Here is a 57671-nt window from a genome sequence, read left to right on the forward strand (position 1 = left end):
GATAGACGATGACCTTGCGGTCGGGCGATTCGCCTTCGAGATTGCCCTCCAGCGCCTTGGAGTGGACGACGATATTCTGCACGATCACGGGCCTGGCGCCCTGAACCACGGGCGGCACGACGGTCTGGACCTGGGCCTGAACCGCGGGCGCGATCAGGGCCAGCGCGGCTGTCACTAGGCCGCCGATGAGGACTTGCGTTTTCATGAATGTCTCCCTGTTGCGACGGCTGCGAAGGCCATCCGTTATTTTTAAAGCCGTGGCTTGGTCCGCCTTATTGTCAGACTAAACAGCCGGCGGGCCTCACCTGCAAGTGAAATTTGCGAATTCGGTCCGCGTCTGTCGTTAGCGCTGATTTACGATCCTGATTAGAAACAGGAATTGTCGGCGCTTTCGATTCCTGGGTTTACCGATAAAATCTGCTTCCACTTGTCCGACTTTTATATTACCGTTTGGTAGCGCTATCAAATAGCGTGCAAAATCAATAAGACCTACAGGGACTCTCATTATGCTGAAACGCGGCGCATCGACGCTGGCCCTTGCGGCCTGTCTTATCTTCACCCCGGCGGCGCACGCCTCGGCCCAGGCCGCCGCGCAAGACGCAACTAAGGCCGATTCCGTGCGTGACGCAGCCAACGCCAAGGCCGAAGCGCTGGTCGCGCAGATGACGCTGGATGAGAAGATCGGCCAGCTCGTCAATGTTGCGCCCGCGATCCCGCGCCTGAACATTCCGGCCTATAACTGGTGGACCGAGTCCCTGCACGGCGCGCTCGGGTCCGTGCCGACGACCAACTTCCCGGAACCGATCGGCCTGGCCGCCAGCTTCGATGCGCCGATGATCAAGGATGTGGCGGGGGTGATCAGCACAGAAGTGCGCGCCCTGCATACGCTGGGCCGCCAGACGGGCAAGCTTGGCCATATCGGCACGGGGCTGGACACCTGGTCGCCCAATATCAACATCTTCCGCGATCCGCGCTGGGGCCGCGGTCAGGAAACCTATGGCGAAGACCCCTATCTGACTGCGCGTCTGGGCGTCGCCTTTATCGAGGGGATGCAGGGGCCGAACCCAGACCTGCCCTATGTGGTGGCCACACCCAAGCACTTCGCCGTCCATTCCGGGCCTGAGCCGACGCGCCACGTCGCCGACATCTTCGCCTCGGCGCACGATATCGAGGACACCTATCTGCCCGCCTTCCGCGCCGCCATTGTCGAGGCCAAGGCCAATTCGATCATGTGCGCCTATAACAGCGTCTGGGGCCAGCCCGCCTGCGCCAGCGACCTGCTTTTGAAAGACCACCTGCGCGGCGACTGGGGCTTCAAGGGCTATGTGGTGTCAGACTGCGACGCGGTTACCGACATTTCGATCAACCACAAATACGCGCCTGATCCGGCGGCGGCTGTCGCGGCGGCCTTCAAGGCGGGCGTGGACAATGAGTGCAACACCCAGACCCTGTCCGACACGCCGGGCCTCGGCAAGCGCTACAAGGAGGCCTATGAACGCGGCCTTCTGGGCATGAACGATATCGACAAGGCGCTGGTGCGTCTGTTCTCGGCGCGCTTCCGCAATGGCGACCTGCCGGGCATCCGCACCGATGCGCCGGTGCCGGTCAGCGCCATCAACACGCCCGAACATCAGGCCCTGGCGCTGAAGGCCGCCATCGAAAGCCTGGTCCTGCTCAAGAATGACGGGACCCTGCCTTTGAAGGCCACGACGAAGATCGCCGTGATCGGGCCACTGGCCGATTCCACACGCGTACTGCGGGGCAACTATTCCTCCCCGGCCAGCGCGCCGCCGATTTCGGTGCTGGCGGGTCTGCGTCAGGCCATGTCGACGGCAAACATCAGCTATGTCCCGTCCGCGCCGTCGATCACGGACGGCAATCCGATTCCGGCCTCGGCCTTCGTGACTCCGGACGGCAAGCCCGGCCTGCTGGCGACCTATTACAATGCTTCCGGTACGGGCGCGGACGGCAAGGCGACGGGCTATAACGCCAAGCCTGCCGCCGTTCATGTCGAAAGCGGTCTGGGTTCCAGCGTCGATCAGCTCAAGGGCGTCAGCGAGCGCAACAAGATCGTCTGGACCGGCGCCCTGGTCGCGCCTGAGACCGGCGATTATCGCATCGGCGTATCGGGCGTGGTCGGGTCCATGCAGGTCGATGGCAAGCCCGCCATCGAGATGAGCGAGTATTCGCACTGGGGCGCGCCGGTCAAGCTGGTTGAGGTGCATTTGAAAAAGGGCCAGCGCTATCCGCTGAAGTTCGAAATGGAAAGCGGCAAGTCGTTCGGCGCCGGTATCGTCTGGCAGCGCATCTCGGATCACCCCGATGAGGACATGAAGGCCGCCGCCGATAAGGCCGACGTCGTGGTGGCCGTGGTCGGCCTGACCTCCGATCTGGAAGGCGAGGAAAGCGGCCTGCACGCGCCGGGCTTTGACGGCGGCGACCGCACCTCGCTGGACCTGCCGGCCGATCAGATCGATCTGCTGCAAAAGGCGAAGGCCCTGGGCAAGCCTTTGGTGGTCGTGACCATGAACGGCAGCGCCATCAACCTGGCCTGGGCCAAGGCCAATGCTTCGGCCATTGTCGAGGCCTGGTATCCGGGCGAATCCGGCGGTCTGGCGGTCGGCAGGGTGCTGGCGGGCGCCGAGGATCCGGGCGGACGTCTGCCTCTGACCTTCTATGAAAGCGTCAAGGACCTGCCTTCGTTTGACGATTACAGCATGAAGGGCCGCACCTATCGCTACTTCACTGGCGCGCCGGTCTATCCGTTCGGCTACGGCCTGAGCTATACGAGCTTCTCCTATAGCGCGGTCAAGGTTGAGCCGGTGGACGGCGCGGTCGAAAATGGCGTCACGGTCACCGCCGATGTCAGCAATACCGGCGCGCGTGAAGGTCAGGACGTCGCCGAACTCTACCTGACGCCGCCCGCCTTTGACGGCGCGCCAAAAACGGCCCTGCGCGGCTTCACCCGCGTCTCGCTGAAGCCGGGCGAACATCGCACGGTCACCTTCACCCTGTCGCCGCGCGATTTAAGCTTTGTAACGCGTGACGGCGTGCGGCAGCTGACGCCGGGCGACTATACGATCAGCGTCGGCTCCGGCCAGCCGGACACGGATGCGGCCCAAGACAGCGCGCCGCTGAAGATCAGCCAGCAGGTCGGGATCAAGGACTGAGGCCGGTTATGACACGGTGGGGCGTCAGCCGTCGCGACGCTTTGATGGCGGGCGCGGCGGCGAGCCTCAGCATGGCGTTGACGGGCGCGGCCGCTGAGGGCGCGGCGCGCGAGGCCGACCTTATCGCTCAGACGGCGGACGGCTGGGTTCAGGTCACAGCCTTAAGCGATCGCGCCGTGCGGGTGCGGGTCACGCCAAGACGTGAGGGCCGCGCGCCGTCAAGCGCGATCCTGGCGCCGCGCGTCTCGCCGCCAAAAACCCGGCGCGCGATCCTTGCGGGGGGTATGTCGCTGCATTTGCCGCACCTGCGCTGTGACTGGGACGCGGATGCGGGCGTGTTGAGCTTTTACGATGCGAAGGGCGGCCTTCTGTTGCGCGAGACCGGAGGAACGCGGCGACTGAGCCCCACCACTGTGCAGGGGCAGGCCGCCCTGACGGTCGAGCAGGCCTTTGTAAGCCCTGCCGATGAGCGTCTGTTCGGAACCGGCTGTTTTCAGGACGGCCATCTGAACTTGCGCGGCCTGCCGCGCCGCCTGACCCAGGTGAATACCCAGATCAGTCAGCCGGTGCTTTTATCCAGCAAAGGCTACGCCCTGTTGTGGCACAATACCGGTCTAAGCGAATTCAATCCGCCAAAGCAAAGGCTTGAGCTGCAAAAGCGGGCGATTGGCGACGCGCACATGGCGGACGTCACGACGACCACCGGCAACGCTCGCGTCGAGCGCCGCAGCGCGGTGTTCGAGGGCGGACTGGAGCTGGCGGCGTCGGGCGATATCGCCTTTCTCTATGACTGCGGGCGCAAGATGGCGTCGCGTTATCATATCGAGATCGACGGTCAGGTCGTGGTCGATCACGCCAATCTGTGGTTGCCGCCCACGACCAGTTTTATAAAGCATCTGTCGGCGGGCGCGCACACGGTGCGCATCGAGGCCGACGCCGCCGATGCGCCAGAGCTTTGGTGCGGACCCTGCGCCGACCAGACCCTGTGGCGGTCACCGGTCGCCGACGCCATCGACTATGTGGTGATCGCCGGACCCGATCCGAAAGACTGTCTGCGCGGCTATCGCGACCTCATCGGCGAGACGCCTCTGCCGCCGGTCTGGGCCTTCGGCTATATCCATTGCCGCGAACGCTTCCATTCGTCAGACGAAATTCTGAGCATTGCGCGCGAATTCCGCCAGCGCCGCCTGCCGGTCGATGTCATGGTGCAGGACTGGCAGTACTGGGGCAAGTATGGCTGGAACGCCATGCGCTTTGACGAGGCCACATATCCTGACCCGGCGGGCATGATAACCCAGCTACACGGCATGGATATGCGCTTCATGCTGTCGGTATGGTCGAAGATCGGGCGTGAAACCGACCTTGGCAAGCTTTTCGCTGCGAAAGGGTTTTACATTCGCGACACCGAATGGGTCGATTTTTTCAACCCGTCCGCCGCCGCCTTCTACGCGGACTGTCAGAACCGGCGGTTGGCCGCCCTGGGCGTGGACGCCTGGTGGCAGGACGCGACCGAACCGGAGAATGACGATCTGGCCGGACGGCGCACCTTTGCCGGGCCGGGCGAGCGCGTTCGGCTGACCTATCCGGTGCAGGTGTCGCGCACGGTTTATCAATCGCAACGCGCCGCGCATCCAGACAAGCGGGTGATGATCCTGACCCGTTCGGCCTTTCCGGGCGAGCAGCGCTATGGCGCGGCCACCTGGTCGGGCGATATCGGCAATGACTGGGAGACACTGAAGCGGCAAATTCCAGCGGGTTTGAATATGGCCGCGGCGGGCTACCCGTACTGGACGGTCGATGCGGGCGGCTTCTTTCGACCGGGCGACGGGCAGTATAATGATCCCGCCTATCACGAACGCCTCGTGCGCTGGCTCCAGTACGCGACCTTCCTGCCGTTGCAGCGCGTCCACGGCTATCAGACCGACACCGAGTTCTGGCGTTACGGCGATCAGGTCGAGACCCTTGCGCGTCAGTATCTGGAGCTGCGCTACCGTCTTTTACCCTACACCTACAGTCTGGCGGCGCAGATGACGCGCCAGGGCCTGCCGCTGATCCGGCCTCTGGTCATCGACTTCGCTGACGATCCGCAGGCGCTGGAGCAGACGCACGCCTACATGTACGGACCGGCCCTGCACGTTGCGCCGGTGCTGGCGCCGGGCGTTGCGACCTGGCGGGTCTATTTGCCGCAAAGCCAGGGCGGCTGGCGCGACTTCTGGACCGGCGCGCACCGCGAAGGCGGCGCCTGGCATGAGGTTGAGGCGCCGCTAGAGCGCATACCGCTGCACGTCCGCGCCGGCAGCGTTCTGCCCCTGGGTCCGGTTGTGCAATCGACGGCGGGCGCGCTGGGGCGTGAACTGGATCTGTGCGTCTTTCCGGGCGGAGACGGCCAGTTTGACCTCTATGAGGACGATGGCCTCAGCTATGCTTACGAAAAGGGCGCGGGTGGCGTGATCCCCCTGCGCTGGGACGAGACAACGGCGAGCCTCAGCATCGGTGGTCGAAAAGGCGGCTTCAAGGGCGCGGACAGACGCTTGAGGCTGCGGCTGATGGGAGAGGGGGATACGCCGCTGTCCGCATCGTCAGGTCAAACCCTGCTCTATCGCGGCGCGCCCCTGAAGGCGCGCCCCTGAAAACCCGCCTTTGCCCCTTTGCAAGGCTTGGCGCCTGAGTCAGGGTTTGATCTGGCGCGCCCGGACGCTTGCTGAGCCGCTGACGCCTGGGTCTTCAGCATCCTGCGCCACGGCGACGGCGTAGGCGCCGCCCGCCACCGACCATGTGTTCGCCTTGGCGTCGAAATGCGCCAAGAGACGCGGATCGGCGCTTAAGGTCACCGTCTGGCTTTCACCGGGCTTAAGGGCGACCTTGCTGAAGCCGATCAGGCGTTTCAGGGCCTCATTCGGCGTCCGGTTCAGATAGACCTGCGGCGCGGCCTTGCCCGCTACATCGCCGGTATTGGTGACCGTGAAGCTAACCGTGAGCGTGTCGCCGCCGGAGACCTTAAGGTCGCTGTAGCTGAAGGAGGTGTAGCTGAGACCGTAGCCGAACGGATAGAGTGGTTTCATGCCCAGTTTGATAAAGCGCTTATAGCCGACATCCGCGCCTTCGTCATAAGAGACGTCGAACTGCTGGCCATCGGGCAGGTCAATGCCGGGCAGGGGGCCGCTGCGCGGATACTGATCGAGCGAGGCCGGAAAAGTGACCGGCAAATGACCCGACGGATTGCTGGCGCCGGTCAGAATGTCCGAAATCGCCTCGCCGCCCTTCTGACCCGAATACCAGGCTTCGACGACGGCGGGGACCTTGTCGAGCCAGGGCATATTGACCGCGCCGCCGGTTTCCAGCACCACGACGGTATGCGGATTGGCCTCGGCCGCGGCCTGGATAAGCGCGTTTTGTCCATCCGGAAGGTTTAGATTGGGCGCGTCGGCGCCTTCGCCCATCCACTGCGTGGCGAAGATGATGACCAGATCGGCGTTTTTCGCCTTGCGCGCCACCTCTTCGGGATAGTTGCCGACATCGAAGCTGATTTGAGTCTGCGGCAGGGCGGCCCGCAGCGCCTTGAGCGGCGAGGAGGGATGGTAGTTGATCTTGCTGAAGGCGGCCATCATGCCGTCGCCGCCCTGAGCAATGGCGACCTGATTGGGATCGGCGACGACCTGAGAGGAGCCACCGCCGGAGATCACACCGGCATCGGCATGACCGCCGACAACGAGAATGGTCTTCGCCGATTTGGCCAGCGGCAGAATTCCGCCCTCATTTTTCAGAAGAACAATGCCTTCCTCTGCTTCGGCCTTGGCGACCTCGGCATGGGCGGCGGCGTCATAGCCCTTGTCGCCGAACACCGGCGCGGGCTGCGGATGGTCGAACAGACCGGCGGCGAACATCGAACGCAGGATGCGCTGCGCCATATCGGTCAGGCGCGCGGCGGGAATTTCGCCCTTGTCGATGGCCTCTTTGAGCGGCGCGCCGAACCAGACCTCTTTGTCGAGTTGTTCGCCCGACTGCTGATCAAGGCCCTTGACCGCGAAATCGGTCGCCTTGACCGCACCCCAGTCGGACATGACGTAACCCTTATAGCCCCAGTCGCGTTTGAGCACATCGTTCAGCAGATGGCTGTTGCCGCAGGCATAGGCGCCATTCACTAGATTGTAGGAACACATCACCGAACCGGGCTGGCCCTTCTCAATAGCGATTTCAAAGGCCAAGAGGTCAGATTCGCGCATGGCCTGCTCATCGATGACGCTGTTGACGTAGTTGCGGCCGGTCTCCTGATCATTGATGGCGTAGTGCTTGACTGTCGAAATGACGTGCTGATCCTGAATGCCGCGGATCGACTCGCCGACAATATTGCCCGCCAGCCACGGATCCTCGCCTGCATATTCGAAATTGCGCCCGTTGCGCGGATCGCGCGCCAGATCGACCCCGCCAGCCAGCTGCACATTGATCCCCTTGGCCCAGGCTTCCTGACCGACGACGGCGCCGCCGTCATAGGCGATTTTCGTGTTGAAGGTGGCGGCCAGAAGCAGACTGGATGGCAGGGCCGTGGCGTAATCGCCCGGACGGATCATCAAGGGATTGGTCACGCCAAGGGACGCGTCGCTTTCCTGCTGATGCGGAATGCCCAGACGTGCAATGCCCGGAATATAGCCTGCCGAACCGATCGCGCCTTCGGGCAGCTTGCCGCCAAAAAAGAAGGGCAGGGCCATGACGCCGTGCACGAGGCTGAGCTTTTCATCGGGCGTCATGTCCTTGACGAGCAGGGCCGCCCTCTGATCAGGCGACAGCGTGGGGTTCATCCACGGCTGCGCGGAGGCGGTCTGCGCCGGGGCCGGTGTGGCGACCGCCAGAGCCAGGGCAAGGGTCGAAGCCGCCAGGCTCAGACCGGCGGCAAATTTACGTGAGCGTTTCATGAGAGTCCCTGTAAGTTTATGCTTTTTTGTTTGTACGTCACTGTCGTCGATAGAGAGATGGCTCTGGACTGGGCGACCTGCTTTTGCAGGCTGTCAGCTCTGATCGTAATGTCCCCTGTGAGCCATTTGGGCGGGAGAGGCCCGTGCGATATGTCATAATAGACAACGTTGTCTTAATATTCATCAAATTTTTAAGGTGTCAAGCGTCGGCGCGCCGCTCCAGCCGCTGCGAAAAAGCTTAAAAGCCAAAAAAGCTCTATGGATCAGCGTCCTTTTGACGTTGAGCAGCCTCTGAATTCAGTATGAAAGACGACAGGATAGGGTTGGCACGTAATGGAAGGCGAATAGTATGGAGTTCGCGATTGACAACGTTATCTTAATCGCTAAGTCTTCTGAAAATCCGTAGGCGCGCCTGATGGCGTTCGTCTTGGAGATAAGGGCTTAAAATATAAACGAGGTTGCGCGCCCGGCAACTAAGGCGGCAAACGCCACAGGGAGGATCATATGAAGTTGTCTCAGTCATGCGCTGTTACGGCGCTCTTGCTGGCCGTTTCAGGCGCCGCTTACGCCGGAACACCTGTGAAAATCGACAGCGGCGCCGTGTCGGGATCGACCTCGAATGGCGTTGAATCGTTCAAGGGCATTCCGTTCGCTGCGCCACCGCTCGGCGACCTGCGCTGGCGCGCGCCGCAGCCGGTGATCCCGTGGCAAGGCGTGCGCGACAGTACACAGTTCGGGCATGACTGCATGCAGACGCCCTTCGGCGGTGACGCCGCGCCCCTGGGAACGACCCCGGCGGAAGACTGTCTGGTGCTGAATGTCTGGCGTCCCGACGGCAGCAAGCCGGGAGACAAGCTGCCGGTGATCGTGTGGCTTTACGGCGGGGGCTTCGTCAATGGCGGCTCGTCGCCACCCGTTTATGACGGCTCGGCCTTTGCCCGCAAGGGCGTGATTATGGTCAGCTTCAACTATCGCCTTGGTCGTTTCGGTTTCTTTGGGTTCCCGGAACTGACGAAGGAAAACAAGGATAACGGCCTGCTTGGCAATTACGGCTATATGGACCAGATCGCGGCGTTGAAATGGGTCCAGCGCAATATCGCGGCATTCGGGGGCGACCCGGCCAAGGTGACGATCTTCGGGGAATCGGCGGGCGGCGGCTCGGTCAATGTGCTTCTGACCTCACCGGAATCAAAGGGCCTGTTCCGCGGCGCCATCGTGGAATCCGGCGGCGGCCGGTCTAATCTGATGGGCGACCGCACATTGAGCGCCGATAAGCCGAACCTGCCTTCGTCCGAGACGCTGGGCGTCAATTTCGCGAAGAAGAACGGCATCGAAGGCACGGGGCCTGAAGCCCTGGCCAAGTTGCGCGCCCTGCCGGCCGAAGCGGTCAATGACGGCCTTGGCATGATGACCATGGCGCAGGCGCAACAGACCTATGGCGGTCCGATGGTGGACGGCAAGATTGTCGTCAAGAGCCCGCAATCTGTCTATGAGGCCGGTGGCGAGGCCAAAGTGCCGGTCATGATCGGCTCCAATACGGCTGATATTGGCTTCGGTTTCGCGCCGACCAAGGAGGCTGCCTTCGCGGCGTTCGGCCCCTATGCGGATCAGGCGCGCAAGGCATACGATCCGGACGGCACGAAATCGCTGCAAGAGGTCAATGCAGAGATCGGCATGGATAAGGCCATGGCGGAGCCCAGTCGCTTCGTGGCGGCGACCCTGGCCAAACAGGGCTTGCCGACCTATCTGTATCGCTTCTCCTATGTTGCGACCTCGATGCAGGATCAGTGGAAAACCGGTGCGCCGCATGCGACGGAAATCCCGTATGTGATGGACACGGTCAAGTCCAAGTAAGGCGATCAGTTGTCCGCAACCGACGCAAAGATCGCGGATGAGACCAACAGCTACTGGGCCAACTTCGCCAAGACGGGCAATCCGAACGGCGCGGGCCTGCCGGTATGGCCGCGCTATGATCCGACGAAGGACCAGTTGATGAACTTCACCGCCGAAGGCGCGCCCGTTGGCATGACCGATCCGGTGAAGGCGCGCATGGATGTGACGGCCGCAGCCAGCACCCTGCCGCCACCCCCGCCACCGGCTACCCGCACCCCCGATGGACACTACAGCAGCCGGCTGACCCCCATCGGCGATATGCTGGACGATCCGGCGGCGAAAGCTGTTCTGGAAAAATATCTCCCCGACCTGATCAACAGCCCGCAGATCGGCATGGCGCGCTCCATGACCTTGCCCGCGCTACAGGCCTATGTGCCGACCCTGAGCGACGATGTGCTGGGCAAGATCAATACGGATTTGGCCGCGCTTCCGGTCAGGAAGTAAGGGCCTGATACGGGCGGCGATCCCTGCATCGCCGCCCGATGCAAGCGCAAGCATAGACTTTGCCCTGTACAGCCCGCATAAAGACGGTCTGAATGAGGATCTGAATACAGACCATAATCAAAACTAAAATGCAGGGGGTTCGTCATGTCCAAAGGGTATCTGAAATTTGCAATCGCCGGGCTGGCGACGTCTTTGGTCGCGTCTTTCGGCCTGCCTTTGGCGGCTCATGCCGAAATATCGCGGGCTCAGACCTTGTGCGAGGCGCTGAGGCAGGACGCGCCTGCGGGCATGCGTATTGCCGAGGCGGTCTGGCGCAAGACGGGCGAAAAGGCCGAAACGCCAGGTGCGATGGGCGCGCCGTCGCCGTCGCTGCCTGCCCATTGCGACATTACCGGTGTCCTGGCTGAACGCACCGGCGTTGACGGACAGGCCTATGCGATCCGCTTTCACCTGCGCCTGCCTGAGCACTGGAACAAGCGCTTCTATTTTCAGGGCGGTGGTGGGACGGATGGCGATCTTGGCGACGCGATCGGACGGATGGGCGATACCTCCGCGCTCGCTCAGGGCTACGCCGTCGAAAGCCAGGATTCCGGCCATGACAATGCCCGCAATACACGCCCGGATCACAATGGCGCTTCCGCCTTCGGCTTCGATCCGGAGGGCCGTCTGAACTATGGACGCGCGTCGCTGAAGGCGTCGGCTGAGGCGGCCAGACGTCTGATCGTGCGCTATTATGGCCTGAAGCCACGTTACGCCTATTTTGTCGGCTGCTCGAAAGGCGGGCAGGAGGGCATGGCTTTTGCCCAATATTATCCGGACATGTTCGACGGCATTATTGCCGCTGCGCCTGGTTTTGCGCTGCCGCGCGCCGCCTTGGCCGAAGCCTGGGACACGCAGGTCTTCGGACGCCTCGTTACGCCGCCGGGGCAGGCCTTTAACGCCATGAATCTCTACAAGGCCTTCAGTTCCGGCGACATGGCGCTGGTGCGCAAGGCGGTCCTTGAGGCCTGCGACAAGGATGACGGCCTGGAAGATGGTATGGTGGCGGACACCGCCGCCTGCACCACGGCCAAGGTCGAACCGCAATTGCGCGCTAAAATCTGTACGGGTGAAAAGGCAGAAGGCTGCCTGAGCGCAGCCCAGGTCAAGGCGCTGATCCTTTCACATAACGGACCCAAAACCAGCGCCGGACGGTCTCTTTACGCAGCCTGGCCGTGGTCAGCCGGCGTATCGGCCGAGGATTGGCGTATCTGGAAAATCGGTTCGTCCAATGGTCAGGTTCCGCCCCTGAATGTGATCCTTGGCGGAGGCGCGCTGGCGGGCATTTTCACGACGCCGCCAACGGCGATGCCGGCCGATCCGATGACGCTCGGCCGTTATTTGTGGAGTTTCGATTTCGACCGTGACGCCGCTCTGATCTATACGACGGGCGGCGCGTTCAGAACCTCGGCCTGGAGCGACATCAGCGCCCATTCTGCGAACCTGTCCGCCTTCAAGGCGCGGGGCGGTAAGCTGATTGTACCGCAGGGCGCGTCCGACCCGGTGTTCTCACTGGAAGATACCGTGGCCTGGTACGACGAGGTCGATCAACGCAATGGCGGCAGGGCGGCGGACTTCGTCCGCGTCTTTCCCGTACCCGATATGGGACATTGCAGCGGCGGCGTCGCCACGGATCAGTATGACGCCTTTTCGGCTCTGACCGCCTGGGTCGAGCATGGCATTAAGCCGGACGAGATCATCGCCACTGCGGGACCCGCCACGCCCTGGCCGGGGCGCACCCGTCCCCTGTGCCCGTGGCCCAAGGTCGCGCGTTATCAGGGCGGCGACCCTGAAAAAGCCGCCAGCTTTGCCTGTCGAGCCTGAGCTTTAAGGCGCGACGGCTACGAAAAAGCGTTTACAAACAAATGGAATGACTTCAAGACTGGAGGCACTTGAATAAAGGCGTCCTCAGGCCGTGCGCAAGATCACCATTGTCGATATCGCCCGTGAGGCTGAGGTTTCCATCAAGACCGTATCGCGGGTGCTCAACCATGAAACGGGGGTTGGCGAAACGACGCGCGCGCGCGTCAACGCCGTCATCAAGGCGCATAATTTCAAGCCGAACGCGGCGGCGCGTTCTCTGCCCAGTTCGCGCAGCTACATGGTCGGTATGCTGATCCGCAATCTGGTAAGCCACTATTATTTCAGCGGTTTGCAGATGGGGGTGATGGCGTCGTGCCGGCGTCACGGCTATCACACCATGATCGAGACGACCGAGGATATAGCCTCGGATCGGGAAGGCTTTGTTCGCAGGCTGCGCACCTCCGGTTATGACGGTATGGTGGTGGCGCCGCCTGTGTGTGACGATCCCGACATTCTCGGCCTTCTCGAACAGGCGGATATACCCTATGTGCGCATATCACCGACCGTAGCCCTGGAGCGCGCGCCCTATGTGTTCATGGATGACGTGCAGGCTTCCTATGATGTGGTCCAGCATCTTTGGGGACTGGGACATCGACAGATCGCTTATCTGGGCTTTGCCGACACGGCGGCGAGCGCGGACCGGTATTCCGGCTATGTGCAGTTCTTTCGCGAAAAAGGACTGGCGCCGCCCTATGCTCAGGCTCAGGTTCAGCACACGACTAGCGCGACCGCCTTTGCCGCAGGCGAGGATCTGGTGACGCGACCTGACAGGCCGACGGCCATTTTTGCGGGGACGGATTTTCTGGCGATGGGGGTGATGGCCGCGGCCAGCAAACATGGCCTGAACATTCCCGCCGACGTGTCTTTGGTCGGCTTCGATGACAGCCCCGGAACGGAAAGCGTCTGGCCGCCCCTGACCACCATTCACCAGCCGATCGCCGACATTGGAGAAGCGGCCTGCGATATGCTGGTCAGCCAGCTGGGCGGCGACAGGGCGGAGAAGGTCAAGACCGCGCGAAAGCTTGACTATAGCCTGATTGTACGCGCTTCGACAGCGCCGCCACTATAGGCGCGTTGTCTGACCCAATATCACTCATCCACTTTAACCCCATCAAAACCCCTGATTATGGCAAGATCCTTTATGCGCATGGGTACGGCTCGGCCAATCTTGATGATCGCGTGGCGAGCACGCACAAGGTGATGGACATTCTGAAGGCATCGGGCGTCCTCAAGCCGTGAGTTGGGCCTTGAGGGATTTGGGTTGAGAGGTGCGACATTACTAAATGGCGGCTACAATGTTTTTTCGCCTAATAAACATTATGGGAAAATAGTCTCTGGCTATTTAACACCATCGCCGCCCGGTTCAGCGCTGAACTAGCCGTCTATGGCTAAGCCTTTGCGGCCTTTTTCGCTAAGCAGGCCGCCGTAGACCACCTTGCGATAAGGCTTAATGTCCGGCCCGTGCGCGGCGCCGACCGAGCCGCGCGAGTCCGAAGACGCCCGCCGCTCCCGGCGCTCAACACTGCGCGGCGTCTCTGCTTGCTTTCGCACCGCGATGTTGCGTCGCAGCAACAATATTATTTTGGGAAAGTCATTGTTTTTCAAATACTAATAGCTTTCGCATTTCTGTAGCGCTTCTGACATGCAACCGTCAGCGTTTCATCTCTGATCCGTCATGAAGCTTCGGTATGAGCGCACCTCCAGGGGGCCGCTTCCGGCCTCAGAGGAATGTGACATGAAATTCACGCTTATCCATACCGTTGCCGCCGCCGCGCTTCTCGCCGCCAGCGGCGCTTATGCTCAGGCCGCCAGTCCCGCCGCCGCCACGGATACGACGGAAGTCGTGGTCTATGGCCACGGCCAGAGCCGCCAGACTGAAACCGTCAAGGCGCAGGACATCACCCTGAGCGCGCCCGGCACCAGCCCGTTGAAAGTGGTCAACAAGCTGCCAGGCGTGAACTTTCAGTCCGCCGATCCGTTCGGCGCCTACGAATGGTCGGCCTATATGACCATTCGCGGCTTCAGCCAGAACCAGATGGGCTTTACGCTGGACGGCGTCACCCTGGGCGATATGTCCTACGGCAACTATAACGGCCTGCATATTTCTCGCGCCATCATTAACGAAGACGTCGCGCGCACCGAACTGGCGCAGGGCGCCGGCGCGCTCGAAACGGCCTCGTCCTCGAACCTCGGCGGCACGCTGGTCTTCACCTCGCGCGATCCGTCGCATAAGATGGGCGCAGAACTGTCCGGCACGCTGGGTCAGGACAGCATGCATCGCCTTTATGGCCGCTTTGAAACCGGCGCCATCGACGCGCTCGGCGGCCTGCGCGGTTATGTCTCGCTGGTCGATCAGAAGACCGACAAGTGGAAGGGCTATGGCGAGCAGCGCGCCAAACAGGCCGACACCAAGTGGGTGCTGCCGACCGGCGATACCGGCGAGATTACGGCCTTCGTCAATCACTCCGAACGCCGCGAGCAGGACTATCAGGATCTGTCGCTCAGCATGATCGACCGTCTGGGGCGCAAGTTCGACAACTTCCAGCCCGACTGGGCGCTGGCCAACCAGGTCGCCAAGGCCTATCAGACCTCGGTGATCGCCTCGGCCATGAGCGGAACGAGCGTCGCGCCCGTATATCCGGCGCCGATCGAGACCGTGGACGACGCCTATTATTACGGCGCCGGCGTGCGCAACGATACGCTGTCGGCCATCTCAACCGAACAGCATCTGGGCGACGTCGTCACCTTCACGGGCGAGATCTATCACCACGACAATAAGGGCCAGGGCTTGTGGACCACGCCCTATCTGCCCTCGCCAGGCAATGCCGATATGGCGGCCTTCGCCCCGGCGCTTTATAATCCGGCCAGCACGGATGACGCCTACATCTCGATCCGCACAACCGAGTACAAGATCAATCGCACGGGCATGACCTTCGGCTTGAAATTCGACCTGGGCGCGCATCAGGTCTCCGCCGGCGGCTGGTACGAAGACAATAATTTCAATCAGGCGCGCCGTTTCTACGGCGAGAGCCTCGCCGCCACCCACCGCGACTCGCTCGGTTTCCAGTCGGATCCCTTCTACACCCAGTGGGAATACGCCTTTAACACCAAGACGACCAATCTCTACGTGCAGGACGTCTGGTCGCTGACCCCCGCCTTCAAGCTGAACTACGGCTTCAAGTCGCTGGAGGTCATCAACCGCGTCCACACCCTTGTCGGCAATCCGATGGAAGCGCGCCTGTCATCGCGCGACAAGTTCCTGCCTCAGGTCGGCGCGGTCTATACGCTGAACCGCGGCAACGAACTGTTCGCCTCCTATTCCGAAAACATGGACGCCTACGTCTCCGCCGCCACCGCCGGTCCGTTCGCAGCCCAGTCACAGAACGTCGTGGACTACATCAAGGACCACCTGAAGCCGGAAAGCTCCAAGACGATCGAAGGCGGCTGGCGCTTCCGCATGGATCGCCTGCAAGGCGTCGCGGCCCTGTACCATGTCGATTTCAAGAACCGCATCCTGGCCATTCAGCAGGGTCCGGCTATTCTCGGCAACACCCCGGTGCTGTCGAACGTCGGCTCGGTCCAGACCAACGGCCTGGAACTGGCGGCCACATACCGCATAACGCCGGAATGGAAGCTTTACGCCGCCTACAGCTACAACGACTCCAAATATAAGGATGACGTGGTCGACGCGACCGGCGCGGTTCTGGCCAACACTAAGAACAAGACCGTCGTCAACTCGCCGAAAAACATGGTCAAGACCGAGCTGTCCTATGACAATGGCGGCCTGTTCGCGACCTTGTCGGCCAATTATCTCGGCCCGCGCTACTACACCTACACCAATGTCGGCGGCAGGGTTAAGGCCTCGACCGTGGCCGATCTGAGCGCTGGCTATCACTTCAGCCAGGCCAAGATTGATCTGCAGCTCAACGTCACCAACCTGCTCGACGCCAACTATATCGGCACGATCGGCGAAGCCGGCTTCGTCAACAGCGATCCGAATAACACCGCGCAGACCGTCATGGTCGGCGCGCCGCGGCGGGTCTTCTTGACCGTGCGCAAGAGCTTCTGACTTTCACCGTCCCAGTAAACTTGAGGCTGGCCGCGTGTTCTGCGGCCAGCCTTCCCTTCTTTTCAGATTTACGCCATGCTCAGCCGCCGCGTCTTCCTCACATCAGGCCTCGCCATGCCGTTCGCCGCGCACGCCGCCGCCCCTTCGCAGCCTCCGCTGATCATCGGCCACAGGGGCGCGCCTGGCCATCTGCCCGAGCACACCCTGCCCGGCTATGAGCTGGCCATTCGCTACGGCGCCGATTTCATCGAGCCCGATGTGGTTGCGACCAAGGATGGCCACCTGGTCGTGCGCCACGACGCCTACATGTCCGCCACGACAGATGTCGTCTCGCGGCCAGAATTCGCCGACCGCAAGCGCACGCGTCTGCTCGACGGCATACCGACCGACGACTTCTTCGTCTGCGACTTCACCCTGGCCGAGATCAAGACCTTACGCGCGCGCCAGGCCTTCGCCGACCGCGACCACAGCCATGACGGTCTTTATGAGATCGTCACCCTGCAACAGGTGATCGACCTGGCGCAGGCCGCCTCCAAAACCAGCGGTCGCATGATCGGCGTCTACCCCGAGATCAAGCATTCAAGCTTTCACGCAAGCCTTGGCCTGCCGATCGAGGACAGGCTGCTCGACACGCTCCAGCGCGCAGGGCTGACGCGGCGCGCATCGCCCGTTATCATCCAGTCCTTTGAGCAGGCCAATCTGAAAAGCCTGCGCCGCAAGACAGATGTGCGCCTGATGCAACTGATCAGCGGCTCGGACACGGATCCGCGCACTGGCGGCATGATCCTGAACCCGCCCGATGACAAACCCTATGACTGGACGCTGGCGGGCCGCACCGGAACCTATGCCGACCTGTTGACGCCGGACGGCGTGCGCGAGGTCGCGACCTATGCCGACGTGCTGGCGCCGTGGAAGGCGTGGCTGCTCAGCTTCGCCGGGCAATCCCCAGTGCGGCGGCCCGACATTATCGCCAACGCCCACGCCGCAGGCCTCAAGGTGCATAGCTGGACCATGCGCGACGACCGCCTGCCCGCCTATTACCAAGGCGACACGATCGCCGAATATCTCGACCTGTTCGGCATGGGCGTCGATGGCCTGTTCACTGATTTCGCCGACACAGGCGTCAAGGCGCGCGACGCCTTCCTCGCCGCCAAAGGAGCCGCCCTATGACCGTTGATCGCCGCAGCCTGTTCAAAGGCCTGGCCGCCGCCTTCGCCCTGCACCCCGCTATCGCCCGCGCGCTGGAGATTCCGGCGCGTGTGAAGACCGGCACGCTGATGGATGTCGAACACATCGTCATCCTGACCCAGGAAAATCGCAGCTTCGATCACTATTTCGGCTCACTAAACGGGGTGCGCGGCTTTGGCGACCGCTTCCCGATCCCGCTGCCTGACGCGCCCAACCGCAAGAGCAAAACGGTCTGGACCCAGCCGGACAAGTTCTCGGACGCGACGCTCCTGCCCTTCCACGTCGATACCCAGGCCAATTTCAAATATATGCGTCTGGAAGGCACGCCGCACACCTGGTCGGACGCGCAGGACGCCTGGAATGACGGGCGGCTCGACGCCTGGCCGAGGGCGAAATACAATCACTCCATGGGTTATTTCACGCGGACGGACATTCCGTTCCAGTACGCCTTGGCCGAAGCCTTCACCTTATGCGACGCCTATCACTGCGCCCTGCACGCCGGGACTGATCCCAATCGCCTGTTCATCTTCAGCGGCGCGAACGACCCTCAGGCCCTCGGACATGGACCGGTCGTCTACAACGCCTATGACAAGCTCAGTTCGGACGAGCACGGTCACGGCGGCTATACCTGGACCACATATCCTGAGCGTTTGCAGGCGGCGGGCGTCACCTGGCAGGTCTATCAAAAGATGGGCGACAATTACGACGACAATCCATTGGTCGGGTTCAGACTTTATCGCGAGGCCGACAAGGCGACGGATGGTCCATTGACCGAGATCGCCCGCCGCGCGATCCGTACGCGCGACCTCAATCTGCTCAAGGCCGACGTTCTGGCGGACAAGCTGCCGCAGGTGTCGTGGGTCGTGGCCCCGGACGTTTATTCCGAGCATCCGATGCCCTCCAGCCCGGCGCAGGGCGCGGACTACACAGCGCGCGTACTGGACGCTCTGACCGCTAATCCTGAGGTCTGGGCGAAAACAGTCTTTCTGATCAATTTCGATGAAAATGACGGTCTGTTCGACCACGTTCCGCCCCCCGCCCCGCCTTCGCAGGAAGGCGGCGTGACGCGCGGCGATTCCCAGGTCGATACGACGGGTGAATATTATGTCCACGGCAAGACGGACGACCATTATGGCCGCGCCTTCGGGCTCGGACCGCGCGTGCCGCTCTATGTCGTCTCACCGTGGAGCAAGGGCGGCTTCGTCGCCTCGGAGACCTTCGACCACACCAGCGTGATCCGCTTCATCGAGGCGCGCTTCGGCGTGCATGAGCCCAATATCTCCGGCTGGCGGCGCGCGGTGTGCGGCGACCTGACGTCTTGCTTCAACTTCGCCGACCCGGACGGCTCCTTTCCGGCCCTGCCCGCGACCGCGGACGCCAGCCGCCGCGCCGATAAGCTGTTCGGTCGCTCCGTACCGCCCCTGCCCCGGCCCGCCGTCGCACCTGTGCAGGAAGAAGGTCTGCGCCCACGCCGCGCCACGCCCTATCGCCTGGGCCTCAGCCTTTTGCCGCGCGCAGGTGGAATCGGACTCAGCTTCCATAATGCCAGCCGCGAGCGCGCCGCCGTCTTTCATCTTTACGACCGCAACGACCTGAAAACCGCCCCGCGCCGCTATACGGTCGCGGCGGGCCAAAGCCTCGACGCCGAGATCGCAGGCGACGCGCCGGACCTGTGGATTCTGGGGCCGAACGGCTTTCACCGCCACCTGGTCGGCCCGGCCATGATCAGCGCCGACCTGTCCGAGGACGGCCTGCGCCTCGACAATCTGAGCGCAGCAAGCGCTACGGTCAGTGTAGAAGACGGCGCCTATGGCGCGCCGCTACAGACGCTTGACCTGGGGCCGAACGAATCGCGCGTCCTGCCGTTCGACCTCTGCGCCAGCCATAACTGGTACGACCTGATCGTGCGCTGCGGCGCCAGCCTTGTGCGTCTGGCCGGCCATGTAGAGACCGGCGCGCCCTCGCTCTCCGATCCCGCCGCCCATGGCGCCGCGCGCCTGGATCAGCCCTCCCTGACCTAGCGTTTTCCCCAAAAAAAGGCTCTTCCTGGATAAGAAAGAACGACGAAACAAAAACGTAGAGGGCCGATAATCAACGACAGCGCCCTGGCGTCGCGCCGCAAACGGCGTCTGGAGGATCCCTGAAGCTCTGAGCGGGGCCGTTGATCCATCATCCGAACGCAAGAATTACCGTCGGGCGGCCTTGACACAAATTTTGCCCAAAGCCATCTCATCGTTTTTTTCGATGGAGGTCACATGACAACGATGACAACAGAAAAAGCCAAGGAAGAGCACGCCTTTGCAGCCGATGTCAGCCGACTGCTCCACATGATGGTCCATTCGGTCTATTCCGACCGCGATGTCTTCTTGCGCGAACTCATCTCCAACGCCGCCGACGCCTGTGAAAAGCTGCGCTATGAGGCGATATCCAGACCTGAGCTTGCCCCGGCCGGCGCCAAGGGCCAGATCCTGATCACCCTTGACGAATCCAATCGGCGGCTGTGCATCGAATACAATGGCGTCGTTATGACGAATGATGAAATGATCGACGCCCTGGGCACGATCGCCACGTCCGGTACGCGCGCCTTCCTTGAACGACTGGAATCCGCCAAAAGCGACGGCAAGGCCGAACTGATCGGCCAGTTCGGGATTGGCTTTTATTCCGCCTTCATGGTCGCCGATCGCGTCGATGTGACCTCCCGCGCCGCAGGCCAGGCGGAAGCCTGGACATGGTCTTCAGACGGCAAAGGCAGCTACACCGTAGAACCTGCGACTGAAGCAGACACGCCCGCCAGAGGAACCTGCGTGCGCCTCCACCTTATGGAGGACGCCCAGACCTTTACGTCAAAATGGACGATAGAGCGCATCATCCGCGAGCAATCCGGGCATGTGCCGGTACCGGTCTCGCTAAAGGAGACGCCTGAGGCAGAGCCGGTCGAGGTGACGGACGGCGGGGCGCTCTGGTCCAGACCCAAATCGGGCATCTCCGAGGCGGAATACAAGGATTTCTACCAGAGCGTTTCAGGCCAGTTCGATGAGCCGCTGCTCAATGTCCATTTCCGCGCCGAAGGACTGCACGATTACACGGCGCTCGCCTTCGTGCCGAGCCGCCAACCCTTTGACCTCTTTGATCCTGAGCGACACGGGCGCATGAAGCTCTATGCTCGCCGCGTCTTCATTACCGATGACGCCGATCTTCTCCCGCGCTATCTTAGGTTCGTCCGCGGGATCGTGGATACAGCCGATCTGCCGCTGAACATCTCACGTGAAATGATCCAGCAAAGTCCCGTCCTCAACGCGATCAAAAAGGGCGTTTGCGGCCGCATTCTCGCCGCGATCGAAAAACTGCCAGAGACGGATCCGGACGCGTTCGCCAAGCTATGGGAGCAGTTCGGCGCCGTCATCAAGGAAGGCATTTACGAGGATTCCGAACGCCGGACCCAATTGCTTAAGCTGTCGAGATTTGTCTCGACAGCCTCCCTGGACGGAGGGCGCGCGCTATCTGACTATGTCGCGGACATGAAGGAAGGGCAGACTGACATCTTCTACATCGCCGGGACGAATTTAGAGCAGCTCAAAGCGTCGCCCCATCTGGAGGGCTTTAAGGCAAAGGGCATTGAAGTCCTCTTGTTGACGGACCACGTCGATAGTTTCTGGCCAACGAGCGCCCCTGAATTTGAGGGCAAGCCGTTCAAGTCCGTCACGCAAGGGCAAGCCGACCTCGACAAGTTTTCAGACGCAGAAGCGGCGCAAAGCGATAAGGCCGAGCTTTCAGGCGATGTCGCGGCCTTCATCGACTATCTGGCGGAGACGCTGAAGGAGCAAGTGGCTTCGGTTCGATCCTCGTCACGGCTGAAGGAAAGCGCCGTCTGTCTTGTCGCGAGCGATCAGGGGCCGGATCGGCAGCTGGAAAAGCTTCTGCAAGGATCGGGTCGGTTGAAGACAACGACAAAGCCTGTGCTTGAGATCAATCCCACCCACAGTCTTATCAAGCGACTTGCGGACATGAAGGCGACGGACCAACGCTCAGATGCCGCCTGGCTGCTCCTGGACCAGGCGCTTGTTCTTGAGGGCGAGAAACCCGTGGATCCGCGAGCCTTTGTCGAAAGGTTGGGAAGGCTCTTTGAGCGCGCGACCCCGGCATAACCGTCAGTCGTTTCGATCTAAGGGCGTGATCGGCCACACGCCCATCATCCTGCTTCAGAGGCGGCGGCCCTGTCAGACGACATTGACCGTCGCCTACTCAAATCATGCCAGCCTTAGGCGATTGTAAACCTGACCGACTTTGCAGGAACCTGGGGCCCGCGCCGTCCTGGAAAGCCAAAGCGCTGCTCAGGGTCGTTCTGGACGACTGATCCAGATCCGGGGCGATGGCGTAAATCTCTGGTACATGGAGGGCCTGATGGCGGACGACAAATCAGAAGGGTTCGCCCTCACCTCAGATAAGATCCGAGAGAGACTTCGCGCGCATGGTCGGCGATTTTTCGCCAATGACAACATCCATGACGTCATCGAACCCGGCGAGCTTAAATCTCTCGAAGACGAAGTCGCCGATAAGCTCAAAGGCGTTTTTGACAGCCTGGTCATCGATACGGCGCATGACCACAACACGCAAGACTCCGCCAGACGTGTCGCCAGAATGTACCTGAACGAGGTCTTCGCCGGTCGATACCAGCCGCCGCCCGACGTCACCGAATTTCCGAACATCTCGCATCTTAATGAACTGATGATCGTCGGTCCGATCACGGTGCGCAGCGCCTGCAGCCACCATCTGTGCCCGATCATGGGGAGAATCTGGGTCGGCGTCATGCCGAATGAACATTCCAACCTGATCGGTCTGTCCAAATATGCACGCATCGCGGAATGGATCATGAGCCGTCCGCAAATTCAGGAAGAGGCGATCACCCAGATGGCCGCCTACCTCGTCGACCGCGTCAAGCCTGACGGCGTCGCCATCGTAATGGAGGCGGACCATTTCTGCATGCATTGGCGCGGCGTCCGCGATAATGGCTCCAAAATGGTCAACAGCGTCATGCGCGGCGCCTTTTTAAAGAATGCTGATCTTCGCAGGGAGTTTCTCGCCCTGGTCAATCTGAAGGACTAAGCGACATGCTCGTGCGATGCCTCTACGCAAGCCGCGTCATTTCAGATGTCAATGACGCCCTCCTGAGCGACATCCTCACCCAGTCACGGCGCAATAATATCGCCGCCGGCGTCACCGGTCTCCTCTGCTTCACCTCGGACGTCTTCGTGCAGGTTCTGGAGGGAGGACGGACAGAGGTGTCAAAGCTTCTTGCGCGCATCATGGCCGATGAGCGGCACAAGGACGTCACCTTACTGCTTTACGAGGAAGTCTCCGAACGCGCCTTCAACGGATGGACCATGGGCAAGGTCAATCTCGCCGCGCTCAATCCGGGACTCGTCCTTAAATATTCGGTTCATTCAAAACTGGATCCGTTTTCAGGTTCCGGCGCGCCGATTATGGCGATGCTGATGGAGCTCGTCGCGACGGGCGCGATCGGCGCATGAGCCCATCCGGCCTGACAAAGCCGAATCTGATCTGTCTCAGCGTCGTAGCTTCTGGCGCAAGCCTTTAAGGCGCGATGACAGATGACGCCCTTGCCCTGGGCGTTATCGCCTGCTCAGGATCATCAACGCAGCGCTTCCAGAAACGCTACAGCCAGACCGAGACATCGTCTCCGCGCCCATTGTACAGTTCAATGGCCACGAAAGGAAGGATCGGGCCGCGAAGCGAGGCTTCGAGCAGATGGCGCGTGATCTGACAAGCTAAGATCGCGTGTAAACCCCAGCACATGAGCCGCCTTTGTCGTCACCCGGCCTGCGACAGGGCGACAACGAGACCGATAAGGCCGGCGCCTGCGAGAGGAGCGATCGTAAAGAGAATAAGGAAAAGGATGATCGCGAACATCATCCAGCCTTCCTGCCTCTTCGAAAGTCGCCTGACCGCTTTGGGTTTTGGTCTCCAGGGCGGCGGAGGCGGCCACTCGGCGTCAAAGTCAACATACATGTTCGCACCTTTTATGCGATGATACGCATGTCCCGCCGTCCCGGTTCGTCGCGCGCCGCAAAACCAGGCGACGGCCAACGACGTAAAACGCCCAGAGCGCCGGGAGGTTTGGTTTCTATGTTCAACGATTTCGCAAACCTGTGGACGCCCCTGTGTCAGAGCCAGGATATCCGGGCCGGAGCGGCCTACCCTTTTGTCGTCGCCGGACAACGGGTCGTGGTGTTCCGCGACGAATCTGGCAAGGCGTCGGCCCTGATCGACCGCTGCCCGCACCGCGGCGTCGCCCTGTCGCTGGGCAAGGTGCGCGACGGCGTCATCGAATGTCCGTTCCACGGTTGGCGGTTCCACGGCGATGGCCGCAACTGTTACGTGCCCTGGAATTTAGATGCGCGGCGCGACAAGCTAGGCGCGCTGGCCCTGCCCGCCGCCGAGGCTGGCGGACTGGTCTGGCTCTATACCGGCTTCTCGCCCAGCCAGGATCCTGAGGCGGGCGAGACCCTGCTACGACGCGATCTTCGCGTGACCGGCCAGCACATGATCTGGAATGTCCACTGGACGCGGGTGATGGAAAACATGCTGGACACGCCACACCTGCCGTTTGTGCATCAACGTACAATCGGCCGGGCGCTGAAACATCAGCTCGGTCGAGACATGACCATGGTCTGGACGCCCGAGTCCTATGGGGGGCGTATCTATAGCCAGATAGATGGTGAGCCGCGCGGGGCCGGGCTGATTTACCGCTTTCCCAATATCATGGAGTTGATCATCGATCCCCCCGGAAAATGCCTCAGGCTCATGGCGGTCTGTACGCCAGAAGCCGCCGGCAAAACACGTCTGAGCATCTACACCCTGCGCAGCTTCGCGCGCCTGCCTGTTCTTGACCCGGTCTTTCGTCGCCTGAACACGCGCATTGCCCTGGAAGACAAGGCGATCGTCGAGTCATCGCTTCCGTCCGAGGCGCCGCCGGCCCATGAGGAGCGCTCTGTTCGCACCGATCGACCAACCCTCGCCTTCAGGAAGATCTGGTTTGATCGGCTCAAGGGATCAAGCGCGCCGCTGAGCGCCGCTGCTGTCCTAGACGACTGAGCGCGCCAATGGGCGCGATTTGGAACTTCAGGTGAACCGGCGAAGTTATTTTGACGTAACCTAAGTTATGAGCACAAAGAGGATGACGTCAGACGACAGCCGCGCCCCAAGGCCGAGGCGCGAACACAGGGTCAGCATGGCGCTTCTGGCCCTGGTCGTGGTCTTTTCTGCGAGCGCGATCGGAAGTCTGGCGACCTTTGCGAATATTCCGACATGGTATGCGCATCTCGCCAAACCAGGCTTTACGCCGCCGAACTGGTTGTTCGGGCCGGTCTGGACGCTACTCTATCTCCTTATGGCGCTCGCCTTCTGGCGCGTCCTGACCCTGGCTGCGCCCCTAAAGGGCAAACCGATCGCCATTGGCGTGTTTATCGTCCAGATCATGCTGAACGCGCTTTGGTCCATAGCCTTTTTTGGCCTGCATTCCCCACTTCTAGGCCTGATGGTCATCGGCGTGCTTTTAATCGCCATTATCGCGACCATAGCGGCTTTTTACCCTCTGGATCGAGCCGCAGCCTTTCTTATGACGCCTTATCTCGCCTGGGTGGCCTTTGCGTCCGCCCTGAATCTCGGCGTTTTTCTGCTCAACAGGTGACGACATGGCCCGCTTCCTGATTATCGCCGGATCAAGCGCCATTGGTCAGGCGACGAAGTCGCTTCTGAACCAGGCTGGCCACGAAACCTTCGTCACGGCGCGGACAGAAGACCGCATCACCCCTGACGCCATACTCGACGCCAGCGATTTTGACGCGGTCGACGCCCTGTTCCAGACCCATGGCCCCTTTGACGGGGTCGTGAACTGCGCTGGCTCCCTCCTTCTGAAGTCAGCGCACCAGACGTCCAAGGCGCAGTTTGACGCTGTCATATCAGCCTCCCTCACCACGGCCTTCGCAACCGTCCGGGCCGCCGGACGACATATGAATTCGGGCGGTTCCGTGGTCCTCGTCTCCTCTGCGGCCGCGCGCCTTGGCCTGCCAAACCACGAAGCCATCGCCGCCGCCAAGGCCGGGATCATTGGGCTTGTCCTGTCTGCAGCCGCCAGCTACGCGGCCAATAATCTGCGGATCAACGCCATTGCGCCCGGCCTGGTCGAGACGCCGCTGACGAAGGGTCTGCTTGCCAGCGACGCCGCGCGGCGCGTCTCGGAATCCATGCACCCGCTCGGCAGGGTCGGAACGCCGCAGGACGCCGCCAGAGCCATCGTCTTCCTGCTCGATCCGGACAATGCCTGGATCACGGGCCAGGTGCTCGGCGTCGATGGCGGGCTTGGCGTTGTCCGCCCTAAGATGAAGGTCTGAATTTAGCTTTATCCAACAGGTCGCTAACCCGGAGACGTGAGGCTCTGGTCGGGCATCGTCTTCATATCAATGGTGCGTCACAAATGGGCGCGCCGCTCTGACGATCGTGTGCGCAACCACCCGCGGCGAACCCGGCGCCTGAATCGCAAAAGCCTCTCGTTTAAAGACTCTCCATCGCCGGCACGGTTCTGGCGAAACGAGATATTTAAACCAGCATCTGCGCCGCCGTCGTTCAGCAAACCGCCGCGAAGCTAACAACGCTGTTGGAGAGGTTCAGGCGCTTAAAGAACAGACCGCCCAGCTCAAAACGAGCGCGCCTGATCTTCTGACCTCCGCGCTCGCGGCTTAAAGGGCTGCGGCTAGACGAGATTGCCAGGCGCTTGACCCAGAAGCCCTCTTCCGGGCCGTCTCGGGTTCGTTCTATTTTTTAGAACATGACCATGTGATCTTTGTATTTTATAAAAATCAGTCGCCCGCCTATGAAGCGGATATAGGAGGGCGCTATGCATGTAATCGAAGTTAAAAATATTATCATTCCTCTATTTGCATTCCCAATATTTGGAAATTTAATTCTATGGGCAATCGCAAAAATAGGACCATCATATAAGAATTATTCTTTATTACATCGTATATTCAGAACAGCACTTGTGCTGTCATCTTGCGCGTTCGCTTATTTGTCCTTCTCAGGCGCGGGCCTTCATGCCTGTGGTTTTATCGTCAATCCCGTCACAAGCGCTCTCAGCGCCCTGACCTGTCTCGTCGGCGCTTCGGTCTTACGCTTCAGTGTGCGTTACCTGCAGGCTGATCCAAAGCTGCCGCATTTTATGTCGGATCTGCACCTGACGCTGGCGGCGATATCGACCTTTATGATCGCTGACAATATCTGGCTCTTTGTTGCGGCCTGGGTGCTGATATCGCTCACCTTACACCGACTTTTATTGTTCTACCCGGAACGTCCCGGCGCGAAGGCGGCGGCGAGCAAGAAATTTTTCCTGGCTCGTGCAAGCGATGTGTGTCTGATCGGCGCATGTGTCATCTGGGCCTTCGTCCTGAAGATCGGCGCCTTTTCGGATCTTGGAGGCCTCGCAACGCCTGCACAAGACGGCGCCTTCAACTGGAGCCTGGCGAGCGCGTTACTGATTATAGCCGCTGCGGTTCTGAAATCCGCTCAGTTTCCTGTCCACGGCTGGCTGGTCGAGGTGATGGAGACGCCAACCCCCGTCTCCGCCTTGCTCCATGCCGGCGTCGTCAATGCCGGCGGCGTGCTCCTGATCCGCGCTGCGCCTCTGTTCTCGCACAATCCATCGCCGCTTATGCTTCTGGGCTGCTTCGCTCTCCTCTCAATGATCATGGGCACGCTCGCCATCGCCGCCCAAACCAGCGTCAAAGCGCGTCTGGCCTGGTCCACGGTCGCTCAAATGGGCTTCATGCTGTTACAGTGCGCGATTGGCGCTTTCGCTGCAGCCTTGTTTCACATCATCGTCCACGCCCTCTATAAGGCGCAGGCCTTTCTGAGCGCTGGCGAGGCGTCGCCGGACCTTACGGAAGATGCGAGGCCTGAGGGCTCGGTCTGGCCATCCGTCGCGCTCATCTTAGCCTGTGGCGCCGCCATCGCTATCTTTGCGCCCTCGCCCGACCTCGCCCTCTCCGGCTGCGCGCTTCTGGCCGCGATATCTCAAATGTCAGCGCGCCGCCCGATGGCGTCCCTGGCCGCAGGCGTCTTTCTGGTCTCTCTGATCGGCTTCAATCATCTGATCTGGAGGATCGGTATCTCAATGCCGGACCTGCGCCCGCATAACGGCGTCTTAGACCGGCTGTTTTCTCTGGGCCTCGTTCTTCTCGCCCTGGTTCAACGCGCCCTTAGCGCGCCTTCTCTGGCCCCTATCCAGAAGGCCCTGAAGGTGCATGCGCGCAACGGGTTTTACATCAACGCCGTCCTCAATCGGAGCCTGAGCCTATGAACGCCCTGAGCAAAGGCTTTCTCACCGTGGCGACGCCCGCTGCGGCCCTTCGGACCGCGCTGGAAAAAGTCGCGCCGCAATGGCCCCTGAAGAGTTTCGTCGCCGTCAATCCATTCCTGGGTTACGCCGATATGGACATCACGACGGCGGCGAGGCGTCTTGCGCTGACCCATAGGGCGACGATCCTCCCCCAGAATGCGCCAGGCGTCACCATCGACACGCTCGCCGGCCTGTTTGGACGCCGGATGGGATTTGACGGCGAGGCCTTAGCGACGGACGCGGTGTCAAAATGGGCGGCGAGCTATTTTGACCTGCGTCGGTCGATCAAAGATGAGGCGTTCGCCTCGCGTGACCCCTTCTGTGACTGGCGAGAGGACGCTTTAATTGACGTCACCCCCGAAATCTGGGGCGCGCGCCGGTTTCGGGAAGACGTAAAAAATCTTCCGAGCTCCGCCGCGCGCGCCGCCCAGGCGCTGCTTGATGAACTTGATCTGCCTGAAGACAGCCAGTCGCTCTACCTTGACAGGCTCGTCGGCTCCATTCCAGGCTGGACGGCCTATGCCCGGCATTTCGACTGGACGAGGGCAAGAGACGGCGAAGACGGCGCCGTCGCGCTAGGCGTCCTGGCGGTTCGCCTCGCCTACGACGTGTTGCTCGGCAGGCGACTGGACAACGCCGCCCTCGAGGCCTTCAACTCGCAGCTCTGCGACGGGATTCTCGCCTTGGACGTTCAAAGGGCGCCTGACGCGGATTTAGGCGGCGTCGAGGCGAGCGAGGCCAGCTTCGTCGCCAGGACGATCGCCAGCCTTAAGACCTCGCCTAAGCCCGCCGCCAGCCCCCTGATCCAGGCCGTCTTCTGCATCGACGTTCGTTCTGAACGCATGCGCCGACATCTTGAACTCGCCTCATCGCAGCTCCAGACACATGGCTTCGCCGGTTTCTTTGGTCTGCCCGTGGCGATCGAGCGGGATGGGACGAAGCAACCGTCATGCCCGCCTTTATTGCGGCCAGCCTTTGTCTGCGAGGCTGTCGCGCCCGCCCCCCATTTCGCATCAAGGCTCAGCCTCGCCCTGCAGAGCCTGAAGGCCCGCGGCAGCGCCGCCTTTGCCTATGTCGAGGCCCTCGGCGCAACAGCCCTCGCCCCGATGATAGGCCAGGCGCTTGGCTTGCCGCCGACAGCCAAGAGACCCGCGCCGCTCGCCATGGCGCCGTTGGAGGATTATGAGGAGGTCCTGTCGCAGTGCGCCGCCGGATTCCTGAAAGCGTCCGGTCTTGGCGACAGGCTCGCCCCGCGCGTGCTTTTGCTGGGTCACGAGGCGCACTCCGCGAACAATCCCCATGCCGCCGGCCTGCAATGCGGCGCCTGCGGCGGCCGCAGCGGGGCGGATAATGCGCAGGTGATGGCCCAGACGCTCAACCATCCTGGCGTGCGCGCGCGCCTGGCGGCCTCGCATGGACTTGTCATCCCTGACGAAACCCTCTTCGTCGCAGGCGTCCATAACACGACGACGGATGAGATCACCCTTTATGACGCCGCCGCCGATGACGCGCTGAGAGACTTTCAAGCGGCGGCCGAACTGGCGGGTCAACGCACGCGTGCGGAACGCGCGCTGCTGCTTAATGAACGCGCCAGCCTGGCCGCAATGCGGCGGCGTGGGCGCGATCCCTCCCAGACCCTGCCCGAATGGGGCCTGGCGGGATGCGCCTGCTTTATCGCCGCGCCCAGAGGCCTGACTCGCGAAAAGGATCTGGAGGGGCGCGTCTTCCTGCACGACTATGATCAGGCGTCCGATCCTGACGGCGCGGCGCTTGAGCAGATCCTGACCGCGCCGGTCATCGTCGCCAGTTGGATCAATCTGCAATATTTCGCCTCCAGTCAGGCGCCTAACGTCTTTGGCGCAGGCGACAAGGTCTTGCACAATATTGTGGGTCACGGCGCGGGCGTGATCGAAGGCAATGGCGGCGATCTCAGGCTTGGCCTGCCCTATCAGTCCGTGCATGACGCCTCAGGCCTGCGCTATCCCGCGCAGCGTTTGAGCGTGTTCATCGCCGCCTCCCAGGCTGCAATCGAGCGTGTGCTGCAAAAGCACAAGCCTCTGCGCGATCTGGTCGAAAATCGCTGGATACGGCTTTTCGCCCTGAGCGAAGGCGCTGACCTGCATCAGCGGACCCGGTCCGGATGGACCCGGTCTGAATGGGGCGAGGCCTCTAAATCCCGGTCCTGCGAACCTCTACAGACGCCGCCAGAGAACCGCCATGACGCTTGAGATCACCTTCGTCAGACCCGATGACTGGCATGTGCATCTGCGCCAGGGCGATGCGCTGGGCCAAGCTCTGCCGCACACGCTCAGAGATTTTGCGCGGGCGATCGTCATGCCCAACCTGTCGCCGCCTGTGACAAGCCTTGCCGATCTGACCCGATATCGCAGTGAGATCCTGGCGCGCCGTCCCGAAGGCTCAGACTTTGAGCCGCTTATGACGCTCTTTCTGACCGATATGACCGATCCCAAGACAGTCGAGACGGCCTTCACGCGTGGGCTGGCCGCCGCCTGCAAGCTCTATCCGGCGCATGCAACCACGAATTCAGGCTCAGGGGTAACCTCAGCTGCGCAAATCTATCCCGTCCTCGAGACCTTGCAAAGGCTGGGCATGCCTCTGCTCGTCCACGGCGAAGCCACCGACCCGTCGATCGACATCTTCGATCGCGAAGCTGTGTTCATTGATCGGACCCTTTTGCCTATGATGCGGGACTTCCCGGCGCTTAAAATCGTGTTCGAGCACATCACGACCGAAGAGGCGGCGCAACTGGTCTGCGCCAGCGACGGAAGGCTTGGGGCCACGGTCACGCCGCACCATCTGATGATCAATCGCAGCGACATGTTCAAAGGCGGTTTGCGACCGCACCTTTACTGCCTGCCGGTCGCCAAACGCGAACGCCATCGCCAGGCGCTGCGACGTTGCGTCACCTCGGGCGCGCCCTACTTTTTCCTGGGGACCGATTCAGCGCCTCACCCGCGGGCGGCCAAGGAATCGGCCTGCGGATGCGCGGGCGTTTTCAATGCGCCGACGGCGCTTGCCTGCTATCTCCAGGTCTTTGAGGAGATGGAGGCTCTTGATCGCTTTGAAGCCTTCGCCGCCTTCAATGGTCCCGACTTTTACGGGCTCGCGCGCAACAAGGCGCGGGTCGCCTGGGTGCGGAAGCCTCAGACGACGCCCGAGACGCTTGGCGATTTTGCCGTGTTTCGGGGCGGCGAACATCTGAACTGGCGCCGTAAAGCTGATGCTTAAAGGCGATAACACAGACCTTGATGACTATCTTGGCGCCCTGCAGGACGCCGTTGCGGTGCTGACGACCTCTCATCAAAAAGAGGACATCATCGCCCCTATTATGGCGCAGGCCTTCGGTCTGATCGTTGGCGTCACCTACGGCGTCGACACAGACAGATTTGGCGCCTTCAGCGGTGAGGTGGAGCGTTCGGGCACGGCGCTGGACGCGCTGCGACTGAAGATCGACGCCGGCTTTGACTATACGCCAAGGGCGCGCTTCGGACTGGCGAGCGAAGGCAGTTTCTCGCCGGATCGTCAGATCGGCGTGCTGGCGACCTATGAGGAAATCGTCATGTTCGTCGATCGCGAATGGGGCATTGAGGTCTGTGGCTACGATGTCGGCTTTCAGACCAATTACGCCAGTCTACGGGTGACGAGCCCGCGAGCGGCGTTCGAGTTCGCCCTGCGCTGCGGCTTTCCAGAGCACGCCATGATCGTCTCGGCGTCGCCAGAACATGCGCCTCGACCGGACCTTGCCGTCTTCAAAGGCCTGAAACGCCACGACGCGCTGGAGACTCGTGTCAGGGACGTTGTGAAGCGGTTCGGCGCCGCTTTCGTTCAGACCGATATGCGCGCCCATATGAATCCTACGCGTAGACTCGCGATCGCGCATGCGTGCGAGGATCTTGTCAGGCGTCTTCGCTCGCCATGCCCGCAATGCGGACACCCCGATTTTTCGATGCGCAGGGCCTTTGGCGGCCGCCCCTGCCAGATTTGCCGCTCAGAGACGCTTCTGCCGCGCTATCGACGCTACCAGTGTCTGAAGTGCGGCCATTATCGTCAGGACGAAGACGCCTGCCCCGCCGATCCGGCCCATTGCCCGGATTGCAATCCATGAGGCGGCGTGAGATGAGCGGTGGGAGGCTGAGGGTCGCCACAGCGCCCCATACCCGGATGGAGCGCCTATGTCACAGTTGAATTACAAGCATTTGCGCTATTTTCGCGCCGTGGCCAATATGGGGAACCTGACGCGCGCAGCTGAGGAGCTTGGCGTCTCGCAATCAGCCCTGTCGGTGCAGATCAAAGAGCTTGAACTCAGCCTTGGCCAGCCTCTGTTCGACCGCGTGGCCAAACGCCTCCTGCTCACCGAAGCCGGCAAGATTGCGCTCAAATACGCCGAGACGATCTTTCAGGCTGGCGACGAGCTTTTCATGCTGCTTAACGCCCGCGCAGGTCGGAGCAAACAGATTTTGAGAATCGGCGCCCAATCCACCCTGTCGCGTAACTTCCAGGCGCAGTTTCTAAAGCCCCTCGCCTCCCGCTCCGATCTCGACCTTGTGTTGCGGTCGGGCTCCGAGCAGGAACTTCTGGAGGCCCTTGAACATCTTGATCTGGACATTGTGCTGGCCAATATCGCGCCGCCCAGAAACCGGGCCCGCCCCTTCATCGCCCATCCTATCGCCGATCAGCCCATCAGTCTGATCGGGCCTGCCGAATGGAAGGGCCGGCACAGGCATCTCAAAGACTATCTCGTTCACGCGCCCCTCATCGTTCCCGGCCCGACCAGCAGCATCCGTTCTGGCCTTGATACGCTTTTATCGCGCTTGCAGGTCTCGCCGAACATCGTCGCCGAGATCGATGACATGGCGATGATGCGGGTTCTGTGTCGCGAAGGCTTGGGGCTCGCCATCGCCCCGCCGATCGTACTCAAAGACGAACTCGCCGCGGGCGATCTCTTTGAGATCGAGACGTTTGAAGATCTTAGAGAAACCTTCTACGCCATTTTGGCGCAGCGCGACTTTCCAAATCCTTTGGTGCTCGAACTTCTGCCTGGGAAGACGGCCGCGAACCCGGCGCCCCCTTAACACGAGGCTTGGGCGCGCACATAAAGCCTGACAGCGCCTTTGCGGTATGCCGATCTGACTTGATCCGCGACCATCCCCTTTAAGAAAGCGGCGCGGTCGCTTCGAAAGGTGAGCCGCCTGTCATCGCCCACCATCACATGCAGACCTGTCTAGCGTCGCTGTCCCCAGCGCCCTAAGCGACCAGCGTCTCCACGGCCAGCTTTACATCCGTGGAGGCTCTCGCGACCTCGGAGAAGGTGTGGCTTATATCGACCAGCCCGCTTGAGATCTGAGTAACAGCGCCAACCGCGGCTTGCATATTCTGAGAAATTTCACCCGTGACATCGCTTTGCTGGTTCATGGCCTGCGACACCTCACTGACATTTTTTAGAACCTCGGACATAGTGACGGATATCTGCTCCATCTCCGACACAACTGTTTCTGAAACAGATTGCATACGGTCGATTTCAGCCGCGATCGTCTTTGTCGATTGACTAACCTGATTGGCGAGGGTCTTCACCTCGCTGGCGACGACGGCGAATCCGCGCCCGGCTTCGCCTGCCCGGGCCGACTCAATCGTGGCGTTGAGGGATAAAAGATTGATCTGCGCGGCGATATCCTGAATCAGCGCAACTATACCGGTCATGGCGCTCGCGCTCGTTCTCAATTCATCGGCCGAACTATTGGCCTTTTCAGCCGAAAGGGAGACGCCCTCGACGCGGCTTCTCGCCAGATCCATGCTATGGGCAATCTGCCGGACGCTCTGGCTTAGCTCCTCCGATGCAGCCGCAACCGAGTTGATGATGCTCTGGGTTTCCGAAGAGGCCGCCGTCGCGCCGCCCGCCAAGACGTCGGCGGCTTTGATCTGTTCCAGGACGCCCGCCAAGTCGTCATTGACGCCCAACGCCATCTTTTCGTTGCGCAGGCGCTTCTCGACAAGCGCCGTCACGTCCACAGCAAACTTCACCACCTTTACGACCTTGCCTTCGTCATCGAAGATCGGATTGTAGGCGGCCTGTATGTGAACAATAGTTCCGCCTTTACTCAGGCGCCTGAACTCTCCGGCGACGAACTCGCCAGCGCGAAGCTTCGACCAGAGCTCGCCATAGGCCGACGAAGCGACGAAGTCAGGTTCGCAAAATATTTTATGCTCCTTGCCCTCTATTTCGCGCAGCTCATACCCGACGGTCTTTAGAAAATTATCATTTGCGGTCAGTATGCGCCCCTGCGGCGTGAACTCGATGACGGCCTGAGACAGGCTGATGGCGGCCAGCTTACCTGCGTCATCTAGCGAAATCTTCTTCAGGTCCGTAATATCCGTAGCGAACTTTATGATGCTGATAACCCTGCCAGCGCGATTGATGACCGGATTGTAGCTCGCCTGCAGCCAGATCGTCGTTCCGTCTTTGCGGAGCCGCTTGAACTCGGCGGATCGAAATTTGCCGGCGCGCAGATCCTGCCAGAAGGCCGAATAGTCCACAGACCGCGCGTAATCGACGCCGCAGAAGATTGCGTGGGGACGCCCCTTGATCTCTTCAAGCCGGTAGCCCATGGCGGACAGAAAATTCTCATTGGTCGTGAGGATCTGGCCCTGAGGCGTAAACTCGATAACGGCGGAGGATCGACCCAGGCTTTCCACAACCAGCCGGTCATGGTCTTCCTTGAATATGTTCATGGCTTGGCCCTAACGGATTTGTAACCACAATCGATTGCGTCAAGCCGGACGCTGCTTGTTAAACGAAAGCGGAGCGATGGAGCCTGACATGTCGTCAGGATGGCGATGACGCATTTATAAAATGTAAATTTTAAGATCTTTGCTTCGGCTCCTACAGTTTTTACCTAATATGCCTAGGAAATTGACCAATAATTTAATGTAATTCGAAAACTGCATTGGATAATTTCCTACGTTTTTTCTTTATGTGTAAAAAGTTGCAAATTTTTTCATTGGCTGAACCGACGCGCCTTCATCATAATGAATGAGAGCGTATATGCGCCTCTGCGCAAAGCGTGCGCCTGGGTTTATCATTTACCAAGGATGCGACTAACCGCTTCGATGCGCCGCTCAGGCTTGTTCGAGCACGTTCATGTCCGACGCTGATGCGAAAGGAGGGCGTCGATCCAGGTCTGCCGGGCGAGCCGCGGCTGATAGGTTTTTGCACCGGCCGCCGACGCAAGATGTGGAACCGCTATGTTGTCGCGGGCGGGCTTTCGGGAGGCTTCCTTGGAGCGATGGAATCGACGTTGATTCACCTTATCCAGAGGGGGCTTGCCAAACTGCTGTCCTTGTTTCCTGACAAGGCTTAGACGCTTTGACGGCGTAACGGTATATTCGTCTGATGGCGGAGGAAAAGGAAGGCGTCCGCGACTTGCTCATTCTTCATTATCACCTGAAGGAACGCAGCGGCGATCCTTTGTGGAATTATTGTCGTCATATGTCGCCACCTGATACCCTTTCCTACCGCATGGAGCATTTCAAACGTTCAGGTCGCAGTGTCCTGGGCTCGGATGAGCTGTTCCGAGAAGCCAGCTGGCTTTCCGTTCTCATCGGGCAGGGCCTGCGCCCGAGCGGTTACGCGCCGCTGACCGACACCCTTCATTCCGATGATGACCTGAGCGCTCTACGTCGCCTCCAAGGCGATATACGCGACGTTGTTCGCAATTTGCCGCCTGTACGTGCGGCCTCCCGTCCAGACAGCGCGGCCAAGTCAGTCAATTGATCCGGACTTCGCACCTTGACCGCAAATCAACCCCACCTCCTCGTAAGTAAGTCATCACGAAATAAGGTGGCGCTCGCATGCGACATACCTTAGGATTCGCTCCCTTGAAGTCGTAACCGATCCATCATGTCCCGCACTCCCAAAACTGCCCTGTCGCGGCCGAAGATGTCCGACATCTCAAAGCTTGCCGGCGTCTCCGTCTCGACCGTATCGCGGGCTTTGGCAGGCAGTCCGCTCGTGCCGGAGGCCATGCGCGACAAGATCGCGGCGATTGCGCGCGAGCATGGCTATGTCGTCAATCACGCCGCGCGCAATCTGCGCCTGCAGACGACCCAGACGATTGGCGTTGTCCTGCCTCTGGGACACGAGACAGGGCAGCAGATCACCGACCCCTTCCTTCTGGAGATGATCGGCCACCTGTCCGAGCGGGTCATCCAGCGCGGGTTTGACGTGCTGCTCACCAAGGTGACCACGCCGACTGAGGGCTGGCTTGGCGCCCTTGTGCAATCGCACCGGTTCGACGGCATGCTTATGCTGGGGCAGAGCGACCAGCACGCGGCCATTGAGGAGATCGCTACCCGCTACCCGCCTATGGTGGTCTGGGGCGAGCGCCTGAAGAACCAGAGCTACTGCACAGTGGGCGTCGATAATGTCTATGGCGGCCGCCTGGCCACAGAGCATCTGATCAACCAGGGCCGCAAGGCGATCCGCTTCATCGGGCCGCCGCGCGTGCCGGAAGTCGAGGCCCGCCATCAGGGCTATCTTGAGGCGCTCAAGAACGCCCCCCGACAAAAGGTTCCAGACGATCTGATTGAGTCCCACTTCACCTTTGACGGAGCCCTTGAGACGGTGCGCGACCTTCTGCGCCGCCGCGTGCGCTTTGACGCGCTGTTCGCAGCCTCCGACGTCATCGCCCATGGCGCCTTGACGGCTCTGGCCGAAGCGGGCCTTCGCGTACCCGAGGATGTGGCTCTGGTCGGGTTTGACGACGTCGCCCTCGCCCGTTCGCTAAACCCGCCGCTCACCACCATCCGTCAGGATCTGGCCCTGGCGTCCCAGATGATGGTCGATCTGCTCTTTAAGCGTATCGCCGGCGAGCAGACCTCATCGGCCGTCGTGCCCGCCAGCCTGATTGTGCGCGGATCAAGCGTGCGTGTCGACGCGTGACGCCAGAGCGATGGCGCCGAGCACGCCAGCGCGATCGCTCAAGGCCGCGGGCGCAATGAAGGCGTCAAGCGCCGACGGTGACGTCAGAGCCTCGATATAGCCGCCAAGATAGCCGCCAAGTCGCGCCCTGGCGGCCTTCAGCACGGTCGGCTTTAATCCGACTCCGCCACCGACAATGATCCGCCGCGGCGACAGGGTCAGGGTCAGGTTATAGAAGAGCTGCGCCAGATAATCGCCGATCAGCGCCCACACCGGATCGTCATCGACGATGTCCTCGCCGGGACGACCGACGCGCGCCGCAATCGCGGGTCCGCTGGCCAGACCTTCCAGGCAATCGCCGTGAAACGGACACAGGCCTGGATAGGGATCGCGTTTGGAATCGCGACGCACCAGGATATGTCCGGCCTCGGGATGCAACAAACCGTGGACAGGCTGATCGCCGACGATGGCGCCAACGCCGACGCCGGTGCCCACCGTGACATAGGCGAAGGTCTCAAGCCCTTTTCCTGCGCCCCAGCATTGTTCGCCAAGCGCCGCGCCATTGACGTCCGTATCCAGGGCGAGCGGCGTGTCAGGAAAGGCGCGCCGCAATGGACCCAGGAGGTCGGCATGGCTGTAGCCGGGCTTGGGCGTGCTTAAGAAACGACCGTAGTCGGCCTGGGCCGGGTCAAGGCCAATGGGACCGAAACTGGCGACGCCGATCGCCCTGACCGGGCCATGCGCGCTGATCAGATCATGCGTCGCGGCGACTATGGCCTTGAGGGTCTCGTCCGGCCCGAGCGTAGGCAGGCGCAACGGCGCGCTCAGACGATCCGGCCCGTCGCCATGCGCAAGAAGCACCTTGGTGCCGCCAAGCTCGATTCCGATATAGCTCATGATCGCCCTCCGTCGGCTTTGCGGCTCCACATAAGCTGATAGGGCGCGAGGCTTTTGAGGGACGTTCCGCTGATGAGATCCTCGCCAGCCCATTCAGACGAAAGATCAATCGACTCCCCGCTCAGATTGGCGAGGCAGACAAATCGGCCTCCCGACAAGGCGCGTTCAAAAACAAGAAGCGCCGGAGCATGGCTGGGGACCGGCGTCGCCGGCACAGGTTCAGACCAGTCCGGCATTTGCCCAAGGACGTGGTTGAGACGCAGAATATGGGAGAACATCAGCTGGGCGGGCGATCCGCTGTCATGACGTTCGTCCGCGCGCGCCCAGTCCATCCTTGGCCGGTGCAGCCAACGCAACTCCAGACGACGCTCAGGATCGTTCAGAAAGGTCTCGTCATTCAAGAGCGCGATCTCGTCGCCCATATAAAGCATCGGCACGCCGTCAAGCGCATAGGTGAGACCATAGGCGAGCTTCAGACGCTCAAGGCCCATAGCGTCGGCGGCCAATCCGCTGAGACTGGCCGCCATGCCGCAGGTCGAAGGCGCCAGATCTCCCGGCGCCTGAAACGCCAGGCCACGCTCGCCTGAGGCGTAGAAGGAAGACCAGGCGCGCAGGCGGTCCTGTTCGACCCATCCGCTCAAAGCCTGCCAGATAATGTCGTCATGGCAACGCGCATAGTTGAGCCAGACCCCGTGCGCGGGCTTCTGCTTCGTCTTCCCGAGGGCCTGCGCGAAAACGTCAGCCTTCTTGTCCGCCAGCGCGCCCCAAAGCGCCGTCATGGCCGTGTTGTTATAGGCCATGTCGCATTCGCGTTCGGACGCAGCATCCCCGAAATAGCCCAGAACCTCGTCAAGCCCCTCAATGGCCTCAGCCAGCAGGAATACGCCCGGCGCGGCGAGGCTAAGAAGGTCTTTAAACGCCCGCAACAGATCGTGCGCCTGCGGCAGATTACGGCAAGCCGTCCCTTTGATTTTCCACAGATAGGCCGCCGAATCGAGGCGGAAACCTTCGACGCCGGCATTGGCCAGATCGAAAAGCACGCCGAGCACGGCCAGAAAGACGCGCGGATTGGCGTAGTTCAAGTCCCACTGAAACGGATAGAAGGTGGTCCAGACATAGGCGCGCGCCGTCTCATCCCATGTGAAATTGCCCGGCGCGGTGTCGGGAAACACCTCATGAAGCGTCTCGCTCCACTGCTCGACCTCATCGAGCGTCTTAAGCCCGATATAGAAATCCTTGTAACGTGGATCTCCGGCAAGCCAGCCTTGCGCCCAGACATGCTCCTTAGCGGTGTGATTGCACACGACGTCGAGGACGAGCGATATATCATTTTCCCGCAGCACGTCGGCCAGCTCAATGAGGTCATCAAAATCGCCCAGTCTTGGATCGACCTGACGATAGTCGGCGACGGCGAACCCCCCGTCAGAATCGCCCTCACGCGGCTTCAGAAGCGGCAGGGGATGAAATAAACCCACGCCAAGGGATTTAAGGTACGGGATTTTTGCGGCGCATCCGGCCAGCGTACCGGAAAAGCGATCAATATAGGCGCAGTAGGCAGGTCTGCCGGGCCTTAAAAACCAGTGCGGCCTGTTGGCGCGGTCTGCATCTAAAGCGCGCAAGGCGGCGGGCCGCGCGCTGACCGCGGCCTGAATCATGGCGTCAACCTCACGTGAAAGCGCCTCGAAATCATCGCGGTCGCCATAGAGGCGCCTGAGCGCGGCCTGCGCCCGCAAACGGGTCGCAGCCGGGGTCTGAGATTGAAGATCGTAAGCGTCGGCCATAATGTCTTGTTCACTACCTGGTCACTGAAGGTCCACCTGAAAATCCGTCCCGCGCCGAGTGGTCTTGGGCGCGGGACGTAATGCAGGCTGGGACGGATATGTGAAGCGCTCACATTCCACGCCTATTGCCTCACAAAATGCAATCGTTTGCAATATGATCGCGCCGAAAATACGATTATTTTTATTGTACTCACCGCTTTCGTGCTAAAAATGGCACACAGAGATCGAAAATAAAAGCGGATTGCGAAATCTGAATTGCAAACGTTTGCATTCTGCCGCACAGATGTCTTCGCAGGCTCAACACACACCGCCTCCCGCATGAGCGCCGCGTCAGACGGACGCCGGGAGAGCCGCCGAGGAAACGCTTTTTATGACGACGCATCGACACTCACTTCTGGCCGGCGGCGCCTCCGCCCTTGTGCTGGCCGCCCTTATCAGCGCCTCCCCCGCCGCCGCCGCCCAGGACGCGCCCGCCGCACCCGCGGCCAAGGATAAACCCGCCGCGCAAAAATCCGCCGACGATCTCGGTCAGGTCATCATCGTGACGGCCTCAGGCCGCGACAAGACCAAGATGCAAAGCTCGATGTCGATTTCGACCGTGTCTCTGGGTCAGATCAACGACTTTACGCCGCGCTCCGAAGCCGAAGTCTTCCGCCTGATCCCAGGCATTCAGGCGCAGGACACCGCCGGTCCCGGCGGCAACTCCAATATCAGCGTGCGCGGCATTCCGGTCGTGACAGGCGGTTCGGAATTCGTGCAATTGCAGGAAGACGGCCTGCCGACGGTCCTGTTCGGCGATATGAATTTTGGTAATAACGACTACTGGACGCGCTATGATTCCAGCGTGGCGCGCATCGAAGCCGTACGCGGCGGCGGCGCCTCGACCTTCGCCTCGCAGGCGCCGGGCGCCGTGATCAACTATGTGTCTGACACCGGCGGCCGCGACGGCGGCGTCATCGCGCTGAACAAGGCGCTGGGCTATAATGAAACCAAGATCGACTACGCCTATGGCGGTCATTTGAGCGACACGTTGCGCTTCCACATCGGCGGCTTCGTCAAGGACGGCTCCGGCCCCACCCATATCGGCTATAACGCCGAGCAGGGCTATCAGTTCAAAGGCAATATCACGAAGGATCTCGACGGCGGCAAAGGCTATATCCGTCTGAATGTCAAGCGCCTGGACGACAAGGAGCCGACCTATACGACCGCCCCGTCCTTAGCCAGCGTCAGCGGTGACAAGATCACCGGCTTTTCGGTCCTGCCGGGCTTTGACGCGCGCAAGAACTCCAACCAGTCGATCTACAACCAGAGCTTCCAGGTTCTGCAGGACAATGGCCAGCTGACCACTGTGCCCATGGAGGGGATCCACGTCAAATCGACCTCGATTGGCGGCGAATTCCACTATGATTTCAGCGACAATTTCTCGGTGCACGACGCTTTGCGCTGGACCGACCAAAGCGGGGCATTTCGCACGCAATTCGTCAATGTCGCCACAACCAGCAGCATTCTTGGCTCTAGCGTGAATGGCCAGACGGTCGGCTCGATCGTCTACGCCAATGGCCCCAAGCAAGGCCAGGTATTTACGGGCGCCTATGTCAATAACAACCCCAATATCGACACCGAAATGCCGGACATGGGCTCGTTCGTCAACGACCTGACCCTGACCGGCAAGACAGAACTGGGCGCGGGCAAGCTGACCGCGAAGGCGGGCTGGTTCCATATGCGGCAGTCCGTCGTTCAGGACTGGCATGTCAATCGCCAGTATAATGAACTATCGGGCGACAATCCCGCCCAGCTTGACCTTTTCAGCGGCCCGAACGGCACGGGCGTGCAACTGACCGCCGCCGGTCAGGCCGGGTTCAACGACAACTGGGGCTCGTGCTGCTCGCGCAGCTATGATCTGTCCTATGTTGACGACGCGGGATATCTGGCGCTCGATTATCTGATCGGACAGTTCGATATCGACGCCAGCCTGCGCCAGGACACGATGAAGGCGTCGGGCTGGGCCAAGGGCGGCGTCGCCGGCCCCAATGTGACGGTCACCGACAATCTCGGCAGCGCCACCCTCCCCTCGCTTGTCGCCAATGGTCCGATGGAGGTTCTCAACTACGGCAAGTCCTACACCTCCTATTCGGTCGGACTTCTCTACAGTCTGAACCCCGATACGTCGCTGTTTGCGCGCGTCTCGCGCGGCGGCCGGTTCAACGCCGACCGCCAGATCCTCGGCGGCAATTTTAACGCCGACGGCACGCTGAACGCTCAGGGCGCGACGACGGCGGTGAACTTCATCGACCAGCAGGAAGCCGGCCTCAAGCGCAAGGGCGCGATCGGCGATGTCGTCTACAATGTCGAAGCGACCTATTTCCGCGCTCAGCTCACCGACAACAATTACGACTTCACCCGCATCACGCTGGGGCTGAACCCGGTCATCTCCAACGTCTATCACTCTGACGGTCTGGAAATGTCCGGCAATCTGCGCTGGGGCAATTTCTCGCTCTATAGCGACGCAACCACTGTCAACGCCAAGATCGTCGCCACCGGCAAGGTTCCACACGCCACGCCGAAGCTGACCTTCCTGATCTCGCCGACCTGGGATGCGGGCGGCTATGCGCTGGGCGCCTCGATCAATGGCCAGACCGCGACCTGGGTTGACGACGCCAACACCTACAAGGTGATCGGTCAGACCTATGTCAACGGCTTCGTCAAGTTCCGCCCCTATAAGGGTCTGGAACTGGCGATCAACGCCAACAACATCTTCAATACCCTCGGTTATCGCGGCAGCGGCAGTCTGTTGCCGATCAGCGCCAGCCAGGGCGTTTTCCAGAACTCGGCCGTCCTTGGCCGCACTGTAACGGCGTCGATCCGTTACAGGTTCTAGCCTTATCGCCTTCCAGCCCCTGATACCGGAAGGCGATTTGAGGGGCGGATGACATTTTCCCGTCATCCGCCCATTTTCCTAAAAGGGTAACGCCATGTCTGATCCGCGCATTCAACGCATCGTCATCGCCGGCGGCGGCTCTGCGGGCTGGATGACGGCGGCGGCCCTGGCCAATGCCTTGGGCGCGAACGCCTCAATCACCCTCGTGGAATCCGAAGAGATCGGCGCGATCGGGGTTGGCGAAGCCACGATCCCGCCCATCAAGCTGTTCAACCAGACTCTGGGCATAGCCGAGGCGGACTTTTTGCGTGCGACGCAAGGCACGTTCAAACTGGGCATTCAGTTCTGCGGTTGGGGCGACGCAGCAGCGAGCTATTTCCATCCTTTCGGCAGCTATGGCCGCGCCTTCGACGCCGTGCCTGTGCATCAGCACTGGTTGCGAGCGAACGCCAAGGACGCCGCCGGATCGCTTGACGACTATTGCATGGCGTGGGCCTGCGCCAGCCGCAACCGCTTTGCCCCGCCCGCAGCCAATCCGCGCGACGTCCTCTCAACGCATGACTACGCCTATCATTTCGACGCAAGCCTTTACGCCGCCATGCTACGATCCTATGCCGAGGCGCGCGGCGTCACGCGCGTCGAAGGCCGCATCGGCCAGGTCGAGCTTGATCCCATTAACGGCCACGTCGCCGCCCTGAGGCTTGCTGACGAGCGCCGGATTGACGGCGAGCTCTTCATCGATTGCAGCGGATTTCGCAGCCTGCTTCTCGGCGAAGCGCTGGGGGTGGGCTTTGAAGACTGGTCGCACTGGCTGCCCTGTGACCGCGCCCTGGCCGTGGCGAGCCCGGCGCTTGCCGATCTGCCGCCCTATACCCGCTCAACAGCGGAGGCTGCAGGATGGCGCTGGCGCATACCTTTGCAGCATCGCACCGGCAATGGCCATGTCTACGCCTCCAGCTTCATGACGGACGACGCTGCCGAAGACCTCCTCCTGGGCGGCCTTGCCGGCGAGCCGATTGGGCATACGCGCAGTTTGAGGTTCACGACCGGTCGGCGCAAACGCTTCTGGGAAAAGAACGTCATCGCTATAGGCCTGTCCTCAGGCTTTATGGAGCCCTTGGAGTCGACCAGCCTGCATCTGATCCAGGCGGGTATTGCCAAACTTCTCGCCTTCTTCCCGACGCGCACGTTCGAAACTGCGGGGCGCGATGAGTATAATCGCGTGGCCTCGGGCGAATTTGAGCGCATTCGCGATTTCCTGATCCTGCACTATAAGTTGAACCGGCGCGAAGAGCCCTTCTGGCGCGCCGTGGCGGATATGGCCATTCCCGATTCTCTATCCACGCGCATTGAGCATTTCCGTGTCGCCGGAAGGCTTTTACAACGCGATCTTGACCTGTTCGGTCCTCCATCCTGGCTGGCCGTCCATATTGGCCAGGGCCACAGACCGCAGAGCTTCGACCCCCTTCTCGCCTATCGACCGGACCAGTCCGAGTGGCTGGAAAAGGTGCGCCGCGCCATGAGCGCCGCCGCCGAGGGCCTGCCACGCCACAAGGACTATATCGCCAATCTTTGCCGGACAGCGCAAAACGCCGTCATGATCCGCATCGAAGCCTGAGGAAAAAGCCGTCATGTCCAACGCCAGCGCCGCTTCGCTTCGCCTGATCCGCGCCCTGACCTATCTGATGTTCATGATGTTCGCCATGACAACGGACAGCGTCGGCGTGATCATTCCCGAAATCGAAAAGGCCTTTCATCTCAACAACGCCGAGGCCAGCGCCTTTCAGTACGCCACCATGGGCGGCATTGCGGCGGCGGGCCTTTTTCTCGGCTTCCTCGCCGATCGCATCGGACGAAAGGCCACCATCGTGCTGGGCCTTGTCCTGTTCGCGCTCAACTCGCTTCTCTTCATCGCGGGCGACCGCTTCGGCTATTTCCTCATCCTGTTGTTCGTCTCCGGAGCATCGATCGGCGTGTTCAAGACCGGCGCCCTGGCCCTGATCGGCGATATTTCGACCTCAACGGATAACCATACGCGCACCATGAACATGGTCGAGGGCTTCTTCGGCGTCGGCGCCATCATCGGCCCCGCCCTGGTAACGCAACTCGTCAAGGCGGGCCTCTCCTGGAAATGGCTCTACGTTATCGCAGGCGCCTTGTGTCTGCTGCTAATTCTGACCGCCCTCTTGGTCAAATATCCCAGAACCGTCCACCACAACAAAAAGCCCGTTTCGATCACCAGCGCGGTCAGCACCCTGCGCGATCCCTTCACCCTCGCCTTCAGCCTTGGCGCCATGCTTTATGTCGCGGTTGAGGCGGCGATCTATGTCTGGATGCCGACCCTTTTGAAATCCTATTCGGGTTCGCTCACGCTTCTGGCCACCTACGCCCTGTCCGCATTCTTCATACTGCGCGCGAGCGGGCGCTTTCTGGGTGCGGCCATGTTGGCCAGAATGTCGTGGAGTTCGGTGCTGGTTGTCGCATCAGGCGCGATTCTCGCGTGCTTTCTCGCCGCCCTGCTGGGGGGCGTCTCCGTCGCCGTGATCAGCCTGCCCCTGTCCGGCCTTTTCATGTCGGTCATCTATCCGACGCTGAACTCCAAAGGCATCAGCTGCTTCCCCAAAGCCGAGCACGGCGCGGTCAGCGGCGTCATCTTGTTCTTCACCTGCCTGAGCGCAGCGGTGGCGCCCCTGGCCATGGGCGCTGTCAGCGACCACTTCGGCGATGCGAAGGCCAGCTTTGCCCTCGCGACCGCCATCGGCGCGCTACTTTTCGGCCTTCTGGTCCTCAACATGCTGTTTAAGCCCACGCTTCATCGCCTGAAGGCGCTCGATTTAAGCGAATACGCCTCGGGCGCCAGCGCGGTCGATGATTGAGCGGGCGAACAATTCCTAGGCGCTCCGCGCCCAGGCGTCGACGCGCGTCCATATCTTTTCATCAATGCGTTTCTTCATCTGGACGCTCCGAATCTGGATACCTCGCCCGGCTCATCCTCACTGCGAACTCATCATAAAACGTCTTCAGGCAAACCATCTGAATCCGGGGAATCGTATGCCGCGCAACAGTTTTGACGACCAGACGCTCATAAGCCCACCCCCTATCTTGTCGCGCCGATCCAGAACATATATAGAACGCTTATGCCGCATCCTCGGATCGTCCTGTCGCAATTTTACTATGTCGAGCATTTTCACGAAATGCTCGATTTCGTATGCGCGACCAGCTCCGGCCTCCTCGGTGACGCCGAGCTAGACTTTGTTCGGGGGTTCCGGCAGCTTGGCGACGACGCCCAGCGTCTTTATGTCCGCATGATCAATCGCAAGAAGACGGCCTTTCGACCGGCCGATCTGCCCTATCCGGAAATTGAGGACCTTGAAGCAGGCCTTGGCGAGCTTAAAGAGGCTGGCTTCTCGCGCGCCCTTGACGAAGGCGATTTCAGGCCCGTCCTCAACGAACTCGCCAAGGCTGAATTGATTTCGCTCGCCCGACGCGCAAACCTTCCGGTCCGATCCACATCGAAAAAGCCGGACCTTGTCGCACGCCTCGTCGCGGACCTATCGTTTTCGGACTTCGCAGCCGCCTATACGGACGCCTTTGCCCCTGCTCGCCGCGAAACTCTGGACTATCTGCTTTTTCTGCAATTTGGCCATCTGCGCGAAACGACAACCCGCTACGCCTTGCGCGATCTTGGCGTCGCAAAGGTACAGGCGCGTTCCAGCCACGCCGCGCGCTTCGCCTCGCCTGAGGAGGCGCGCGCCAGTTTCTTCTATAGCCGGATGCTGGAGACCGTGCGGCAGGGCGGCAAGGCGAGCGATATGGGCTGGCCCGAACCTGTTGGCGAAAATAACAAGGCCCTGCGCGACAAGCTCCTGCTGCGCCTTGGTCAATCGGCGGAAAAAGACGGCGACGTAGCGGGCGCCCTCGCCTTCTACGCCAGGGCAGACGCCTTTGCCTGCCGCGAGCGCAGGGTGCGCCTGCTCCATGGCGCTGGTCGTCATGCCGAGGTTGAAAGCCTGCTTGAGTGCATGTTGCAGAGCCCGGAGCATGATGAAGAGCATCTCTTCGCCGCCGACTTTTCGGCCCGCAAGTTCGGCCGCAAACGCACAGGCGTCTTCACCGAAGTTTTGCGCGAAGCCGAAGTGATCGAGGTGGACGAACTCTATCGCGGCGACGCCGAATTCGCCGCCATGCAGCACTTCTCATATGAGGGCTGGCGCGCTCATCATGTCGAGAACGCCCTGTGGCCCAGCCTGTTCGGGCTTTTATTCTGGGAGGCCTTATTTGAGGCCAGGCAAGCGCTGGCGTCCGATTTTGACTGGATGCCTCTGGCCCTTCGGGACAACAGTTTCGCCGATCGCTTTGAGCCGCAACTTGCGGCCATATTGGAGAAGGTTCGCCAAGGCGAGGCAGAAACCCTCATCAAGGAGGCGATCGCGCTTCATTTTGGCGAACCCAATGGCCTTTTCGTCTGGGACGAAGGGCTTGAAACCCGCCTCGCGCCCATCGCCGCCGCCGCGCCGCCGCACGCCCTGGCCGCAATTTTGGACGTCATGGCGCGCGACTTTGGCGGACATCGCGACGGCTTCCCGGATCTGGCGCTGACGCGCGGCGCGGAGCTTTGGTTTGTCGAAATCAAAGGCGAAGGCGATCAGATAAGACGCCATCAGCTGGCGCGTCTTAAACTCTTGCGCACCCTGGGTTTCAAGGCCGATATCTGCCGCGTCGCTTATCGCGTCGACCCGGACCAGACCTATGTCGTGGTCGATGTCGAAACCACAGGCGGGCGTCCGCCCAATGACCGCGTGACCGAAATCGGCGCGGTCAAGCTGCGGCGCGGCGAGGTGATTGCAGAATGGTCGAGCCTCATCAATCCTCAGAAACACATTCCCGCTTTCATTACGCAATCGACCGGCATTTCCGACGCGATGGTCGCGCAGGCGCCCCTCTTCGCCGATATCGCCGAGGAATTTTCAGCCTTTCTCGACGGCGCCGTTTTCGTCGCCCACAACGCCGGCTTTGATCATGGCTTTATCGCCAGCGAATTCCGCCGTATTGGGAGAAACTTTCGCCATCCGAAACTCTGCACAGTATCGGGGATGCGGCGCTGGTACCCGGGTCACGCCTCGTACAGCCTCGCCAATCTGTGCCGACAATACGCCATCCCGCTTGAACAACATCACCGCGCCCTGGCCGACGCGCGCGCGGCGGCGCACCTGCTCAATCTGATCAACGAAAAGCGTCTGGCGGATCAGACGCAAGCCCAGGCCCCGAATAAGTCGCGCCCTGACCGGCGGAAACCCGCCTTTCGATCATCTTAGCCCATATGAAACAACAACTCCCACATTTCATCGCCCGCGCTCTGATCCAGACCGCCATGATGCCGGTCGCCATAATGCCGGTCGCCGTGACCTCGCCCGCCCTGGCGCAAACGCCTGCGCATCCGATCTGGTTCGGCGCGGACCTCTCCTATGTCAACGAGATGCAGGACTGCGGCGCAAGCTACAGTTATGACGGCCTGACAGATCCTTATGCGATCTTCGCCAAGGCCGGGACCAATCTGGTGCGTGTTCGCATCTGGGTGGACGCCAAGTGGACGCACTACTCCAACCTGCCGGATGTGGAGAAGACCCTAGCCGCCGCCAAAGCCAACGGCATGAAGGTGCTGCTCGACTTCCACTATTCCGATGACTGGGCCGACGGCGGCAAACAGATCGTCCCCGCCGCCTGGGCGCATCTGGACGAGGACGGACAGGTCAAAGCGCTTTACAACTATACGCTCGACACGTTGGATGCGCTGAAGGCTAAGGGCCTGATGCCCGACATGGTGCAGGTCGGCAACGAAACCAATGGCGAAATCCTCAAAGACAAGCCGGAGGAGAAGGCCGCGATAAACTGGGCGCGCAACGCCCGCCTGTTCAATGCGGGCATCAAGGCCGTGCATGACGCCGCATCGGACAGCGTGATCAAACCTTTGATCATGCTGCACATCGCCCAGCCTGAAAACGTCGAGCCGTGGTTCGACGCCGCGACGAAGGCCGGCGTCACCGGCTATGACATTATCGGCATGAGCTATTACAGCAAGTGGTCGAAGGAGGATTTGTCTGGCCTCTCTGAGACCATCCGCCGCGTTCACGCCAAGTTCGACAAGGACGTGGTGGTGGTCGAAACCGGCTACGCCTTCACAGACGCCTATAACGATAGCGCGCCCAACCTACTCGGCTCGGACTCCGCGCTGAAAGGCTATCCCGTCACGCCGGAAGGTCAGGTGGCCTATATGCACGACCTGATGCAGGACGTGCTGGACGCGGGCGGGTCAGGCGTCGTCTATTGGGAGCCGGCGTGGGTCTCGACCCAATGCCGCACGCGCTGGGCGCAAGGGTCGGACTGGGAGAACGCCGCCTTCTTCGATTTTCACGGTAAGGCCCTGCCCGCGCTCACCTGGGCGAAAGCCAACTATGTCCTGCCGGTCCCGGTCAGCTTCACCGCGCCCGACACGGGGCAGGCAAAGCAATATCTGGCGGGCGATTTCACCGGCGGCGTTCCCGTCGCTATGAACCATACTGACAAAGGCTTTGTCTATCGCGTCTGGCTTCGCCCCGGCGCGTCCGTCCTCGCCGCGACGGCGGCGACCGCTGACGCTGTGCAGGATGCGCCCGCCGTCAGCGCGGTCATTCCTGCAATGGGCGGAAATGTCACCCTATCCACCCGGCAACCCTAATTATCGTACAATTATCTGGCGGGCTGACAAAATCATGCTATGGTTTCGCAAAAATATCTGCGCGGCGCATGCACGCCGCCGAAACAGGGGCGATGACCATGTCGGATACATTGGGCGAATGTCTGAAACCTGCCGCCATCGACCGCGAGGCGCGGGTGCGTTTCGTCGCAACGCACATTCTACCCCACGAGCCGGGCTTGCGTGGGTGGCTGGCGCGTCTGGGCGTGCGGCCCTCGGAGCGCGATGACGTGGTGCAGGAGGTCTATTGCCGCATCTTACGCCTCGACGCGCTCGATCACATCGCGGACGCGCGCGCCTATCTGTATCGCTCGGCGCGCAATATCGTGCTTGAGCAGATGCGGCGCAACCGCGTCGTCTCCATCGCCACCATGCAGAATCTCGACGAACTGGGCGTCGCCGACGAAGGACCGGACCCGGAAGCGGCGACCTCGACGCGCGCCGAACTGACCCGGGCGCTGCACCTGATCCGGGGCCTGCCTGAGCGCTGCCGCAAGGTGTTCGAACTGCGCCGCATCCACGGCCTGTCGCAAATGGAGACGGCCCGCGCCCTGCGCGTCAGCGAGAATGTCGTCGAAAAGGAGACGGCGCGCGGCCTCAGCCTGATCCTCAAACGCATGAGCGAGACCAAGGGCGGCCATGTCGCGGATTGATGACGAAGCCGCCGCCTGGGTTGTGCGCCGCGCCTCCGGGCGTATGGATGCCGCCGCCGAAGCGCGCTTTGCGGCGTGGTGCGAAGCCGATGCGCGTCATCAGGGCGCCTTCCTGCGCGCCGAGGCCGCGTGGCTGGCTCTGGGCGAAGCGCAGGGGCTCAGCCTTGCATGTGCGCCGCGCAAAGGCGTAAGCCGTCGCCTTTTGCTGACCGGCGCGGCGGCGGCCTCCCTCGCCGCTCTGGCCGGGATTGGCGTGTGGCGCGGGCAGATGCGGCTGGCGACCAAACGCGGCGAACTGCGCAACGTGCCCTTGCAGGATAAGTCCTTGGCCGCGATCAATACCGACAGCCAGATCGAAGTCGCGATGACGTCGCGGGCCCGGCATGTCGAGCTGGTCAAAGGCGAGGCGTGGTTTCAGGTGGCGAAAAATCCCGAAGCGCCGTTCGTGGTCGCGGCGGGCGATGTGCGCGTGCGCGCCGTCGGCACGGCGTTTTCGGTCCGTCGCCACGATCACGGCGCCGATGTGCTGGTCACCGAGGGCGTCGTCGAGACCTGGCGCGCCTCTGCGCCCGATAAATTGACACGACTGAGCGCGGGCGATTCCGCCTTCGTGCCTTATCAGGACGCCGCTACGGTCAAGGTCGCTTATCAACCCGCCGAGGTGACGCGCAAACTGGCCTGGCGCGAGCGCGAAATCATCCTGCGTCAGGAAACACTGAGCGACGCCGCCGCCGAGTTCAACCGCTATAATGACGTGCAGATCGTGATTGCCGATCCAGCACTGGGGCGGGAGCGTCTGGTCGGCGGTTTCCACGTCGATCAACCTGACAGCTTCGCCAGAGCCGTCCACGCCGCCCTCGATGCGCCGGTCAGTATTAGCGACGCGCAGATCGTGATCGGGACTATGGAGAGTTCACATTCATGACGCTCTAATTATGCGATCCTTCCTTTTGTCGGCTACGTTCGCGCTGAGTGCCGGATACTTGGCTGCGAGACATTGCCCCGCCATGTTTCGGTTGCAAAATCAGCTGGCGTGCGTACTGCATCTGCAATACAATAGAGCTTGAAAGGTTGGTGCTTATGGCGACGGTTCCTGTTCAAACTCGCGTCGATTCGGCCATCAAAGAGCGCGCTGGCGCGGTCCTCGAAAAGATGGGACTGACAGTCTCTGACGCCGTGCGAATTCTGCTCACCCGGGTCGCGAACGAGGGGGCGCTGCCTGCCGGCCTTACGGTCGATCATGACGCCTATGAAGCCTGGTTTAGAGCCAAGGTGCAAGCAGCTCTGGACGATCCGCGTCCTGGCGTTTCAAACAACGAGGTTAAAGCGTATTTCGCCAGGCGTAGAGCGGTGGCCAGAGGCAAGTCTGAGGAGCAGACGTGAAACTCGACTGGTCGCGCTTAGCCCTCGCTGATCGCGAATCCATCTTCGACTACATAGAAGCGGAAAGTCCTCGTTCTGCGGTTAAGGTTGACGAAAGCATCGAAGCCGCGGCGGATCAGCTTCTAGCCCACCCCGAAATCGGACGGCCTGGCCGCCTAGCCGATACACGTGAATGGATCGTCTCTGGCCTTCCTTACATTATAGCCTATCAGGTCAGCTCCGAAGCCGTGCGCGTATTGCACAATGCGCGGCAATGGCCAGAAGACTCGCCCCTTTAACCCGCTTTTCCAACATGCCGTCGAAGCAGTCGCCAGAGTTCTATGCTTGCCTAGCTATTCCATTCGAAGCCGAAGGGCGCATGTGAAGGAAACAGGCAAAGCTTACGCGATTTGGAATGAATTGAGATCGGTCACGTCGCATATTTGTCACACATCTCTTCCGCTGATAAAATTATCGTATAAATCCGGCGGAAAAAACACCCCCCTCCATCTTGTCCTATGAAGGCGATCATAACGCCTCGATAGAATCCACAGGGAACCAAGATCTAAACAGGGAACCACCATGTCCGTATGTAAATCCGGGGACTTCCGCGCGCTTCTTATCAGCGGCGCGGCGATGATGGCCGTCATTTCGGCGCCGGCTTTCGCCCAAAACGAAAAGAACTTCAACATTCCAGCTCAGGACGCCGCCACGGCGATTCCGGCCTTCGTGCAACAGTCAGGCTACCAGGTGCTGGCCAAGGCCGACGACCTGCAGGGCGTGCGCACCAACGCCGTCCAGGGCCAGATGAGCGTGGGCGATGCGCTCGACCAATTGATCAAGGGAACGGGCCTTTCCGTGCGCACGCGCGACGCCGGATCGGCGGTTCTGGCGCGCGCTGGGGCGGCGACCGACAGTGCGGCGGCGCCCGAAGCCGATCCTCAGGAAGTCGTCGTGGTCGGTGTGCGCAAATCCTTGCGCGACGCGCTCGACGTCAAGCGCCACCAGACCGGCATTGTCGAGGCCATCTCATCCAAGGATATCGGCGCCCTGCCCGACGTGACCATCGCCGAGGAACTGAACCGTCTGCCAGGCGTGAACACCTCGCGCGACCGCGGCAACGCCAGCCAGGCCTCGATCCGCGGCCTCGGCTCGCGCATGGTGCTGGGCACGGTCGACGGGCGCGAAGTCGCCTCGTCCGAGCCCGACAGGAGCGTCAGATGGGAAATCTATCCCTCCGAAATGATCGCTGGCGCGGAAGTTTATAAATCCTCCGAAGCGAAGCTGATCTCGGGCGGCATTTCCGGCACGATTGACCTGCGCACCATCCGCCCGCTCGACTATTCCGGTCCCGCTCTCACTGTGCGCGCAGGCCCCCTCTATTATGACGGCGGCAAGGCGTTCCCCGGCTATGACGGCATGGGCTATCGTGGGTCGCTGGCCTATATTTTCAAGCCCGCCCCCAATTTCGGCGTCGCCATCGGCCTGACCTCACAGCAGCAGAAGAATGGCTATGAATCGGTGCAGGGCTGGGGCTACAATTCCGGCGCCGACAACGGCCCGGTGGTGGCCGGCGACGCCACCCATTACAACACGCCCTGGGGCAGTCAGGCCGAAGCCGACAAGCTGACCGAGACGCGCAAGGGCGCGTCCTTGGGACTGCAATGGAAGGCCTCCGATACGTTCGAACTGGCCTATGACCTGCTCTATTCTGACGTCAAGATTGATGAGGATCAGGATCAGGCCTGGTGGGGCAATAATGTCTGGGGCAACTGGGACGGCGGCAATGCGTCGAATTATTATGACGGCGCGACCGCTTCGGGCAAGAAGCCGACGATCCTGGGCAATGAAGACGTGGTGGCCGCCACGGTGACCTGGGCGCCCGATGAATCGGTGATCGCGAAGTACAATGAAGACAAGACGCTAATCGTCACCGGCCTGAACGGCAAGTGGACGACGCAGAACTGGACGGTCAGCCTCGACGGCTCCTATTCAGAGGCCGAGCGCTACAATGTCTGGGCGGCCTCCAAGCTCCAGTACTGGCCCGCTACAATGAGCTATGACTTCACGGGCAAACCGACGGTCACGGTGTCATCCGCGCCGGAGGATAACTGGCAGACCGGCGATTCAGGCCAGTGGGCGACCGGTCATGTCAAGGATACGCTCAGCGCTGTTCAGGCCGACGCCACGCGCCATTTCGGCGCCGGCGTTCTGACCTCGGTGAGCTTTGGCGCGCGCTACGCCGACCGCAAGAAGGTTCTGGGTAGCGCCAGCGGGACGGTGTCAGCTCTGTCGGGCTCAGGCATCGCCGCCGGAGGTCTGACCGCCTACCACTTCGACAATTTCGACATCCCCTCTCTTCTGACCGGCGATTTCGACACGGTGGCCAAGACATTGTACGGCCAGACCCTGCATTACGATCCAAAGGCCTATCCCGACACCGACCGCGTCGAAGAAAAGGTCTCTGAGGCCTATGTCGAGGGCGCCTACGCCACCGAGATGGGCGGCGTGCCGGTCGACGGAAACCTGGGCGTGCGCGTGCTCAGCGTGAACACCGACAGCCACGGAACGCAGACCGTGGCCGGAAGCTGGGTTGAAACCCCGCCGGGCAGCGGCAATTGGGTGCAGCAGATGGTGACCACGCCGGTGTCGGGCGGAACCAGTTACACGCGCCTGCTGCCGTCCTTCCAGATGCGCTTCGATTTCGGCGACGGCCATTATCTGAAAGCCGCCGCCGCGCAGGTCGTGTCGCGCCCGCCGCTCAACGACATGATCATTACGCGCCAGATCTCGTCGTCCGCGCCCTTTACCGGCGCGTCGGGCAATCCCTATCTGATGCCGTTCGAAGCGACGCAGTTCGACCTCAGCTACGAATGGTATTTCAGCAAGGACTCGCTGTTCGCCCTGGCCGGTTATTACAAGAAGGTGTCCAACTATGTCGGCTATTCCAGCCGCACAGAGACGATCGACGGTAATGTCTATGCGCTGACCTCGCCGGTGAACGCCTCCAAAGACGGCTATATCGCGGGCTCGGAACTCACCTTCCAGACCCCCTTCTATTTCATTCCCGGCGGCGAGCATTTCGGCGTTTATTCCAATTACGCCTATGCGACCTCAAACCTGCATGAGATGAGCGCCAATCTGCCGATGAACGGACTGGCGAAGAACACCGCCACCTTCGATCTGTGGTATTCCAATCATGGAATCGACGCGCGGCTGGGGACGAAATACCATTCGACCTACACCGCCATCTATGGCTGGAACGACTCGCAACTGATCCGCGTGCGCCCTGAGACGACGATGGATTTCTCGATCGGCTACACGGTGAATTCGCACGTTCAGGTCCGCTTTCAGGCCTATAACCTGCTGAACACGCCGCTCAAGACCTATAATGACAACCAGATCGACCGCTTGGGCCGCTGGGATTATTACGGTCATAGCTATCTGGCCGACATTACGTTCCGGTACTGATTGGTTGCGTCAGACGAAAGGCCGGGCCTTGACACCCAAGGCCGGGCCTTTTTTAATTTGCCATGAAAAATCATACAAAACGAGGAAGATCATGCCGAATCCCGCCCGACGCGACGTTCTGATCGGCGCCTCCGCCCTCGGCCTCCTGCCCGCCCTGGCCCTGACGCCTGCGCGCGCGCAAACGGCGCCAGGCGCTGCTGACGATCGGCGGGTCAGTTTCGACGACGGCTGGAGGTTCGCCTTCGGCCATCTTGACGACACAGACAAGGATTTTGGCTGGGGCAAGGATCAGCGCACCTACGCCAAACAGGGGCCGGATTCGGGTCTGGCTTCGCAGGCCGGGTTCGACGATTCCGGCTGGGCGAAGGTGAACCTGCCGCACGACTGGGCCGTCGCCCTGCCCTTCGTGCATAAGGAACCGAACCCTCCATTAAAACCCGACGATCACGGCGCGGTCTGGGACGGCGCGGCCAATCACGGCTATAAGCCTTTGGGTCGCGACTATCCAGAAACCAGCATAGGCTGGTACCGAAAAACCTTCAGCCTGACGCCTGCCGATAAGGGCAAAAAGGTGTTTTTGGAATTCGACGGCGTGTTTCAGGCCTGCGCAGTCATGGTCAACGGCTATATCGTCCGCGAGCACAAGGGGGGCTACGTCCCCTTCTCCATCGACATAAGCGATTTTTTAAACACCGACGATAAGCCCAATATCGTCGCGGTGCGCGTCGACGCCTCGCTTGGCGAAGGCTGGTTCTATGAAGGCGCCGGCATTTACCGACATGTCTGGCTGGTGAAAACGAACCCGGTTTATATTCCGAAGGACGGTGTTTGCATTCGCCCTAAGATGGACGGGACGGTCGAGGTCACGACGACGGTTCACAACGACACAGATCAGGCTCAAGCGCTCAAGGTTGTTGCCCGCGTGGCGCCTGCGACAGAAAACGATGTCCCCGTGTTCGATTATTCTGAGAAGGGCGTAACTCTTGCGCCTTTTTCATCCGCTGACGTGACGCTGACCGTCAAGTCAGGAATATATAGGCTCTGGTCGCTGGATGACCCGCGTGTAAGTCATGCCATGGTCGAGATCACCGATGCGCAAGGCGCGTCTCTCGATCAAATGCCTGTCCGCTTCGGCTTCCGCGACATCAAATTCGATCCCGACACCGGCGTGTGGCTGAACGGCAAGAGCATCAAGCTCAAGGGAACCTGCAACCACCACGACCATGCGGGCGTAGGCGCGGCGGTTCCTGATGCGATCCAGCGTTACCGGCTGGAGGTGCTGAAAAGCATGGGCTGCAACGCCATCCGCTCGGCGCACAATCCGCCGACGCCGGAGCTTTTGGATATGTGCGACGAGATGGGCATACTGGTCATCGACGAAACGCGCATGATGACTTCGTCGCAAGCGGGCCTCGACGATCTGGCCACCCTGATCAAACGCGACCGCAACCACCCTTCGGTCATTTTATGGTCGATCGGCAATGAGGAGCCGCAGCAGGGGACCGAACGCGGCGCGGTCATCGCACGTCACATGAAGCGCGTCTGCAACGCTCTCGACCCGACCCGTCCGATCACCGCCGCCATGGACAATGGCTATGGCAAGGGGATCAGCGACGTGATCGACGTGATCGGCTTCAACTATCGCGACCAGTTGATCGACGCTTACCACGCCGACCATCCGCATCAGCCGATCATCGGCACCGAAACCGCCTCCTGCGTCGGCACGCGCGGCGAATATGTCAAGGACGACGCGGCGCATATCGTCCCCGCCTATGACACAACCGCCCCGTGGTGGGCGACGACCGCCGAAGGCTGGTGGCCGCATTTCGACGCCAGAGCGTTCATCGGCGGCGGCTTCATCTGGACCGGCTTTGACTATCGCGGCGAGCCGACCCCTTATTCGGAATGGCCGTCGATCTCGTCGCAGTTCGGCGTGGTCGACACCTGCGGCTTCGCCAAGGACGCTTATTATTACTACCGATCATGGTGGCGCGACGAGCCGCTTTTGCACCTGTTTCCGCATTGGAACTGGGAAGGTCATGAAGGCCAAAACGTGCAGGTCTGGGCCTATTCCAACGCCGATGCGGTCGAGCTGTTCGTCAACGGCAAGTCGTTCGGCAAAAAGGCCATGGAAAAAGACCGGCACGTGCAGTGGGATGTCCCCTACGCGCCCGGAAAGATCGAAGCCTTCGCGTTCAAGAACGATAAGGTGATCCTGAAAGACAAACGTGAAACCGCAGGCCCGGCCGCGAAGGTCATTCTCACCGCCGACCGCTCACAGCTTTTCGGCGCAAAGGACTGCGCGTCGATCCGAGCGGAGATCTTCGATGCTCAGGGCCGTCCGGTTCCGAAGGCGAACAATTTGATCCGCTTCACCGTCGCCGGTCCCGCCGACGTGATCGGCGTCGGCAATGGCGATCCCAACTGCCACGAAGCCGACAAGGCGACGCAGCGCTCGGCTTTCAATGGCTTGGCCTGCGCCATCGTCCAGGCGCACGGATCAGGCTCTGTGACCGTTACAGCCGAATCCGACGGGTTGAAGTCGTCATCCATAAAGCTTTCGGTCGGCTAAGGCGCATTTGCGCCTTACGCTCTTGGGGTGCAGCCGTCCCTTGATGGCAAGGCCTTGAGGCGGGCCGCATCCCAACCACCTATGCCGTCAAGCCGCGCTGAGCTGGGCCACGAAATCCTGCAAATCGCTGCGCAGAGCTGTGGCGTCGACATCAAGTTGCTGAGACAGGCCAAGCAATTGCGTCGATACGCTGGCCGTCGCGTGGGTCAGGCCGCGCACCGTCCCGATCTGCGCGGTGACGTCGCGCGTAGCGTTCGCCGCGCGGTGGGTGTGCGAGGCGATATCGTGAGTGGCCGCGCCCTGCTGCTCGACAGCGCCAGCGATCTCTGTTGTGGCGTTGCGTATACGCTCAATCGTGCTGGCGACCGCGTCAATGGAGGTCACCGTCATCTGGGTCGCGCC

38 protein-coding genes and 2 pseudogenes (1 of these 40 running past the window's edge) are annotated in these 57671 nt (G+C 61.2%); 33 read left to right on the forward strand and 7 right to left on the reverse strand.

Annotation, left to right across the window (positions count from 1 at the left end; translation table 11 throughout):
- A pseudogene (locus ACTHLA_RS01155) lies at positions 1-205 on the reverse strand (hypothetical protein); the annotation flags it as partial.
- A 301-nt stretch (positions 206-506) separates the two neighbouring features.
- On the opposite strand from ACTHLA_RS01155, the gene ACTHLA_RS01160 reads away from it, so the two are divergent.
- Together ACTHLA_RS01160 and ACTHLA_RS01165 are read left to right on the forward strand one after the other, a co-directional pair.
- Positions 507-3170: a glycoside hydrolase family 3 C-terminal domain-containing protein gene (locus tag ACTHLA_RS01160; RefSeq protein WP_440184377.1), complete on the forward strand. Its 2664-nt coding sequence runs from the start codon at positions 507-509 to the stop codon at positions 3168-3170.
- Positions 3171-3178: 8 nt separating this feature from the next.
- Complete coding sequence (locus tag ACTHLA_RS01165) at positions 3179-5800, forward strand: TIM-barrel domain-containing protein (protein ID WP_440184379.1); 2622 nt, start codon at positions 3179-3181, stop codon at positions 5798-5800.
- Positions 5801-5839: 39 nt separating this feature from the next.
- Here ACTHLA_RS01165 and ACTHLA_RS01170 read toward each other — a convergent pair whose 3' ends face one another.
- Positions 5840-8080 (reverse strand): beta-glucosidase, encoded by a 2241-nt coding sequence (locus ACTHLA_RS01170; RefSeq protein ID WP_440184382.1) that lies wholly within the window; start codon positions 8078-8080, stop codon positions 5840-5842.
- Between the two features lie 504 nt (positions 8081-8584).
- On the opposite strand from ACTHLA_RS01170, the pseudogene ACTHLA_RS01175 reads away from it, so the two are divergent.
- The 3 genes and pseudogenes from ACTHLA_RS01175 to ACTHLA_RS01185 all read left to right on the forward strand — a co-directional run bounded on the left by ACTHLA_RS01175 (position 8585) and on the right by ACTHLA_RS01185 (position 13388).
- Positions 8585-10417, forward strand: a pseudogene (locus ACTHLA_RS01175) (carboxylesterase/lipase family protein).
- A 144-nt stretch (positions 10418-10561) separates the two neighbouring features.
- The gene (locus ACTHLA_RS01180) at positions 10562-12280 is read left to right on the forward strand and encodes a tannase/feruloyl esterase family alpha/beta hydrolase (RefSeq protein WP_440184384.1); all 1719 of its coding nucleotides are present in this window, start codon (positions 10562-10564) and stop codon (positions 12278-12280) included.
- Positions 12281-12371: 91 nt separating this feature from the next.
- Positions 12372-13388, forward strand: a complete 1017-nt coding sequence (locus ACTHLA_RS01185) for a LacI family DNA-binding transcriptional regulator (protein ID WP_440184387.1) — start codon at positions 12372-12374, stop codon at positions 13386-13388.
- Between the two features lie 305 nt (positions 13389-13693).
- On the opposite strand, the gene ACTHLA_RS01190 is transcribed toward ACTHLA_RS01185, so the two are convergent.
- Positions 13694-13924, reverse strand: coding sequence for a hypothetical protein (locus ACTHLA_RS01190; RefSeq protein ID WP_440184390.1), 231 nt, complete (start codon positions 13922-13924; stop codon positions 13694-13696).
- Positions 13925-14054: 130 nt separating this feature from the next.
- Between ACTHLA_RS01190 and ACTHLA_RS01195 the strand changes: the two genes are divergently transcribed.
- The 14 genes from ACTHLA_RS01195 to ACTHLA_RS01260 all read left to right on the forward strand — a co-directional run bounded on the left by ACTHLA_RS01195 (position 14055) and on the right by ACTHLA_RS01260 (position 33080).
- On the forward strand, positions 14055-16388 hold the full coding sequence (locus ACTHLA_RS01195) for a TonB-dependent receptor (protein ID WP_440184392.1): 2334 nt from the start codon (positions 14055-14057) through the stop codon (positions 16386-16388).
- A gap of 75 nt (positions 16389-16463) precedes the next feature.
- Positions 16464-17558 (forward strand): glycerophosphodiester phosphodiesterase, encoded by a 1095-nt coding sequence (locus ACTHLA_RS01200; protein WP_440184395.1) that lies wholly within the window; start codon positions 16464-16466, stop codon positions 17556-17558.
- Positions 17555-19597 carry a phosphocholine-specific phospholipase C gene (locus tag ACTHLA_RS01205; protein ID WP_440184398.1) on the forward strand — a complete coding sequence of 681 codons (2043 nt, stop codon included), beginning with the start codon at positions 17555-17557 and terminating at the stop codon, positions 19595-19597. Before ACTHLA_RS01200 ends, ACTHLA_RS01205 begins: the two co-directional genes overlap by 4 nt.
- 234 nt (positions 19598-19831) lie before the next feature.
- Complete coding sequence (gene htpG, locus ACTHLA_RS01210; RefSeq protein WP_440184401.1) at positions 19832-21721, forward strand: molecular chaperone HtpG; 1890 nt, start codon at positions 19832-19834, stop codon at positions 21719-21721.
- Positions 21722-21977: 256 nt separating this feature from the next.
- Positions 21978-22679: a GTP cyclohydrolase I gene (gene folE / locus ACTHLA_RS01215; protein ID WP_440184404.1), complete on the forward strand. Its 702-nt coding sequence runs from the start codon at positions 21978-21980 to the stop codon at positions 22677-22679.
- A 5-nt stretch (positions 22680-22684) separates the two neighbouring features.
- Complete coding sequence (locus ACTHLA_RS01220; RefSeq protein WP_440184406.1) at positions 22685-23104, forward strand: BLUF domain-containing protein; 420 nt, start codon at positions 22685-22687, stop codon at positions 23102-23104.
- A 616-nt stretch (positions 23105-23720) separates the two neighbouring features.
- The gene (locus tag ACTHLA_RS01225) at positions 23721-24689 is read left to right on the forward strand and encodes a Rieske 2Fe-2S domain-containing protein (RefSeq protein WP_440184409.1); all 969 of its coding nucleotides are present in this window, start codon (positions 23721-23723) and stop codon (positions 24687-24689) included.
- 82 nt (positions 24690-24771) lie between these two features.
- Positions 24772-25284: a TspO/MBR family protein gene (locus ACTHLA_RS01230; protein WP_440184411.1), complete on the forward strand. Its 513-nt coding sequence runs from the start codon at positions 24772-24774 to the stop codon at positions 25282-25284.
- 4 nt (positions 25285-25288) lie between these two features.
- The gene (locus ACTHLA_RS01235; RefSeq protein ID WP_440184414.1) at positions 25289-25987 is read left to right on the forward strand and encodes an SDR family NAD(P)-dependent oxidoreductase; all 699 of its coding nucleotides are present in this window, start codon (positions 25289-25291) and stop codon (positions 25985-25987) included.
- A gap of 503 nt (positions 25988-26490) precedes the next feature.
- Positions 26491-27948 carry a proton-conducting transporter transmembrane domain-containing protein gene (locus tag ACTHLA_RS01240; protein ID WP_440184417.1) on the forward strand — a complete coding sequence of 486 codons (1458 nt, stop codon included), beginning with the start codon at positions 26491-26493 and terminating at the stop codon, positions 27946-27948.
- A complete protein-coding gene (locus tag ACTHLA_RS01245) occupies positions 27945-30215 on the forward strand; it encodes a putative inorganic carbon transporter subunit DabA (protein ID WP_440184420.1) in 2271 nt (756 codons plus the stop codon). The genes ACTHLA_RS01240 and ACTHLA_RS01245 overlap by 4 nt, the downstream gene beginning before the upstream one ends.
- The gene (pyrC, locus tag ACTHLA_RS01250; protein ID WP_440184422.1) at positions 30205-31236 is read left to right on the forward strand and encodes a dihydroorotase; all 1032 of its coding nucleotides are present in this window, start codon (positions 30205-30207) and stop codon (positions 31234-31236) included. Before ACTHLA_RS01245 ends, pyrC begins: the two co-directional genes overlap by 11 nt.
- Complete coding sequence (locus ACTHLA_RS01255) at positions 31229-32113, forward strand: DUF6671 family protein (RefSeq protein WP_440184425.1); 885 nt, start codon at positions 31229-31231, stop codon at positions 32111-32113. The genes pyrC and ACTHLA_RS01255 overlap by 8 nt, the downstream gene beginning before the upstream one ends.
- 91 nt (positions 32114-32204) lie before the next feature.
- Positions 32205-33080, forward strand: coding sequence for a LysR family transcriptional regulator (locus ACTHLA_RS01260; protein ID WP_440184427.1), 876 nt, complete (start codon positions 32205-32207; stop codon positions 33078-33080).
- 172 nt (positions 33081-33252) lie between these two features.
- On the opposite strand, the gene ACTHLA_RS01265 is transcribed toward ACTHLA_RS01260, so the two are convergent.
- Positions 33253-34734, reverse strand: coding sequence for a methyl-accepting chemotaxis protein (locus tag ACTHLA_RS01265; RefSeq protein ID WP_440184430.1), 1482 nt, complete (start codon positions 34732-34734; stop codon positions 33253-33255).
- A 422-nt stretch (positions 34735-35156) separates the two neighbouring features.
- Between ACTHLA_RS01265 and ACTHLA_RS01270 the strand changes: the two genes are divergently transcribed.
- The 3 genes from ACTHLA_RS01270 to ACTHLA_RS01280 all read left to right on the forward strand — a co-directional run bounded on the left by ACTHLA_RS01270 (position 35157) and on the right by ACTHLA_RS01280 (position 36943).
- Positions 35157-35363 (forward strand): tryptophan 7-halogenase, encoded by a 207-nt coding sequence (locus ACTHLA_RS01270; RefSeq protein WP_440184498.1) that lies wholly within the window; start codon positions 35157-35159, stop codon positions 35361-35363.
- 32 nt (positions 35364-35395) lie between these two features.
- Positions 35396-35776, forward strand: coding sequence for a tryptophan 7-halogenase (locus ACTHLA_RS01275; RefSeq protein ID WP_440184432.1), 381 nt, complete (start codon positions 35396-35398; stop codon positions 35774-35776).
- Positions 35777-35941: 165 nt separating this feature from the next.
- Complete coding sequence (locus ACTHLA_RS01280) at positions 35942-36943, forward strand: LacI family DNA-binding transcriptional regulator (RefSeq protein WP_440184434.1); 1002 nt, start codon at positions 35942-35944, stop codon at positions 36941-36943.
- On the opposite strand, the gene ACTHLA_RS01285 is transcribed toward ACTHLA_RS01280, so the two are convergent.
- Both ACTHLA_RS01285 and ACTHLA_RS01290 read right to left on the reverse strand, forming a co-directional pair.
- On the reverse strand, positions 36920-37819 hold the full coding sequence (locus tag ACTHLA_RS01285) for an ROK family protein (RefSeq protein ID WP_440184436.1): 900 nt from the start codon (positions 37817-37819) through the stop codon (positions 36920-36922). The genes ACTHLA_RS01280 and ACTHLA_RS01285 overlap by 24 nt on opposite strands.
- On the reverse strand, positions 37816-39600 hold the full coding sequence (locus ACTHLA_RS01290) for an alpha-amylase family glycosyl hydrolase (protein WP_440184439.1): 1785 nt from the start codon (positions 39598-39600) through the stop codon (positions 37816-37818). Before ACTHLA_RS01290 ends, ACTHLA_RS01285 begins: the two co-directional genes overlap by 4 nt.
- Before the next feature lie 370 nt (positions 39601-39970).
- Here ACTHLA_RS01290 and ACTHLA_RS01295 point away from each other — a divergent pair, with 370 nt between their 5' ends.
- The 11 genes from ACTHLA_RS01295 (at position 39971) to galA (ending at position 57269) form a co-directional block, all read left to right on the forward strand.
- Entirely contained in the window at positions 39971-42478 is a 2508-nt protein-coding gene (locus tag ACTHLA_RS01295) for a TonB-dependent receptor domain-containing protein (protein ID WP_440184441.1), read from the forward strand.
- A 94-nt stretch (positions 42479-42572) separates the two neighbouring features.
- Positions 42573-44096, forward strand: coding sequence for a tryptophan halogenase family protein (locus ACTHLA_RS01300; protein WP_440184443.1), 1524 nt, complete (start codon positions 42573-42575; stop codon positions 44094-44096).
- A gap of 13 nt (positions 44097-44109) precedes the next feature.
- Positions 44110-45354: an MFS transporter gene (locus ACTHLA_RS01305; protein ID WP_440184446.1), complete on the forward strand. Its 1245-nt coding sequence runs from the start codon at positions 44110-44112 to the stop codon at positions 45352-45354.
- A gap of 261 nt (positions 45355-45615) precedes the next feature.
- Positions 45616-47793 carry an exonuclease domain-containing protein gene (locus ACTHLA_RS01310; RefSeq protein WP_440184449.1) on the forward strand — a complete coding sequence of 726 codons (2178 nt, stop codon included), beginning with the start codon at positions 45616-45618 and terminating at the stop codon, positions 47791-47793.
- Between the two features lie 5 nt (positions 47794-47798).
- On the forward strand, positions 47799-49193 hold the full coding sequence (locus ACTHLA_RS01315) for a glycoside hydrolase family 53 protein (protein WP_440184451.1): 1395 nt from the start codon (positions 47799-47801) through the stop codon (positions 49191-49193).
- A gap of 98 nt (positions 49194-49291) precedes the next feature.
- A complete protein-coding gene (locus ACTHLA_RS01320) occupies positions 49292-49864 on the forward strand; it encodes an RNA polymerase sigma factor (protein WP_440184454.1) in 573 nt (190 codons plus the stop codon).
- Positions 49851-50789, forward strand: coding sequence for a FecR family protein (locus ACTHLA_RS01325; RefSeq protein ID WP_440184457.1), 939 nt, complete (start codon positions 49851-49853; stop codon positions 50787-50789). The genes ACTHLA_RS01320 and ACTHLA_RS01325 overlap by 14 nt, the downstream gene beginning before the upstream one ends.
- Before the next feature lie 155 nt (positions 50790-50944).
- The gene (locus ACTHLA_RS01330; protein WP_440184459.1) at positions 50945-51247 is read left to right on the forward strand and encodes a type II toxin-antitoxin system RelB/DinJ family antitoxin; all 303 of its coding nucleotides are present in this window, start codon (positions 50945-50947) and stop codon (positions 51245-51247) included.
- Positions 51244-51525, forward strand: a complete 282-nt coding sequence (locus ACTHLA_RS01335) for a type II toxin-antitoxin system RelE/ParE family toxin (protein ID WP_440184462.1) — start codon at positions 51244-51246, stop codon at positions 51523-51525. The genes ACTHLA_RS01330 and ACTHLA_RS01335 overlap by 4 nt, the downstream gene beginning before the upstream one ends.
- A 283-nt stretch (positions 51526-51808) precedes the next feature.
- The gene (locus tag ACTHLA_RS01340; RefSeq protein WP_440184465.1) at positions 51809-54697 is read left to right on the forward strand and encodes a TonB-dependent receptor; all 2889 of its coding nucleotides are present in this window, start codon (positions 51809-51811) and stop codon (positions 54695-54697) included.
- A gap of 91 nt (positions 54698-54788) precedes the next feature.
- Entirely contained in the window at positions 54789-57269 is a 2481-nt protein-coding gene (gene galA / locus ACTHLA_RS01345) for a beta-galactosidase GalA (protein ID WP_440184467.1), read from the forward strand.
- Between the two features lie 87 nt (positions 57270-57356).
- On the opposite strand, the gene ACTHLA_RS01350 is transcribed toward galA, so the two are convergent.
- Positions 57357-57671 carry the final stretch of a methyl-accepting chemotaxis protein gene (locus ACTHLA_RS01350; protein WP_440184470.1) on the reverse strand. It continues 684 nt past the right edge of the window, so 315 of the gene's 999 nt are visible here — the last part of the coding sequence; the start codon falls outside the window, past its right edge; it ends in the stop codon at positions 57357-57359.

Source organism: Asticcacaulis sp. (genome assembly GCF_051956075.1).
GTDB lineage: Bacteria > Pseudomonadota > Alphaproteobacteria > Caulobacterales > Caulobacteraceae > Asticcacaulis.

Excerpts from the sequence above, each read along its gene's own strand:
- ACTHLA_RS01205 (WP_440184398.1), top strand. The coding sequence starts at position 17,555 with ATGACCGTTGATCGCCGCAGCCTGTTCAAAGGCCTGGCCGCCGCCTTC.
- ACTHLA_RS01330 (WP_440184459.1), top strand. The coding sequence starts at position 50,945 with ATGGCGACGGTTCCTGTTCAAACTCGCGTCGATTCGGCCATCAAAGAG.
- ACTHLA_RS01325 (WP_440184457.1), top strand. The coding sequence starts at position 49,851 with ATGTCGCGGATTGATGACGAAGCCGCCGCCTGGGTTGTGCGCCGCGCC.
- ACTHLA_RS01320 (WP_440184454.1), top strand. The coding sequence starts at position 49,292 with ATGTCGGATACATTGGGCGAATGTCTGAAACCTGCCGCCATCGACCGC.
- ACTHLA_RS01285 (WP_440184436.1), bottom strand. The coding sequence starts at position 37,819 with ATGAGCTATATCGGAATCGAGCTTGGCGGCACCAAGGTGCTTCTTGCG.
- pyrC (WP_440184422.1), top strand. The coding sequence starts at position 30,205 with ATGACGCTTGAGATCACCTTCGTCAGACCCGATGACTGGCATGTGCAT.
- ACTHLA_RS01170 (WP_440184382.1), bottom strand. The coding sequence starts at position 8,080 with ATGAAACGCTCACGTAAATTTGCCGCCGGTCTGAGCCTGGCGGCTTCG.
- ACTHLA_RS01160 (WP_440184377.1), top strand. The coding sequence starts at position 507 with ATGCTGAAACGCGGCGCATCGACGCTGGCCCTTGCGGCCTGTCTTATC.
- ACTHLA_RS01275 (WP_440184432.1), top strand. The coding sequence starts at position 35,396 with ATGGCGGAGGAAAAGGAAGGCGTCCGCGACTTGCTCATTCTTCATTAT.
- ACTHLA_RS01195 (WP_440184392.1), top strand. The coding sequence starts at position 14,055 with ATGAAATTCACGCTTATCCATACCGTTGCCGCCGCCGCGCTTCTCGCC.
- ACTHLA_RS01315 (WP_440184451.1), top strand. The coding sequence starts at position 47,799 with ATGAAACAACAACTCCCACATTTCATCGCCCGCGCTCTGATCCAGACC.
- ACTHLA_RS01290 (WP_440184439.1), bottom strand. The coding sequence starts at position 39,600 with ATGGCCGACGCTTACGATCTTCAATCTCAGACCCCGGCTGCGACCCGT.
- ACTHLA_RS01200 (WP_440184395.1), top strand. The coding sequence starts at position 16,464 with ATGCTCAGCCGCCGCGTCTTCCTCACATCAGGCCTCGCCATGCCGTTC.
- ACTHLA_RS01180 (WP_440184384.1), top strand. The coding sequence starts at position 10,562 with ATGTCCAAAGGGTATCTGAAATTTGCAATCGCCGGGCTGGCGACGTCT.
- ACTHLA_RS01165 (WP_440184379.1), top strand. The coding sequence starts at position 3,179 with ATGACACGGTGGGGCGTCAGCCGTCGCGACGCTTTGATGGCGGGCGCG.
- ACTHLA_RS01300 (WP_440184443.1), top strand. The coding sequence starts at position 42,573 with ATGTCTGATCCGCGCATTCAACGCATCGTCATCGCCGGCGGCGGCTCT.
- ACTHLA_RS01340 (WP_440184465.1), top strand. The coding sequence starts at position 51,809 with ATGTCCGTATGTAAATCCGGGGACTTCCGCGCGCTTCTTATCAGCGGC.
- galA (WP_440184467.1), top strand. The coding sequence starts at position 54,789 with ATGCCGAATCCCGCCCGACGCGACGTTCTGATCGGCGCCTCCGCCCTC.
- ACTHLA_RS01265 (WP_440184430.1), bottom strand. The coding sequence starts at position 34,734 with ATGAACATATTCAAGGAAGACCATGACCGGCTGGTTGTGGAAAGCCTG.
- ACTHLA_RS01280 (WP_440184434.1), top strand. The coding sequence starts at position 35,942 with ATGTCCGACATCTCAAAGCTTGCCGGCGTCTCCGTCTCGACCGTATCG.
- ACTHLA_RS01270 (WP_440184498.1), top strand. The coding sequence starts at position 35,157 with ATGCGAAAGGAGGGCGTCGATCCAGGTCTGCCGGGCGAGCCGCGGCTG.
- ACTHLA_RS01310 (WP_440184449.1), top strand. The coding sequence starts at position 45,616 with ATGCCGCATCCTCGGATCGTCCTGTCGCAATTTTACTATGTCGAGCAT.
- ACTHLA_RS01220 (WP_440184406.1), top strand. The coding sequence starts at position 22,685 with ATGCTCGTGCGATGCCTCTACGCAAGCCGCGTCATTTCAGATGTCAAT.
- ACTHLA_RS01235 (WP_440184414.1), top strand. The coding sequence starts at position 25,289 with ATGGCCCGCTTCCTGATTATCGCCGGATCAAGCGCCATTGGTCAGGCG.
- htpG (WP_440184401.1), top strand. The coding sequence starts at position 19,832 with ATGACAACGATGACAACAGAAAAAGCCAAGGAAGAGCACGCCTTTGCA.
- ACTHLA_RS01240 (WP_440184417.1), top strand. The coding sequence starts at position 26,491 with ATGCATGTAATCGAAGTTAAAAATATTATCATTCCTCTATTTGCATTC.
- ACTHLA_RS01245 (WP_440184420.1), top strand. The coding sequence starts at position 27,945 with ATGAACGCCCTGAGCAAAGGCTTTCTCACCGTGGCGACGCCCGCTGCG.
- folE (WP_440184404.1), top strand. The coding sequence starts at position 21,978 with ATGGCGGACGACAAATCAGAAGGGTTCGCCCTCACCTCAGATAAGATC.
- ACTHLA_RS01230 (WP_440184411.1), top strand. The coding sequence starts at position 24,772 with ATGACGTCAGACGACAGCCGCGCCCCAAGGCCGAGGCGCGAACACAGG.
- ACTHLA_RS01295 (WP_440184441.1), top strand. The coding sequence starts at position 39,971 with ATGACGACGCATCGACACTCACTTCTGGCCGGCGGCGCCTCCGCCCTT.
- ACTHLA_RS01305 (WP_440184446.1), top strand. The coding sequence starts at position 44,110 with ATGTCCAACGCCAGCGCCGCTTCGCTTCGCCTGATCCGCGCCCTGACC.
- ACTHLA_RS01255 (WP_440184425.1), top strand. The coding sequence starts at position 31,229 with ATGCTTAAAGGCGATAACACAGACCTTGATGACTATCTTGGCGCCCTG.
- ACTHLA_RS01225 (WP_440184409.1), top strand. The coding sequence starts at position 23,721 with ATGTTCAACGATTTCGCAAACCTGTGGACGCCCCTGTGTCAGAGCCAG.